A 55,049-nucleotide genomic window follows, 5' to 3' on the forward strand; every position below is an offset into this window, starting at 1 on the left:
AACCGGGCCAGCCGCTCTTCAACATCAAAGAAACCAGGCTGCTTCATCTGCCATCATCCCCAATCAACGCAGGAGAGATGGAATCACAGAGGAACCCTCAAATCCAGAAGGTTTTTCGAACCCTCCATCTCCTGCGGCTTCTGCCCGCATCCAACCTGTCTTGCGTGGATCATTGCCAATTAAAACATCAAGGAAAGAACACGCTGAATCCGCGACACGCTTTTGCGTAAACAGTGGAGCAATCCGCTCCTTGGCTGATCGAAGCGAACGCACCCATAATTCCAGCGTCTCTTCAACAGACGCACCACCCGTCGTCATATCCTGAATCATGGTTATTCATAGAGTCAGAACTCAACACAAAATGCAACTGTAGTGCTAGGCCGCGTTGACAAAAGGTCGGTATGATCTGTCCGGGGTTTGGCATTATTGCCTTTAACGAGGAAATATAGTTTTACCGGTACGGCGTGAGACAATCTAACGGTTCAGGAGTGTCCGATGATTGGACTTCTTGGGCCTTCTGGATACGGGTGTTGGGTCGCCCGTCTACTGGACCAACAATCATTATTGCGATGGCCTAGTATTTAGAAAGCTAGGTGGGAAAAATCTCAAGCTTGTTCAGGAGATCCCACATTCCATCGAAGTCAAAGAGACCAAGCAGTAAAATTTCACTCCTCCCCCAGTCATTGCGGAAGGAGTGGATTTAAAAATCCTACTTCAAATGGTTTTTGCGAATATTCAGAAATTGATAAGTGTCGTGACTTTGAAGCTGCGTCCGGGTTGTGTGTAATAGGATTTGGGAACGCTGATGCTATCTGGAATATCCAACGCATTATAATAGCGCTTATTGAACATATTATACATTCCGGCCTGAACCCGCAGGTTTGGGAAAAACTTGGGCGAGTACCATCCTGTCAGATCGAAGATTGCGTAACCTGGGGTTTTATTGGCATTAGACGCCATGTTCTCGACTTTGTTTCGCGCAGCAGCAAAGGTCGTTGAGAAGTTTGCCCCCCAATGTTCCCGATTATAGGCGACGCCCACAATTCCGCGAAACGGTGCTACGGAATTCAGGTGGACGCGCTCATCCGTGTCACGTCCGTCCGAATAGGCGAGGGAGGTCCAGACTTGCCAGTAAGTGGCAAACGTCCAGTTCGCTCGGGCTTCTACACCATAAATTCGAACATGCTGTCGATTAACATATTCAAAAACGCCGAACGGGTAATAGCCGCCAATTCCTGCTGCCGCCGCCGTTGTGGTGACGGTGTCGATGAAGTTGTGGTAGTAATTGTCGAAGAATGAAATTGTGGCGCCACGCTTGGAATCTCCGTATCGGGCGCCAACTTCCCAGCCGCGACTGGTCTCAGGTTTCAGGCTCTGGTTCCCAATAGAGACATAACTTCCTGTGCCGCCATATGTCAGGTACATTTCGGTAGCAGATGGCGCGCGGAATGCCTCGGAGTACTGTCCGTAGAGGGTAAGGTTTTTTAGAACACGAGCTTCGACCAGGACCTTTGGTGAATAATGGGAGCCACTGGCGCCGCTGGGGGTACCGCTGTAAGCCGCATTGTTCGCATAAGTTGCTGTGTATTGTGGGCTCCGTTTGTAATAGTCAAAGCGGAACCCGGGAGTGATATGAAGCCACTCCATTTTCCCTACCCCAATACGATCCTGTACAATTGCGCCAAGGTCCGTGCCATGGACATCCGGCATATCCGACTGATTAACATGCAGAAATCTGCATGAGTAAATGGTTGCAGTACAGTTATCCAAGCCCCCGGCGTACTGACTGGTATCAGTGATGTATGCTTCACCACCCAGCGTAATGACGTGGTGAAGGGGGCCTGTAAAGATATTTGAAGTAATTGACCCGGTCGTACCATAGGATTGAACGGCGAGATTACTGTTTCGGTCATACTCGCCGATCGGGGCAGTAAGACGATTAGCGGCGGTATCGTTGATCATGTTGACTTTCTGCCAGTAGGCAATGAGATGCGCCTCGCTGATGAATGCAGAAGGGTGTTCAGCCTTGTAATCGTAGCTACCGGAAACACGGGACCGCTTGCTCTCTTCCAGCGTGTGATAGCGGCTATAAGTGGAACTGATGCTGCTCAATGTATTTTCGTTGTAATTGCGATCAAAGACTTCTCCGGTCAGACCGAAGCGATGGCCGCCTTCGACATATTGATGAATTTTCCCAAGAAAATTACCCTGTGTGTAAGAAGCGGGATCTTTGGCAGAACGTGTTGTGCCTACACCGCCGGTGCCGCCCATATTTCCAGTTTGGCTTCCTGTTTGATAGCCACCCTGAACAAGAATCATTGTGTTATGATAACGTCCAGCGAGAGCCTGATTGAGGTATCCGCTTTCGCTTGAGCCGTCATAGGTGAGTTTTGTCAGACCGCCGAAAACCTTATTTCCCGTCAGGATATCTTCCGGATCCAAGGTTTTGAGGGAGACGACACCACCGAGAGCACCCGTTCCGAAAAAGCCGGAATTTGCGTTTTTGACAATGTCGATCGAACCAAGTGAATTAAAATCGTAAGATGATACGCCGCCATCTACACCACGGGCGCCGTCGTTGGCCCAGATTGTCCGGATACCGTCGATCGTGGTGAGGATACGGTTCTGATCCAATCCACGCATGTTAATACTCAGATTGTTGTTGTTGTAATTTATCCCGGCATCCACACGCCGTGCATAATCTGAAATACTATCGATCATGCGCGACTGAAGCGTTTTTAACGTCACCGTTGTCGTCATGACACGGGGCTTTCCGACAGTGCTATAGTCAGCGTCCGGATCAACTTTCATCGAATTGATAACATCTGCTGACGCCTGTCCGCGCACATGAAGCGGGCGGAGTTTGATCGTTGGGGGGGGGCTTGTTTCCACGATTGGTGTTTCGTTGATGGGTGTTGGTGTCTGGGCGTGTGCAACAGGAATGGCAGCCATTCCCCAGGCAAGAGCAGATGTTGCCAGCATTGTCTGGCGTCTGTGACGTATCAGAGCCGGGATATGTCGAATCATTTTCAGCCTCTAAATGAGAATTGTTCGCATTAAATCGTTCAGAGTTTATGTAGCGTCAATCCAATTGATATTGATTCTCATTTTCATTGAAGTGGGGATGCAAATCTGCCACATAGAAAGTGAACTGACTCTTCAAATCTAACGACAGAGTCTCGGTTTTTTTAAGTTATGATCTTGAAAGACAAAAGGAAAACGCCAGTTATGTGCGCTTTTTTTGCGGAAAATACGCTGTCATTTGCATTGCGTGAAAAGACAAAGTCCATTCATGACCGAATAGATCATCGGATCATGTCGATGGGATTGTTTTCAAGCCTGAACGGTTACAGAATGTTCTTGATATCACAATATATTTTCCATCGTGATGTGATAAAAATTTACGAAGATGTAACATTGCGTCGTCTTCTTCCTGATCTGGAAGCACGTAACCGCTTTGCATGCATAGAGGCAGATATGCAGGATCTTGACCTGCCGCAACCTCCAGTCAGTAGCGGGGATGTGATCCCATTTAATCCCTCGATTGCAGTTGGTTGGCTGTATGTTGCGGAAGGGTCGAAGCTTGGTGCCAATATCCTGTCTCGCATGTCATTGGCGTTGGGTTTGACAGAGAGTTTTGGAGCTCGACATCTCGCCCCGGCTCCAGAGGGACGTGGTCAGTCATGGAAGGTGTTCAAGGCTGCGATTGATGGAGCCGAACTTGACCGGAATATGTGTGCGACTGCAGCAGAAGAGGCTTTTATACGCTTTTCGAGGTGTCTGGATCTCGCCCAGAAACTGGTGGCAGAAGATGGAGCGAACGAGAAAGTGAAAAGTTGGGTTGCGCTTTAGTTGAGAATGAATATCATTATCATGAATGACATATGAGATGTTGTTCGTTGTTGAAAAAAAGGAAGAGCAGGCGTGAAGAGTAATCGTGACCTTGGTCGTCGTGGTTTTTCTGTTCTGCTTTTGGCTGCGGCACTTGTGCCCGCTGCCGGTTGGGCGCAGCCTAGTCTCATAACGGATTGCCGTGGACGTTCTGTTTCAGTGTCAGGGGCGTCTCGTATCGCCTGCATTGGAGGCACCCTTACCGAAACGCTTTATCGGCTTGGTGTATCTGAACGCATTGTTGCCGTTGACACTACTTCGACCTGGCCGGAGAGCGCGCTTAAAGAGAAGAAATCTTTAGGGTATATGCGCGCCATTTCTGCAGAAGGCGTGTTGTCCGTTCGGCCAGACCTCATTCTGGCTATGAATGCGTCAGGGCCGGCTGATGCGATGGATCAAATTGTTGCATCCGGTATTCCAGTCGTTTTCGTTGATTCTACATCGTCACCGGATGCCATTCTGAAACGAACGAAATTTCTGGGCACAGTGGTGGGACGCGAGCGGGCCGCAGACGAAATGTGCCGGGACATTCAAAGCCATTTCGATGCGCTGGAGCGGTGGCGGGCGAGTCATTCTGGTGCTCCCAAAGTTCTGTTTGTCATGCGAATGACCAATAACCGACCGATGGTTGCCGGCCAGGGCACTGCGGCTGATGCCGTGATCCGACTTGCTGGTGGCATCAACGTCGGAGCCGATCTGCAAGGATACAAGCTGCTCAACACGGAATCTCTCGTAACCCTTCGACCGGATATCATCCTGACAATGAGTCAGGGGGGAGCAGAAATCCGGCAGGCTCTTTTGAACGATCCGGGTTTTAGCATGACACCAGCAGGTCAGAAGAAAGCAATCGTGGAAATGGAAGGCGAACGACTTCTGGGCTTTGGGCCTCGCACTCCTGAAGCTGCTCTCGATCTGGCTCATATGATAGCCAAAGCAGGAAAACCAACATGATGAACGTGCGACGGCACGTGAATTTGTGGCTTCTGGCTCTTGTTCCAGTTCTGGCACTGGTAATGCTGTGTGCTCTGGACGTTGGAGCCAGTGGCATCGGAATTGGCTCATTGCTCCACGGTTCCGAGGGCGCAGGACAGTCATTATCCTGGATGGTCATGGCGCATATCCGTGCCCCACGGGTTGTTCTCTCTGCAATGGCAGGCGCAGCGCTTGGAACAGCAGGAGCCATTATGCAGGGCCTGTTTCGGAACCCATTGGCCGATCCTGGTCTGATCGGTGTGTCTTCTGGTGCGGCGTTGGCTGCGGCCTGTATCATTGTTTTGGGTGTTGATATCGCCCAGCCAGGGTTTCTCAATGGATGGGCGGTTCCGATCGCCGGGATGGCAGGGAGCTTTCTGGTCACGATCCTGCTGTATGTATTTGCAACCCGGGCAGGCATTACCTCCGTCACGACAGTTCTGCTGGCTGGTGTTGCTTTCGGGGCTTTTTCCGGAGCTTTGACGGGCATCCTTATTTTCCGTGCCAATGATACGGCGTTGCGGGATTTGACATTCTGGACGCTCGGGAGTTTTTCCGGTGCGAACTGGGAGCGTATCGGACTCCTCACGCCTTTTCTGCTTGTTTCAGGGATTATTGCTACCCGCATTGCCGCCCCCTTGAATGCGATGTTGTTGGGGGAGGCTGATGCCGCGCTGATGGGGTATCCCGTTGAACGTACCAAGCGACTGTCCATGTTGGCTGTTGCTGCGTCCATCGGGCCAGTCGTCGCGTTCGTTGGTGCTATCGGATTTATCGGTGTTGTCGTTCCGCATCTGGTGAGACTGGTAGCGGGACCGGATCATCGCTTTGTCCTTCCAGGAAGTGCTTTGCTTGGAGCGATCCTTCTCACTGCGGCAGATACGGTATCCCGCGTTATTGCGGCACCGGCAGAACTGCCGGTTGGCATTATAACGGCAGCTCTTGGAACACCGGTTTTCGTCTGGCTTCTTAGTCGCATTCATGGAGCGGATATTCCGTCATGACGCTTGAAATCCAGAATGTTTCCACGTCCGTGAACGGACGAAGTCTTGTTCGGAACCTAGACCTGTCATTGGCTGCTGGAGAGATTGTTGCCGTCATCGGACCGAATGGAGCAGGGAAAAGCACGCTGCTGAAACTGGCCTGCGGGTTGATGCCCTTGCAGCGGGGCTCTGTGAGTTTCGGAAGAAAGAACATTAATCTTCTATCAAATGGCGAGCTTGCAAAGCGTCGGGCATTATTGCCGCAGGACTGTCCCATGCGGGCAAGGTTTACAGCGCTTGAGCTTGTTCTGATGGGAACGGCCATTTCGGGTCAGTCTCGACAGGCTTCGGAGAGGGGCGCCGCTGCGTTGGCTGCGCTGGAGCATGTGGGGCTTTCTGCGTTTACCGCCCGTGACGTCATGACACTATCAGGTGGCGAAAGACAGCGTGTTCATCTGGCGCGTGTGCTGGCCCAGCTTGAGATTGCCGCGCAGGATAACGTACCGGGGTTTCTTCTGTTAGATGAGCCCCTGTCAGCACAGGATATGGCGCGTCAGAGGCTGGTTCTTCAGATTGCGGGAACACATGCGCGGCGAGGGGGTGGAGTTCTTCTTGTCCTGCATGATCTGAATTGGGCTGCCGCCTGTGCTGACAGGGTTGTTGTCATGCACCAAGGCGAGATTCAGGCGCAGGGTACCCCTCAGGAGGTCATGACCCCGCAGTTGCTGAACGACGTTTTCGGAATTCCGGACGGTTGTATTCATCATCACGACAGTTCCGGCCGACCCTATGTTGTCCCTCATGATCTTGTCATGTCGGGCAGGGCATCAAACAAGGAGACATCGTGTATATTGCAATGAACCGTTTCAAGGTCCGGCCAGACAGCGAAGAGGCTTTCCGCAAGCGTTGGCTGGAGCGCGAAGTTCTGCTCAAGACAGTACCGGGCTTTGTCAGCTTCCAGTTTTTGCAGGGGCCCAACCGGGAGGATCATATTCTCTATGCCTCTCATACCGTATGGGAATCTTATGACGCCTTTGTCGGATGGACGCAGTCGGAACAGTTCCGTGCTGCTCATGCTGGTGCGGGGCAGGGGAAAGTACTGACGGTCGGGCCGCCAGTGTTCGAGGGGTTTCAGGTTCTTCAGAACATTGAGTGAGGACTCTGATTATGGCCCAGACAGGTGCATTGATGTCTCTTACGGTTTCTCCCTGGCAGATGTTCCTTGGCGCCGGGCCGGTGGTCCGCTGCGTGATGACGCTTCTGGCTGCTGCGTCTGTCGTCACATGGACGATTTTTATTGCCAAGACTGTGGAACTCATTCGCTTGCGTGCGCAGCTCAAAAAATCAGAAACGGCGCTGGAAGACGCAGACACGCTGTATCTCGGAGAAGAATGGACGCGCGATGGTGCGGGTATCGCTCATGCCATGGTGCTGGCCGCAGAAACGGAGCGCCGCCGCTCGGAAGATATTCCTGCTGATCGTGACGGCATCAAGGAGCGGATTGTCCTGCATCTTGAGCGCCTGGAAGCTGCTGAAGGCCGTCGCCTGATGAGAGGGACTGGCGTGCTCGCCACGATTGGTGCGACGTCGCCCTTCATTGGCCTGTTCGGAACAGTGTGGGGCATCATGTCGTCCTTCACGGGCATTGCTGCTGCTCATGCAACCAGTCTGGCCGTTGTTGCTCCAGGCATTGCAGAAGCCCTTTTGGCCACGGCGCTTGGTTTGGTCGCTGCTATTCCTGCAGTGGTGATCTACAATCATCTGGCCCGTCAGACGGCGGCCTGTCGTGCCTGCGTCGCGGATCTGACGTCGCTTGTGATGCGTCTGGTCTCCCGTGATCTGGCCCGCGCGACGCTTACAGCAAGCGGCAATGTCGTTCGCTTCATGGCTGCTGCGGAGTAATCGCGGGAATGGCTATTCATATCCGCCATGCCGATGAGGCGGTGCTGGAAGCGCACGAAATCAACGTGACGCCGTTTATCGACGTCATGCTCGTTCTGCTCGTGATCTTCATGGTTGCCGCGCCTCTGACGACGGTCAACGTCCCTGTTGATCTGCCATCTTCAACTGAAACACCAGCTCCACGTCCGGATGAACCGGTTTTCCTGACCGTTAAGGCCGATCATACGCTGGCTTTAGGCGAAGATGCCGTTAGTTCGGATCAACTCGTTGATGCACTCGGTAAAGCCAGTAAGGGGAACAAGGAAGAGCGGATTTTCCTGCGGGCGGACAAAACCGTTGATTATGGAATGTTGATGGACGTGATGGGGCAGCTTCGGAAGGTCGGTTACCTCAAGGTTGCGCTTGTCACGCTTCAGGGGCAGGAGGCTGGGGAAGGGCCGTGAATTCTTCACACGCGTCTATCCCCAGGACCTTCCGGGACTGGTATAAGGGGTATCAGAAGACCGCAGACCAGCTTAGCGTCCGTATCTGGGGCCTGTCTGGTGCTGCTGTAACTGTTCTGACAGGCGCGGCACTCTGGTGGGCTGTGACCCATGTGCCAGCACAGGTTGTGGCCCCAAGTGCTGCACCGCCTCCGGCTATTGCGATTGACATGTCCCCTATGCCGACACCTGCGCCCGCTCCTCCACAGGAGGTTGATCCCGGGCCGCAGCAGATGGTCACGCCGCCGGAACCCCAGCCGGATACGCCTCAGCAGGTCGATGCGCCGCCGTCTCCGGCGTCACATCCGCCCGTGCCTGTTCCGAAGGTGAAGAAGGTCAAGGTTCATAAGAAGACAGCAAAGAGCGCGCCGCAGCCTGTAAAACCGGTCCCGATGCAGGCTCCTGTTGCCGAGAAGATGACGGCGCCTCCTGCTGCGGACAATACGCTCTCCCAGAGCAGTAGCGCGGCCTCCGTGTCCCATGCCAGTCGTTCCAGCAATGCCCCCATAACCTGGCAGGGCGATATTCTGGCGCGCCTCGAACGCTTCAAGCGGTATCCGGCAGAAGCTTTGGCCGAGCATCAGGAAGGCACACCCATTCTGTTCTTTGTCATGGATCGACGAGGGTATGTTCTGTTTGCAAAGGTTTGGAAGAGTGGAGGCTTTGCATTGCTTGATAAAGAAACCCTGGCCGTTGTCCGGCGTGCAGAACCGTTCCCACCGCCGCCTGAAGAGATTGCAGGGGCGACAGTTTCGCTGACGGTGCCTATCGAATTTTTGGTCGAGGGTCAGTAAGTCAAGAAGTTGAAAGGATGTTTTTTGAAACGTAGCGAGAAATTCCACCAATGTAATGGATCGCTTAAAAAACCTGAAAAAAAAATTGAAGCGGTTTTACCGGAAATTCGCCCCGCCATATCTTGTGCGAAGTAGCAAACGGCTCTTCTCTTTAGTGGTCCGAATGGACCATTACGCCGAATGTGAATAGCTTAATTTGGGGCAGGTTCCCTTGGCGTCCCATAGGGGATTCGAACCCCTGTTGCCGCCGTGAGAGGGCGGTGTCCTAGGCCTCTAGACGAATGGGACTAGGGCGAGGGGGTTAATAGAAGACCCCCTCGGGCTTGGCAAGCGTTATTTCAGGATTTTTTGGAGAGTAGCGGGCCAAGGGCGGTGCCGCCGAAAAGATGAACGTGGAAGTGCGGGACTTCCTGGCCGGAGTTGGCGCCCGAGTTGCTGATGAGACGGAAGCCTTCTTTCGTCAGGCCTTCATCTTCTGCTACTTTCGCGACGGCACGCCAGAAGCCGGTGATCTCTTCAGCGGAGGCTGTTGCGCTGAAATCTGCGATGGACACGTATGGCCCTTTAGGAATGACTAGGACGTGGATTGGAGCCTGCGGTGCAATATCGTGGAAGGCCAGCGCGTAGTCGTCTTCGTAAATCGTGCGGGACGGGATTTCTTTGCGAAGAATACGGGCGAAAATATTGCTGTGATCGTAGGTCATGCCACTGCTTCCTTCAGCCGATTTTTTCTTTGGGGCGGGAGGCTTTTTCGGCAATGCCGCTGGTGCCTTCGCGACGTAACAGTTCCGCCCAGACATCTTCCGGGGAAACGCCTGCGTCCACCCACATCACAATCAGATGGTACAGAACGTCAGCACTTTCTCCGATAAGTTCCTTGCGGTTGCCATTGACGGCTTCAATCAGGCACTCGACGGCTTCTTCGCCAAATTTCTGGGCAATCTTGTTCCGCCCGCGTGCCATCAGCCGTGCGGAATGGCTTAACGTAGGGTCTGTACCGCGGCGGGACTGAACGGTTTCGAACAGGCGTTCCAGCACATGTTCTCTTGCCGGTGTTGCTTTACGCTCTTCCGGTTTTGCTGCCTTTGCCATTGCCTTATTCTCCAAGTCTGACCGGAAGGCCGGCCTCATTCAGTGCCTGTTTGACGTCCCCAACGCGGAACTGTCCAAAATGGAAAACGCTGGCAGCCAGCAGGCCGCTTGCGCCAACCTGCGCGCCTTCAACGAAATGATGCAGTTCGCCAACGCCGCCTGATGCAACAACAGGGATGGTCACTGTACCACAGACAGCTCTGAGCAGATCCAGATCGAAACCGGACTTCGTACCGTCACGGTCCATGCTGGTAAGCAGGATTTCGCCCGCACCCAGATCCTGCATTTCCTTGGCCCATTCCACCGCATCTAGTCCGGTCGGTTCGCGGCCGCCCTTGGCATAGACTTCCCAGCCGCCGCGACCATTCGAGCGCGCATCAATGGCGACGACTACGCATTGGCTACCAAAGCGCTGCGAGGCTTCGCGGATCAGTTCCGGACGCGTAATCGCCGCAGAATTTACGGCGCATTTGTCAGCACCAGCCAAAAGCAGGCGCCGCATGTCTTCACAGGTGCGAACGCCCCCGCCCACCGTCAAAGGAAGGCAGATGGCTTCAGCCGTCCGGCGAACGACATCGAGAATGGTATCCCGGTTCTCGACGCTGGCCGTGATGTCCAGAAACGTCAACTCGTCGGCACCAGCGGCGTCATAGAGTTTTGCCTGTTCAACCGGATCGCCCGCATCACGAAGGGAGACGAAGTTTACCCCTTTGACGACGCGGCCGTCCTTGACGTCCAGGCAGGGAATGACGCGGAGTTTCAGCATGAACCGAGAACTTCCAAGGCGTCCTTAAGGGCAATGCGGCCATCATAAAGCGCACGGCCGACGATGGCCCCCGAAATGCCAGGAACCGTGCGAGCGATTTCACGCAGGTCCTTCAGGTGATCCAGCGTGCCAACACCACCACTCGCAATCACGGGAATGGAGAGGCGGCGGGCCATATCGGCGGTCTGTTCCAGATCCAGACCGGCCAGCATGCCGTCACGCGTGATTTCCGTGAAGATGATGGCAGCAACGCCTGCGTCTTCCATGCGGAGAGCCAGATCATTGGCTTCCAGTTCGGATACCTCCGCCCAGCCTTCCGTCGCGACACGGCCCTGACGGGCATCAATGCCGGCGACAATCTGTCCGGGGAATGCACGCGCTGCCTGGCGAACCAGTTCCGGGTCCTTGACGGCGACGGAACCGAGAATGATACGGGACACGCCGGCCTCCAGCCAGCGCTCGATCGCAGCCATATCCCGGATGCCACCACCAAGCTGCACGGGTAGGCTCGTGGCTTTCACGATGGATTCAATGGCCGGGATGTTCGTGGATTTTCCAGCGAAAGCTCCGTTCAGATCCACAACGTGAACGTGATGACAACCTGCTTCTTCAAACAGGCGTGCCTGTGCGGCCGGATCATCAGAATAATGTGTGGCGTCTTCCATCTCGCCACGACGCAAACGGACGCACGCGCCGTCTTTTAGATCAATGGCGGGATAGAGCGTCAGGCCGTGTGTGGCTTTTGCGGGCGCTTCGGACGGTGCGGGTGCGCCGCCGGCGTCTGGCGCAGCAATGCTGGATTGCCAGCGCGCAGCTTCATGTTCACCGGCGAGAAGTTTGGAGAAGAAAAGTCCGCGCACCGTCTGACCTCCGATCCGTGCATAATAGGGGTGGGTTCCCCAGTGCTCAAAGTCGAGCGACCGGAACAGCCCGATAGCAGCATCGTGCGTTTCTCGCACGTCGCAGTTGATAACCTTACAGCCCATGGCTTTTGCACCGTGGATCATGGCGTTCGCCAGAGCCCGGCCGAGACCGCGGCTTCGAGCATAAGGGGCCACGAAAAATCCTGTCAGATTGACGGTCGCGGCATGAGCTTCATAGCTGGAAGGCGGTCGGGCCAGTTGCCCTGCGCCGCAGATCAGACCCTTGTCTCGCACGACATAAAGACTGCGTTCCGGAACAAGGAGCAGCCCTTCGAAATATCGTTCCAGCGACTGATTGCCGGGAGGTTGCAGCCAGCCAAACCCACCCCCATCCAGAATGGCTGCGGTAACAGCCTCGCACAGGGCTTCCATGTCATCGGGAGACAGGGATGAGACGACGCGTTCACAGGTAACGGTCATGATGTCCACCGCAGGAAGTTGCCCATGATGGTGAGGCCGACAGCCTGACTTTTTTCAACATGGAACTGCGTCCCACAGCGGTTGCCGCGGGCGACGATAGCTGGGACCGAAGAACCATACTGTGCGGTTGCGACCAGTTCGTCAGGGTTGCCGTCATGCAGGGCAAAAGAATGGACGAAATAGCCATGCACGCCGGGTTCCAGCCCTTCTGTCAGCAGATGCGCGCCGGGCGTGAAGTCCAGAGTGTTCCAGCCCATATGAGGAAGGCGCAGACCGGCATCGGCGGCTTCGTTCATGCGGCGGATATTACCGGAAATCCAGCCCAGGCCTTCTGTGTGACCATGCTCCAGACCATATTCGCTCATGAGCTGCATGCCGACGCAGATGCCGAGAAAGGGCGTGCCATTGGCGGTTGCTGTTTCCAGCGTATTGCGAAGGTCGGTGCCCAGTCCTTCGGCGCAATCCGCGAAAGCACCCTGACCCGGAAGGATAAGACGATCGGCATTCAGGATCGCATCGGCATCGCGGGTGATGGTGACGTCGGCGTCGATGCCACGAAGGGTGGCAGCCTTACGGGCGGCCTGAGCGGCCGAGGCAAGATTGCCACCGTTATAGTCAATTACGACGACGCGCATGGGAACTCCGGGGGTGAAACGGGAGAAGGCTGCCGATCCGCCCAGCGGAGCAGCGCGATATCCTTGCTGGGGGCAGCAATCGGCGCACCGATCTTGCGTCCGTTAAGGCGCATTTCCCACAGACGGATATCGGACGTGAAAGCGGCCAGAGCGGCATGCAGGCTGACGATGAGAGCCATTTCCCATCGAGCAGTCACCAGAAGATGGAGCAGGATTGAAGCAGCCGCTGCCATCATGGCGGAAATCCAGGTGCCGTAAGTCAGGAGGCCCAGCCAGCCGAAAAACAGAACCCGCCACGAAAACCCGTCCTGCACCATGACGGGCAGGCCGAGCGGTCGGGATGAATTCGGGTCAACGCAAGGTGTGAATAGCTTCACAGGACGCCCTTGGTGGACGGGATGGCCCCTGCCGCACGCGGGTCCATCGAAACAGCGACGCGCAGGGCGCGGGCTACGGCCTTGAAGCCGCTTTCCGCGATATGGTGTGCATTGGTGCCAGCCTTGCAGGTCAGGTGCAGGGCGATATGGGCGGACATCGCAAAAGCACGGAAGAACTCTTCGAACAGTTCCGTATCCATCGTGCCGATCTTCTCACGCGGGAACGTGACGTTCCAGGCCAGATAGGGGCGGCCGGAAATATCCACTACGGCTTCACACAGGGCTTCATCGAGCGGAACCAGCGCATGACCGAAGCGCTCGATGCCGCGCTTGTCACCGATGGCCTGACGGAACGCCTGACCGAAAACGATCCCCACGTCTTCAACCGTGTGATGCCCGTCGATATGCAGATCACCCTTGGCCATCAGCTCAAGATCAAAGCCGCCATGCTTGGCGAGCGCCGTCAGCATATGGTCGAAAAAGCCGATGCCGCTGTCCACGGTGGAGCGTCCCTGGCCGTCGAGAGACAGGGCCAGAGTGATGTCGGTTTCGCTTGTCGCGCGGTGCAGACGGACGTGACGGGTTTCGGTCATGGTGGTTCTGCTACACCAGCGTGAGGGTTATTTCCACGCTGTCCCTGAAATGAGTGATGGAAAAGGAGGCTCATAGAGTGCCGCAGAACAGGGTTTCTGTCACCTCTCTTCAAGAGTTTGAGCAAGACTCTGCAAGCCTCTTGGCGGATGCGGTCGATCGCGCCATATCTGAACCTATGGCACATCATCATGCATCCCTCGAATTCCTTCTCTCCCGCGCCTCGACGGATAATCTCGTGGAGCCGCCCCCCAAGGGAGATCAGCTTCGCGATATCCTGTCCGCAGCGCTGCGAGCGCCGGATCATGGTCGTATGCGCCCCTGGCGTTACACGGTTATCAAAGGAAAGCACCGTGAGGCATTCGCTCAGGTGGTGCTTGAAGCTATGGACCGTCAGGAGCCGGATGCTCCCGATGCCAAGAAGGCCAAGCGCCGGGATCGCTTTTCCAGCATGCCCATGATTATCGCTCTGGGCATGCATATTGAGCCCGATGGCAAGATCCCGGTCATCGAACAGGAAATGTCTGTGGCCGCGGGGGCCATGAACGTTCTCAACGCCCTTCATGCCGAAGGCTTTGGTGGCGTCTGGGTGACGGGTGCTTTTTCGGAAGACCGTGCTCTACTGGAAACGCTGGGCCTGAAGGAGCCTCATCGTCTGGCTGGCTTCCTCTTTGTAGGAACGCCGGAAAAGCCGGTCGAGGGACGCAAGCGGGCCGACGTTGATGACTACATGGCCATCTGGAAAGGTGAGCCGGTTACATTTGGCGCAGACGCAGGCTGAGACGCATGACGTATGATGTGATCGTAGCGGGCGGTGGCCCGGTTGGTCTGGCCTGCGCCATTTCTTTGGCTCGGGATGGGCGGAAAGTGTGCGTTGTTGAGCGGTCTCCGCTCTCCGTTCTTGCTGATCCGCCCTTCGACGGTCGTGAAATTGCGCTGACACATCATGCGTCCAATTGGCTGAAGGACACGGGGGCTTGGGACGAAATTCCAGCAGAGTCCATTTGCCCGATGCATACGGCCCGCATCGAAACCGGAGCGGTGGGGAGCCCTCCGCTTCTGTTCGATGCACCGGCTGAGGGACCTGATGCGCTGGGTCATCTGGTTGCCAATCATCTGATCCGCCGTGCGCTGTATCGCGTGGCCGCTCGCACGCCTGGTGTTGAAATCCGTGCGGGCGAGGGGATTGAAACGGCACGGCATGATGCGCGCTCCGCGAGCGTAACCCTGACAGACGGTACCAAGCTGGATGCGGACCTTCTGGTCGCTGCTGATGGTCGCTTCTCGAAACTGCGGGACGCTGCGGGAATTGGCGCGATTGTTCATGATTTCGGTCGGAGCATTCTGGTCTGCCGCATGCATCACCCCGAGCCTCATGCCCACACGGCACTTCAGTGGTTCGATGAAGGTCAGACCATTGCTTTGCTGCCAATCGCGCCTGATGGGCGGGAAGGGGCTTCGTCCTCACTGGTTCTGACGTTGCCTGATGAAGACATTGCTCGGCTCAAGGCCCTTGAACCGGAAGCATTCAACGCGGAGATCACGGAGCGTACACACGGCCGCATGGGGCCGATGACGCTTGAAAGCCCGCGCTGTTCTTATCCGCTGAAGGCTGTGTATGCCCATCGTTTTCATGCGCCCCGCTTCGCGCTGATCGGGGATGCTGCGGTCGGGATGCATCCGATTACCGCTCATGGGTTCAATCTTGGGCTTAAGGGGCAGGAAACGCTGGCTCGGGCTATTCATGACGGGCCGGGTGATGCAGGGACACCATCGGTGCTGGCAAAGTTTGCCCGGACGCATCGTCTGGCGACGGCGCCCCTTTTTGCAGCCACGAATGCGATTGCCACAGTTTATACGCGTGACGAAGCGCCATTTCTTGCCGCTCGAAAGCTCGGGCTGGCTGTGGCCAACCGCCTGCTGCCTTTCAAATCTGCGGTCACCAATATGCTGATGGATCGTCATTCCTGAGACGTTTGCGGAGTTCCCCATGAAAGCCTTTGGGCATACACGTGCTACCCGCCTCGATGAGGCAGATGCATTGGTGGAACTGGATATTCCTACTCCTGAGCCGGGCCCCAGAGACGTCATCGTTGAGATTTCGGCTGTTTCCGTTAACCCGGTTGATACGAAGCTGCGCTCTGTCGCCCCTCCGAACGGAGAAAGCCGCGTTCTAGGGTATGACGCTGTTGGAACCGTCGTTGCGACAGGGGGGCAGGTTCGGGGCTTTCGAGCCGGAGATCGGGTGTTCTATGCAGGAAGTAGTCTGCGTCAGGGCAGTAATGCGCGGTTTCAGGCCGTTGATGAGCGTTTGATTGCGCGTGCTCCTGAAAGTCTGACCGATGAGGAAGCGGCGGCTCTGCCGTTGACAGCTCTGACGGCCTGGGAACTGTTGTTTGACCGGCTGGGATTGCGGGCGGGTGAAATGGAAAGTCCCGATGCACTCTTGATCGTTGGTGGAGCGGGCGGTGTTGGGTCTATTCTGACACAGATTGCCCGTCGTCTTACGGGGCTTGAAGTCATTGCGACGGCTTCCCGGCCGGAGACGGTCGAGTGGTGCAAGGCCATGGGCGCGCATCATGTGATCGATCATCGGCGCCCCCTGGATCAGGAACTGGCTCGCATTGGCATTCCGCATGTACGGTATGTGGCTGGTCTGACAGCGACAGGTCAGCACAAGGAGGCCATTGTTCGAGCGCTGGCTCCACAGGGCGCGCTGGCCATGATTGATGATCCGGGCGAGTTCGACATTATGCCGTTCAAGCGCAAATCCCTGTCTGTTCATTGGGAATACATGTTCGCGCGGCCTGTTTTTGATACGCCCGATATGGCGGTACAGGGTCGTATTCTGGGGCAGGTGGCATCTTTGGTGGATGCCGGCCTTTTGCGGACGACCTTGAAGCAGGTGATCGGACCGATCACGCTGGAAAACCTGCGTAAGGCCCATGAGCTTATGGAGAGCGGCAAAGGGATTGGAAAAGCCGTTCTCTGCGGGTTCTAGGGAAGAGAGAAAGCACCGTTAGAGCCTGGTTATGTGCTCTAACGGTGCTTAAGATTTCAGTTGAAGTGTGTCCGCAGAAGTGGCGTGGGTGAAATACACAGCAGAATGAAACCAAAAATGATCATGACCTTCAGAACGAAGAAGATCATATGGTGAGACATTTCCCCGGCCGTGGCCATCATCATGAAGGGATCAGGTGAGGGCAGATCTGCCCGTCGGTCCGTTTGCAGGTGCTCCAGAACGGCGTTGCGCTGGTTGGCGCGTTCCGCGCGGCGGCGCACTTTTTCAGTCCCTGAAATATCTGCTTTTTCATAAAGGACGGAAAGATATGTCTCCAGATCTTCCCGTCTGTAAGCGGGACGTCCATCCGGCGTATGTGTCCGTTCTGGGCCTGCTCCCAGAATGGCGAGAGTTTTGAGGCGGCGCAGGGATAATCCAAGATAAACGGCAGCTTCCGGGACATTCAGCAGTCGTGAGCGTAAAGGCAGGTGGAAGACCTGCCCTGTGGAAGAATGCCCGGAAAGATGTGACGGCGGAGTCATGGTCCGTGTCCCGACAGTGCAGACAGAAAGACGGTAATGGATGGCTGCCGGAAAAGCGAGATTTTCCGGCAGGGTATTGAACCGCCTCAGGCTGTTGTGAGCGTGATGTTCTCTGCGCCAAAACGGCGGAAAACATCAAACAGGATGGCATCCTGAACGCCACCGCCATCGCGTGCAGACATGATGCGGACGCTCAGGCTCATCGTCAGGTTGAAGTTGGACAAGGCGCTGACCTTTACGGACGGAGCCGGATTTGACAGCACTTCGGGACGCTGTGCCGCGACCTCGATCAGCAGGGACTTCACCTTATCCAGATCGGCCGTGCTGGGCACCTTGAAGTTCAGGGTCAATACGCTTGTCGAACCGGAAGTGGTGCAGTTCTTTACGCTGGAGGTAATGAACTGGGAGTTTGGCACGATAAGCGTAGAGCCATCGCCCAGGCTGATATCGGTTGCACGGATGCTGATGCGTTTAACGTCTCCCTTGGCACCAGCAATCTCGACCAGATCTCCAACGCGAACAGGGCGCTCTGCCATCAGGATCATGCCGGATACGAAGTTCTGGACGATAGACTGAAGACCAAAACCGATACCGACAGACAGAGCGCTCACCACCCATGTCAGATTCTGGACGGACAGGCCGGCAATCGAAAGAATGCCTAGGCCGACGAGGATCCAGGAGCAGTAGGTGAAGATGCTGAGAATGGATGTGGTCGCGCCGATATCCAACTGCGTTGTCGGCAGAAAGCGATCCCGGATCCAGTGCTTTGTCTGGCGGATCAGATAGTAGGCGACAATCACCAGGCCGACACAGAGAACAACGGTGTCGAGCGAGATTTTAACGCCATGGATCGTGTTGCCGACGAACAGAAGCTTCAGCCGGTTTCCGATATCGCCCATGCTGAAGCTGCCATCGGTCTGTGCAATCGAGAAAAGCAGCAGAAGCAGCAGGACGTTGCCCAGTCCGGATAAAATGACACTGATCTGGGTCAGGCGCCGGGATGAAAGGCCAAGCGCATGAAGGCGAACACTGAAGCGCCCTTCCGACTCAAAAACATGATCCAGCACGCTTCGCCAGCACAGGCCAAGTAGAACGACGACGGCCAGACCCGTACCGATTGAGAGCAGCCAGCCGTTCAGGGAGAAGGCAAAAGATACATAGCCCAGCAGAATGGCGACCAACGAGATACCGAAGACCAGAGACGATAGTCCAAGCGCTGTGGGGGCGAATGTTTTCGTATCGTCCTGATTGCCCAGGCGTCTGAAAACATCAATCGCGCACAGACCAACCCCTAGGGAGAAAACAATTTCCAGCAGCGTCTGAAGGGTCGGGCCGAAAACGTCCTGCGCCTGAAAAGCCCGAAGAAGGTTCAGAGACAGAATACTGAGTGCCAGCATCCAGTCCACGCCCCGAAGCGCTTTCCGTTCTCCGGGGTTTCCTTCTGCCAGAACACCCTTGCGGCCAAAGACAGGAAGGCCAGCGCCGATGATAAAGCCGCAGACAGGAAGGCTCTCCCCAAGTGTCAGGGCAATTGGACCGCCTTCCGTATCAAGGGCCGCTGCACTCCAGATGAGCCAGACAATCCCGCTGAAGACCGCGCAGAGAATACCGTTGAGGGTAATGGCAAGAATACTGCTGGCCAGTGCGTCTTTCACGCCGTTTTCGGCGGACGTGCGGAATCTTGCTCCGGCACGGGAAAGGGCTTTCAGCGTAAAAGGCGAGATGGCCCCGATCAGAACCAGACTTCCGATGCCGCCGATGAGGAGCATCATCCAGTCTGCCAGAACGCCACCGGGATGGAGGGATGAGCGGTTTTCAGGGCGTTCGGTCAGAAGGGCGTGCCAGAATTTTGGTGCTGCCGGAGAAACGGTACGTTCTGACAGGGCTGCCTGTTGCAAGCGGGTACGCCGTGTGGCCACAGCTGAATTTAGTTGCTGGGCCTGCAGGTTATAGAGTTTGGCACGCATCAATGCTGATTTGACCGCCTGCGAATTTTGCTGAAGGCGCGTGCGCTGGGCGGTGACGGAACTGTCTTCGTTGTCTGCCGCCTTGGGGCCAAGAATCTTGAGGTAGGAATCCGTTATGTCGTCGTAGGACTGAATCTGGTTCAGGGCGTCCTGTGTATTCTGTTGAACCCGCTGGGTTCGGGCTGACAGATCGTCCAGTTCACTGCTGCCAATATTGGCGTCGGCGCGGTTGAGTGTGGCGAAGATCTGTTTGAGAGTTGCAGAACTGTCTTCAAGCTGCCGATTGATCGTGTCTGAAACAGCACTCCATCCAAGCCCACCATTCGTGTCAGCCGGGATTTTCTGTGGTGTGGTCTGTGCAGCCGAAGGAGGCGCTGCCTGGGTGGCAGAAGGCAGAAGAGGCGTGCCACAAAAGAGCGTTAGGGCAAGGAAGGCACCATTGCGGGTCAGGCGGGTTCGCCCGGTTTTTCTGGGCCTTGTGGGTCTATGCTCTTTCATGTGGCGCTTTCACTCCTGGTGTGGATGATCATGTCAACGATCTGAAGGGGGCAAGGTTCAGGAAGGGCATGTATCCGTTCTGATCTGTCAGAATTTTCTGACGACAAAACAGAAAGCGCCCCTGCTACAGGAAACAGGGGCGCTGAAAATAACTGGCTGTCAGGAAAAGGCTGTATCAGGCAGGCTTGGAAGAGCCATGCGCATCAGAAATCGTCTCGAAGCCTTTGCGGCGCATGGCTTTTAGAAGCTCCGTCTTCAAGCGTGCCAGAATGCCGGGGCCTTGGAGCACGAAGGACGAATAGATTTGAACCATATCGGCGCCTGTACAGATGCGGTCGAGAATATCGTCCCCTGTTTCAATGCCGCCGCAGGAAATCAGGGCGATGCGTCCTTTGTTAAGACGCGAAACGACTTTCAGGACCTCCCGGGAGCGGGGGGCTAACGGGCGTCCGGAAAGGCCACCTGTTTCTGTCGCGTAAGAACTGTGAAGCCCAGCGGGTCGAGCGATGGTTGTGTTTGTCAGGATCAACCCTTGCGCTCCGCCCGCGATGGCCGCTTCAAGAATGGGCTCGTAAGAACTGTCATCCATATCGGGTGCAAGCTTGACCAGAAGAGGCAGGCGATCTGGATTGCGGGTATTGATCGCAGCCAGAAGATCCGTGAGCATCTGGGCGGATTGAAGATCTCGCAGGCCCGGTGTGTTGGGGGACGACAGGTTCATCGTCACATAGTCCACATATGGACTGACGCGGGAGACGAGTTCTGGATAATCCCGCAGGGGTTCTGCGCCGATCTTGTTAATGCCGATATTCGCGCCCAGAGGCACGGTCGCACCGCGTATGCGACCATTGGGCATCGGGCGGTGCAGACGTGCGAGGTTGCGGCAGAACCGATCAATCCCGCAGCCATTGAATCCCATACGATTGATGATGGCTCCGTCTTCCGGCAGGCGGAACAGGCGTGGCTGCGGATTACCGGGCTGCGGACGTGGTGTCACGGTCCCGGCTTCCACATGGCCGAATCCAAGCTTGGCCAGAGGCCGGACGGCGCGCGCATTTTTATCAAAGCCTGCTGCCAGACCGATCGGGTTCGGAAAGCGAAGACCGAATGCACGGGTGGCGAGAGCCGGAACGTCTTTCGGGGCAGCCCCCCCGAGGCCGAGGGCCATGGAGTTTATGGCAAGCTCGTGCGCCGTTTCCGGGTCAAAGCGATGCAGGAGGGGGGTGGCCAGTTTTCCAAGATCAATCATGGGTCTTTTCCTTACCGCAAACCGACGCATGGTGCACAGGGGCGGGTAGAACGTGATGCCAGAGGGGTTGGCGGCAGCGTGGGGACGCGATAGACGCGGAACAATGTGGGACGAACCCTATCTCGAAACGTGCTGTCGCTCGACACTGCATCGTCTGCTTCTTTGCGGCGATGCCGGACGCCCAATGGGGTTACGGGACCAGCCCTGCCTGGAACGTCTTGAGCGCATGGGGTTTGTGCGGTTGCGTGAGGACGGTCGGTTCGTGATCACGGAAGCCGGTCTTGCGAGGCATCGGCTGGAAATCGGCCCTACAGGCTGAGGTCAGCCTTTTTGCCATGCCTGTTCCAGCCCCTCCCGAGAGGCTGCAATCAGATCATTGAGATCACCATCGTAGAGGCTGTCCGGCACATCGGATGAGAAGATTTCGACCGTGCAGGCCCCGCGGAAACCGGCCTCCCACGTGGCATGAAGCAGATCGTGCAGCGGGATCAGTCCGTCACCGGGGATCAGGCGGTCCGTAGTGGAAAAAGGTGCGCGCCAGTCACTGACCTGAAGGACGTTGATCTTGTCTCCGGCACGGTAGATGGCGGAGCAGACGTCATCCTGCTGCCAGATGTTCCAGTAATCGAGACATAATCCCATGGCCGGATGACCGACACCGTCAATGATGTCCATCGCCTGATCAATGGTCCAGATGGCGCTTTCGATATTTACAGAGGTCGGATTCAACGGCTCCAGTGATAAAGAAACGCCAAGATCGGCTGCCAGAGGGCAGAGGTCTCGCAGATATCGGACAGTTTCATCCATGACCCGATGCATGTTGCCGTCTGGTGGTGCGCCCGTGTTGGTGACGAAGACGGTGCCCGGCGCATAGGGCGCGAGCGTCTCAATGCTTTTTCTGAGACGTGCAACCCTCTGGGCTGGCTCGGAGGGTCTGGGAGCCATTCGGCTCTCAAAGAATGTACGAACTGACGGCTGAATTGCACTGATGACCATTCCGCTTCTGGCGGTCAGGGTCATCTGTTCATGGATGCACGCAGGGTCCAGCTTAGCTTCACAAATTTCGATGGCCTGAACGCCAGCGGCTTTGTAATGCGCAACGTCTTTTTCGAAAGACCAGGGTTGGGTGGTGAATTCGTTCATACCGAACAGGAAAGGCAGGGTCATGGGATCAGCCTTTCAGGAACTCGATGACGGTTCGATTGAATTTCTCCGTTTCATCAATGAACACCATATGGGCGCTGTCCTTGAAGAAGACGGCTTCACAGTTTGGCATGTGATCTGCCACCCAGGCAGGGCCGCCAGCAGGAAGAATCTTGTCTTTCTCGGCGACCATCATGAGGGACCGCAGACTCAAATGCGGCAACACATCCCGCCAGTCCTGCGTCGTATGATCGGCCATCATGGCGTCACGAGCGTAATCGGGGCTTGCTGCCATTTCTCGCAGGAGGAAGGCTTTTTCATCCTGGGGGATTTCGTGGCTCAGGCAGTCTGCCAGATTGGTCTGATCAAAATTCTCGGAATCAAGAAAAACCTGCTGCTGAAGGTATGCTAGCCCTGCCTGATCGTAGCAGGTGGCATGGCCGAGCTTCCAGGTCGGTGAATAGTACTGTTTCGGTGTCTGCTGCACGAAGATGGCGCTTCGGAGCCGGTCCTGCCCGAACAGTTCCAGATAGGACCAGATAATTGGACATCCGATGGACCAGCCCAGAACCGTGGTGTCCTGAAGATTCAATGTTCCGATGAGGTCCCGCAGATCAGCAGCAAGACGGGCGATACGGTAGCCATGTTTCGGTTTGTCTGAACGGCCATGACCGCGCAGGTCCATGGTAATGACACGCGCATGTTCTGACAGGGCTTCTATGTTGCGGTGAAAGAACCGTCCGGAAAATGTCCATCCGTGAATGAGGACGAGCGGTCGGCCGTGCCCCTGCTCATCGTAGTAAATACGGGTTCCGTCACTGGCAGTGATGTGCGGCATGGAAGGCTCCGGCCCCGCCTTGCAGGGTATGAAAGGGATGTGAGGCCATAGCGTTTCAAGGGTATTGACGGTTTCGTGGTAAAGGAGCGTTTGCGCTTGCGTGGACGCATCGGTAAATTGGCAGTGTCATGACAGCTTCCTCTCCTTCCGTTCCCCCGAACCGCGTTCTTGCGCCGATTGATCTTGGCCAGGGTGTGGTGATCGAAGACCCGGTGATCCTCGCTCCGCTTTCGGGCGTGACGGATCTGCCGTTCCGTCAGCTTGCACGCGACCTGGGCGCCGGGCTTGTGGTGTCTGAGATGATCGCGTCCTGGGCGATGATCCGGGAAAACGAGAACACCATGCGTATGGCGCGTCCGGCTGATAATGGCCCGAATGCCGTACAGCTTGCGGGCTGTGATCCGGAAGCCATGGCGCAGGCTGCAAAGATTGCGGTCGATGGAGGGGCTAACCTCATCGACATCAATTTCGGCTGCCCCGTGAAGAAGGTTGCGATCGGGCAGATGGCTGGTTCGGCCCTGATGCGTGATGAAGTGCAGGCCGGAAGAATCCTTGAGGCGACGGCACGCGCGGTCAATGTTCCTGTGACGCTCAAAATGCGGATGGGCTGGGATCACAACTCCCTGAATGCGCCACGGCTTGCGAAAATCGCGGAAGAGAGTGGAATCAGGCTCGTGACGGTACATGGGCGTACGCGTCAGATGTTCTACAACGGGACGGCCGACTGGCGTTATGTGAAGACCGTGAAGGACGCTGTCGGTTTGCCGGTGATCGTGAATGGGGACATCAATTCGATCCGCGATGCACGTGAAGCGTTGCATCAGTCCGGGGCGGATGGCGTGATGATCGGGCGCGGGTGTTATGGGCGGCCGTGGTTCACGGCTCAGGTCGCTCAGTCCCTGAAAACGGGACAGGATGTCCCTGATCCGGATCTGGCGACAGAAAAATCCATTGCTTTGCGCCATTACCGGATGATGCTCGATCACTTCGGAGAACGTCCCGGTCTGCGGCTCGCTCGCAAGCATGTTTCCTGGTATTCCGCCGGGCTTCCGGGCTCTGCGACATTCCGTTCTGCCATTAATCGCGTGGATAACGCGCCGGAAGCGATCGGGATGATGGAAGAGTTCTATGATCGGCACATTGAGGCTGGCGTCGTAAGGGATCGAGAGAATGGTCCTGCGGGGAGTATGCCGCGTGATGGATGCAGTGAGGCAGCCTGAGGTCGTGAGGCATCTCTTGTCTGATCGTTGCCTTGATCGTCAGGCATGATGACGCAGGTTGAACCCCTTCTGGCGGATGACGCCTGTCGGCCGGTTTTTCTTTATGGGGCCTCTCGGCTGGATCGGCAGGATGTGGCGCGCCGTCTGCATAGCCATAGCCGTAGAGCCCGGAAGCCTTTCATTGTCGCTGCGTTGACCGCCACTCCCTGCGCTTTGCGGGAAGAAGCCCTGTTCGGAGGCCGTGAATCGGGATGGTTTACGCAAGCCCAGGGCGGCACTCTGCTTGTGGATGAGATCGATTGTCTGGATCCGGCTTTGCAGGCTCGATTTATTGAGGAAATCGAACGTCTGGAAGCGGATGTCAGAATTATTGCTGCCAGTCGGCATGACCTGACCCTGTTGTTGCGGCAAGGTGGTTTTCAGGCCGGATTGCATCGTTGGCTGACGGCATTCGAGCCATCTCAGCGTCTCGGGCCAGAACGGATCAGTGCGGTCTGTCGGCTTCCCGGAGCTGGAAATGATCGCCCTCGGGGATTGGCCAGAGCTCTGGAGCGTCCGCTGACCGAGTATTTTGAAACCGGTCTTGAAAATGATGCAGGTGATCTGCATGCCAGCGTGATTGGGGAAGTCGAGCGGCCGCTCATCACCATGGTGCTTCGGCGCACAAGCGGTAATCAGCTTCGGGCAGCGGCCATGCTTGGTCTGAACCGTAACACCCTGCGCAAGAAGATTAGGGAACTGGATATCACGGTTCCAAAGGGAAGTGACGAGTGAGTGTTTTGTCTCCGGGGCGTTTGCTGAGACGACTGACAAGCGCCAACGGGGTGGTTCTCCTGACCGTGATGGCGCTGGTTCTGGCGTTTGCGACCTTTGTTGTTCTTGCAGGGGGAATGTCACTTGCGCACCGTCCGCAGGTGCAGGCGATCATTTTCCTGCTTGATTTCATCATGCTCATGCTCATCACTGCGGCGGGCGTGGTGCAGATCGGGCGGATGCTGGCAGAGCGGCGGCTGGGGCTGGCTGGGGCGAGGTTGCATGCGCGGCTCATCACCCTGTTCGGGATTGTGGCCGTTGCGCCGACGATCGTTGTGGGCGCTGTGGCGGCGCTGTTCTTCCACTATGGCGTGGAAATCTGGTTTTCCAATCGTGTCAGTAATGCGCTGACAGAAGCGCGGTCTGTCGCTGCCGGATATTTGCAGGAACATAACGACAATATCCGTACGGAAGCGTTTGCCCTCGCCAACACGCTCATCCTCATCCAGAACGATGAACTGTTCACGCATGGAACGGATCTCTTCCATAATCCGGCGCGTCTTCAGGAACTCCTGGATGACGAGGTCTATGAGCGTGGCCTGACGGATGCAGAAGTTTTTGATCCCCTGACCAATAAGGTTCTGGGGGTGGGGGGACTTCTGGGTAACACCGACATGAACGCGCGACCTGCCTTGCCGCCCAAATCAGTTGTGGAAATGGCGCGTGCAGGGGACGTTGCCATTCTGGACCGACCGGATCAGCGGATTGTCCGTGCTGTGGTGTCGCTGGGCGGAAATTCCGGCCTGATGCTGGTGATTACCCGGCCTGTCGATCCGGAAGTTCTGGAGCACATGCGCCGCACGAATGAACTCGTGCAGGACTACCAGCGCATGATCTCCAATCGCGGCAAGACGCAGGTCACGGTCGTGGTGATTTTCGGCTTGATGGGGTTGCTGGTTCTCGCGGTTGGTATGCTGACCGGTCTTGCTCTGGCGAACCGTATTGCCAACCCGCTGGGTCTTCTGATTCTTGCTGCGACACGGATTTCTCAGGGGGACTTGGGTGTCCGCGTGCCGGTTCCCGCAAAATCCAGTCGGGAAAAGGACGATGAGGTTGTGGGCCTGTCCCGTGCTTTCAACCGGATGACGGATCAGCTTGAGAGCCAGCGTTCGGAACTGATGCAGGCTTACGATCAGATCAATGAGCGCCGCCGCTTTACGGAAACTGTTCTGGCGGGTGTGTCGGCGGGTGTGATTGGTCTTGATCGCGGGCAGGTGATTGAACTCCCAAACCGTGCAGCATCTGTTGTGTTGCAACGGGATCTGAAGCCTGCCATCGGCACGAAGCTTTCTGTGAGTGTTCCAGAGTTCTCCGCTCTGCTCGACAAGGCCCGTCTAGCCCCTGATCGGGTACACACGGATGAAATTCAGGTGGATACGGACGGGGCGCAGCGTCCCGGTGGTCCGGGTGAAGGTGGTGGTGCTGGAGCGGGCCGGACACTTCTGGTCCGGGTTGTGGCAGAACTGCGTGGCACGGATGTTGCGGGCTATGTTGTCACCTTTGACGATATTACCGCCCTTCAGTCAGCACAGCGTAAGGCCGCATGGGCCGATGTCGCACGTCGCGTTGCTCATGAAATCAAGAACCCTTTAACGCCGATCCAGCTTGCTGCAGAACGGCTTAAAAGGCGGTTCCTGAAGGAAATCCAGAGCGACCCGGACACCTATACCCAGCTTGTGGATACGATTGTCCGACAGGTTGGCGACATCGGCCGGATGGTCGATGAGTTCTCAGCCTTCGCGCGGATGCCGCAGCCTGTCATGCAAAATGAGGATTTTTCAAGGATCTGTCGTGAAGCTCTCGTTCTTCAGAGAAATGCCCATCCGGACATTGTGTTTGAAACGGTCGATCTTCCGCCTTCCGGGCCGATTGTACGGTGTGATCGGCGACTCATAGGGCAGGCACTGACAAATCTGCTACAGAATGCAGCTGATGCTATTGTCATGACAGGCCGCGGAAAACCGGGAGAAAATGGTCCTGAAGGGCTGGTGCAGCCAATTGGTCACATTGTGGTGGGCTTGCACATTCGGGACGGGCATGTCCTGCTAGGGATAGAAGATGACGGGATTGGTCTGCCAGCGGGGGAACGCCACCGGCTGACCGAGCCCTATGTGACACACAAGGCAAAGGGCACGGGCCTCGGTCTTGCGATTGTCAAAAAGATCATGGAGGACCATGCCGGGATGCTTCAACTCACCGATCGGGACCCTGATCCGTCCAATGGGCGGCGCGGGACGCTCGTCACGCTGTCTCTGCCTCTGGCGGAGCCGGACGGTGCGGGAGAGAAGGAAGGCCGGATCATGAGGATGACAGATGGAACATGAGATTCTGATCGTCGATGACGAGCCGGACATCCGGTTCCTGATCGAGGGTATCCTGAACGACGAAGGATACGCGACCCGTACGGCCGCGAACTCCGATCAGGCTCTGGAGCTTTTCAGGGCTAACAGGCCGTCTTTGGCTATTCTGGATATCTGGTTGCAGGGTTCAAAGCTGGATGGTCTTGAACTGCTCAAGACCATGCGGGCCGAAGAGCCGGGAATGCCTGCAGTCATGATTTCGGGCCACGGGACGATTGAAACGGCTGTGGCCAGTCTCAAGCATGGGGCCTATGACTTCATCGAGAAGCCGTTCCAGTCGGACCGGCTGCTGGTTGTGGTGCAGCGTGCCCTCGAAGCTGCGCGTCTTCAGCGGGAAAATGCAGAACTGAAGCTGAGGGCTGGCCCGGAAACGACGCTTTCTGGGGAAGGTGCAGCCATTTCGGCAGTTCGTGCTCAGATTGAGCGTGTAGCCCCCACCAATTCCCGGGTGCTGATTACCGGCCCGGCTGGTTCCGGCAAGGAAGTGGCCGCGCGCATGATCCATGCACGGTCCCGCCGTGCGGAAGGTCCGTTCGTTGCCCTGAACTGTGCCACACTGGCTCCGAACCGCTTTGAGGAAGAACTTTTCGGCCTTGAGGGTAGCGATGGACAACCAGCGCGTCGAGGCGTTCTGGAGCGTTCCCATCGGGGGACATTGCTCCTTGATGAAGTGGCCGACATGCCTCTGGAGACGCAGGGCAAGATTGTCCGTGCCCTTCAGGATCAGACATTTGAACGGATTGGCGGGAATACGCGCATCAAGGTGGATGTTCGTGTCATCGCGACGACCAACCGGGATCTGCAGTCTGAGATCATGGCGCATCGGTTCCGGGAAGATCTGTATTACCGTCTGGCTGTCGTACCGCTGCGTATTCCGTCGTTGCGCGAGCGCCGGGAAGATATTCCGGGTCTGGCCAAGCACTTTCTTGAGCGCTGTGCCCAGTCTTCCGGACTGCCAATCCGTGAGCTTTCCGTAGATGCGCTGGCTGCCTTGCAGGCTTATGAGTGGCCAGGCAATGTTCGCGAGTTGCGGAACCTGATGGAACGTCTCCTGATCATGATGCCGGGCTCGGGGAGTGATCCCATTCGGGCTGATATGCTGCCTTCCAGCATCAGTCAGGGGGCACCTTCCATGACACGGCTGAACTCCGGGGCAGACGTCATGAGCCTTCCGCTTCGTGAAGCACGTGATCTGTTCGAGACCCAGTATCTTCAGGTTCAGTTGATGCGTTTCGGCGGCAATATTAGCCGGACAGCCAATTTTGTCTGCATGGAAAGAAGTGCCTTGCACCGCAAACTCAAGCAGTTGGGTGTGACGACACAGGAAGATCGCTCCACTTCTCCTGCTGTCGGAAGTTGAGCACTCTGTGACTTTATTCCCTTTTCTTTTCAGGACCGGCGAGACACCCGCATCGTGACGTCAGAATCTTTCAATCCTCCCGCCGGAACACAAACCGTGCAGGAGGTTTTTCTCCAGCATCTTCATCAGACCGAAGCGCCTGTTACGGTGTTTCTGGTCAATGGCGTGAAGCTTCAGGGGGTGGTGGCCCAGTTTGACAGCCAGACCCTTCTTTTGCGTCGTGATGGGCACGTTCAGCTCATTTACAAACATGCCATCAGTACAATCATGCCGGTGGGAGCGCTCCCACGCTTTGCGGAAAATGAACTTTGAGCGGATTTGATACCAAAAAGCCTGCAACACGTGCTGCGGTCATTCTTCCATGGGAAAAGACTGGACCGCAGGAAGATATTCGCGCTGCTGATGCCCGGCTGGAAGAGGCGGTCGGTCTTGCTGCTTCCATCGGTCTTGTCATTGTTCGTCAGGCCGCGATCCTGCTGCGGGCACGTCGTCCGGCAACATTGCTTGGAAGCGGGCAGGTGGAGCAGCTTGCCGAGGCTGTGAAGCTCGATCAGGTTGATGTTGTCATCGTCGATGCGCGCCTTTCGCCGGGTCAGCAGCGCAATCTTGAAAAAGCCCTTGGCTGCAAGGTCATGGACCGAACGGGACTCATTCTCGATATTTTCGGTGCGCGCGCGGCGACGCGAGAAGGTGTGCTTCAGGTTGAACTGGCGCATCTGGAATATCAGCGTTCACGACTGGTCCGTCTTTGGACCCATCTTGAGCGTCAGCGCGGTGGCTTTGGCTTCCTTGGCGGCCCAGGTGAAACGCAGATGGAAGCGGATCGCCGGATGCTGGCCGAGCGGATTGGCAAGATCAAACAGGAACTGGAGAAGGTGCGGCGGACACGCGGCCTGCATCGAGATGCCCGCAAGCGTGTTCCTTTCCCGATTGTGGCTCTGGTGGGATATACGAACGCGGGTAAATCCACGCTGTTCAATGCTCTGACTGGTGCTTCGGTTCATGCTCAGGATCAGCTTTTCGCAACGCTTGATCCGACTATGCGTGCGCTTCGCCTTCCGTCCGGGCGGAATGTCATTCTGTCCGACACTGTAGGCTTCATTAGTGACCTGCCGACAGAACTTATCGCGGCTTTCCGGGCGACACTTGAAGAAGTGTCTCAGGCGGATGTTATCCTGCATGTGCGTGATATCGCCCATCCGGATAGTGCTGCGCAGCGTGCGGATGTGCTGAGTGTTCTGGACGGCATGGTGCGTGATGGCATGCTGGATGCCCAATGGCCGGAGCGGACGATTGAGGTTCTGAATAAGGCCGATCTGATGGGCGGCGTTGAAGCTGTTCCAAAGCGGGAAAACGCGGTTGCAATTTCCGCCATCACTGGCGATGGCATTCCGGATCTTTTTGAGACGCTGGACCAGTATCTGACACAGGCCATGCTCGATATCCGTGTCCAGCTTTCGCTCCAGGATGGTTCAGCTCTTGCATGGCTCTACCAACATGGGGAGGTGGTAGAGCGTCTGGATCATGAAAATGGAATGGACGTGTTTGTGCGTCTGTTTCCCATGGACCGGGAACGCTTTGAGCTCAGTTATCCCGGGCGTACGGTCGCCGCCTGAAGAGACGCTTTGGCTCTGGCCGCTTTCGCCTTCTGGCGGGAGCGGTCCAGCGGAACAGCCAGAGCGAATGTCAGGATCAGTCCTAGAACATTAATGATGATCTGAAGTCCGAGGCCCGTGCCAAAGCTGCCAAGGATGAGCCGTCCCAGCAGATCAAGGACTGTGCCGAATGAAAACACTTCCAGTGAGTTTCGGCCCAGAAGAGCCAGAACCTGCCCCAGTTTGTCTGCAGAAAAGCGTCGCAACAGGCTGGAGGATTGCACCAGATAAAAGATCGACATGATGTCGAACAACCGCCAGATGGCGAGAGTGGATTTGCCATTATTCGGCGGTGCAGGAAACAGCCTCAGGCCACCGAGATGCCAGTATTCGTATGGGAAGCACAGGACAAACGCGCCGATCAGGTAGCCGCCGCAGAGCACTTTTGCCCAGGTTCTGGCGGGAAGATCGCCATGATGCCGTGAGGCCCAGACGGCGCCTAATACACCCAGAATATAGAGAAATTGCCAGCCGAACGGGTTGAGATACCACCCATTCGGGTCCAGCCAGTTTGGAATGGTAATGCGTGGATCAATATTCGCGACGGCCCAGATCGCAGCACTGCCACCCAGTAGCAGCCAGACGCTCTTTTTGAGCACGGCATAAATCAGCGGGAAAAGCGCCAGAAGAACAATGTAGAGAGGCAGAATATTCAGATAGCTCGGTAACGCATCGAACGTCAGGATACGCCAGAGCCAACCATAGCCATGTGCGAGTTGTGGTTCGAGGATATATTCAGGCACAGGTTCATAGTGACGCCAGTGTCGGACGGTCCAGACGAACACAAGCGTCATGGCTGTTTGATAAAGGTATAATTTGGCGCAGCGGGAGAGAATGCGCCTGATGCCGCTGCTCCAGCCTTCCCGGTCAATCAGGCGGCCATAAGCCAGATAAGACGCATATCCTGCCAGCATCACAAAGATTTCTGCGGCATCGGCAAATCCAAAATTTCGGATCGTGATGCGGTTGATGAGGTTATCTGGCACATGGTCTGCCAGCATCATTAGCAGGGCAGCCCCTCGCAACGCATCCACGCGATGATCGCGAGTATGCTTGCGCGGTAAAGATTGCGCATCGGATGAAGAGGCGGGCAACTGCATAGGGGGTTAATACAGTTTTCGCTGCACCAAAGTATGGAGGTTTGCTTACCGCAACATTAAAGATTGTATGGAAAACCGAACAGGTAGGATGCTCTCACTCTTGTCATCTGTTTCCTGAGCCCGCGCGACAAAGGTTTTTAATGCTGGAGTTCAAGCAGGACTATTAAATTTTTCGAAGGAAATTAGTGGCGCTGGGTTTGTACATAATCATTGGCTGTAAAAGGTGGGGCAGAAATTGCGTAAAAGGTGAGGGATGAATCTTCTGCCGCCGCGATATGGTGTCTGAGGCGGGGGCTGATGCGAACAATATCTCCAGCCTGAACAGAGGATTTATCTTCTCCAAGCCAGACCGTGCCTTTGCCTGAGTGGATGAGATAAATCTCTTCAGAAGCTTTATTGTAGCTCTCGGGGTAGGCGGCTCCAGGGGCTAGAGTGAACAGGGCAATGCTTTGATGGGTCGATAGCAGAACTGAACCGATCCCTACAAATTCCTGTAATGTGCTTCCTGGTGCTGGATACATGGCAGGAACATGTTCGGGGTGCACGACCTGTGCCGCAGCAAGGCCGGGTGCAAACAGAAGCGCAAAAATGCCGTATCTGAGACTCATTGGGGCTGGTCTTTCGTGCGGGTCAGGGCCGTAATTTGTTTGCGGAATGCAGGATAACGCTGACTGAGAATCTTGCGTTCGCCAAGCTTGAAATCTTCCTGAATAAAGCCGGGCGCCATTGTGGTTCCAACAAAAGACCAGCCTGCGGGTCCTACGGGAGAAGAACCCTGCCAGACATTCTCCGGGACAACATAGGCAGGATGATCGTGGTCCAGAACGACGTCTTCTGCGATGCCATCTGGATGCAGGAGAAGGAGATGAACGGGGTCGCCGGAATAGAAATGCCAGATTTCGGCGGTCTTGAGTTTATGAAGCGCAGAAAAATCCTGCCGCGTCTCGACAAAAAGAATTGCTGTTGAGAGAGGGTGCGCAATGCCGTCATAGCGGTCTGGGAGCGCTGACCCCGGAATGGTTTCGGTTGCCCGCTGGAGTTGCGCAAACCATCCCCCTTCCGCGGGAATACGCTGCATCTTGTAGTGTTTGATAAGCGCCTGAGCCGCAGCAGGAATTGGAGTTATTGCGCTTGAGGAGGTCAGGGAAACCGGACGTGCTGTTGCAACGGGAAGAAAACCTGCGACAAGCAGGCCACTGCACAGAAGGCAGGCATTCAGAAAGCGTAGCATCCGGAAGGAGTGTCCTTTGGCGGTCGCGGGGCCCGTCTTGTGTACCCCGCTTCCGGTAGAGATGCGATGGGGCCTGCCAGTAGAATTACATTGCGAGCAGGGCGTTGTCAGACTGCGACGCAATGATGCTGTGCTGGTCCTGCTTCAGACCCATTACTTCTACGGTTCGCCCATGGTTGCGTAGCTTCTCCAGTGTCTTTTCGAGGACCTGAACAGACGTCACATCCCAGAAGCGGGCATGGGTCAGATCCAGAATAACAGTGTCTGCATCTGTCAGATAATCGACGGCTTCGTAGAGGCCCTCGGCTGACGCAAAGAAAACCTGTCCCGCGACTGTATAGATTTCCGTCGAGCCATCGCGATGGGTACTAATGGTCAGGAGTGCTGCGGCTCTCCATGCGAAAAAGACGCCTGATAGCAGGACGCCAGCCAGAACGCCTGCTGCGAGGTCATGTGTCAGGACGACAACAACAACTGTGATCAACATGATCAATGTTGAGAGTTTTGGCTGGCGAACCATGTCACGCAGACTGGACCATGAGAACGTACTGATGGACACCATGATCATGATGGCGACGAGCGCGGCCATAGGTACCTGGCCGACCCAGTGATGCAGCAGGACCATCAGGGCTAAAAGAAACGCACCGGCAGTGAAGGTCGAAAGACGTCCGCGGCCACCATAGCGCAGATTGCCGACGGTCTGACCGATCATGCCGCAACCTGCAATGCCGCCAAAAGCGCCAACGAGAATGTTGGAAATTCCGAGCCCTGTGCATTCCATGCGCTGGTTGCCGTGCGTATCTGTCAGATCGTCGACGACTGAAGCGGTCATCATGGATTCAAGCAGTCCAACCGCTGCCATGGCGACAGCATAAGGCAAAACGATCGACACGGTGGCCCAATCAAAGCTGATATGGGGGAATGTCAGGTGAGGAAGGCCTGTTGGTAGCTCGCCAAGATCTGACACCGTATGAACCGGCATCGGATGCAGCATGGTGATGGCTGTCAGCAGGACGATACAGATCAGGGGAGAGGGAATGGCATCCGAGATTTTCGGAAGCAGATAAATAACGACCAGTCCCAGAGCAATAAGGGCGTATGTTTCCCAGCCCACACCGAGCATCTGGGGCACCTGTGCGGAGAAAATCATGATGGCCAGTGCATTGACGAAGCCTGTGCGGACTTCGGCCGAGACAAAGCGCATGACGGTTTGCAGCCTGAGCAGGCCAAAGACAATTTGCAGGGCTCCTGCGATCAGGGTCGCGAGGATCATGGCCTGTACGCCATGAGCATGGACGAGGGGAGCCGCAACCAGAGCAACCGAGCCTGCGGCTCCGGAGATCATGCCAGGTCTGCCTCCAAAAATCGCGATCGATATCGAAATGATGAAAGAGGCGAAGAGGGAAACAGCCGGGGAGACCCCTGCGATATAAGAGAAGGCAATAACTTCTGGAATGAGGGCAAATGTGCCGACCATGCCAGCCAGAACCTCACGCAGCGGGTTTTCACCCCACTGACGGCGGTAGAGAGCGGGTGTCATGTTCAGTCCTTTGAGGATGCAAGGTCAAAAGGGTTGCGACGTATTCGGGCCCGGCGCGGCAATGAGACATTCAGTGTAACGCGACTTGCTTTCTGAATGAAGCGTTTCTGCCAGAAAATGGCAGGTGGTGATTGAACACTCCGTGTTGTTAGGACGTTGGCGTTTCACTGACTATGAGGAGCGTTCTATGAGTAACTATCCGAAACCCCCGTTCGACACGCCTTTGCAAGACCGTATTCCTGGTCAGACGTCCGAGATGACGCCAAAGCCGGATCATGGAGAGCAGAGCTACGTCGGGAGTGGGAAGCTGCGTGGAAAGGTCGCCATTATTACAGGCGGCGATTCTGGAATTGGTCGTGCAGTTGCTATTGCGTTTGCTCGTGAAGGGGCTGATGTCGCGCTGTCATTCCTGCCGGAAGAAACAGAAGATGCCCGTGAGACAGCACTCTGGGTTGAGAAAGCGGGGCGTAAAGCGTTGCTTCTGCCGGGGGATATCAAGGAGCGTTTTGTTTGTAAGGAAATTGTGGACAAGACTGTCGCCGAGTTTGGCGAGGTCAATGTGCTGGTCAATAATGCTGCGTTTCAGATTGAGCGGGACTCTTTGGACGAAGTCAGTGAAGACGAATGGGATCTGACGTTCGATACCAATTCGGGGGCTGTCTTTCGGTTGTCCCGTCTTGTCGTTCCGCATATGCCATCGGGTGGCTCGTTGATCCACACGGTCTCGGTGAATGCTGATCGGCCCAAGCCGAAGCTGCTTGCCTATTCAGCGACCAAAAGTGCCATTCTGAATTTCAGTGGTGGACTGGCAGAACTTCTGGCTGAAAAGGGTATTCGGTCTAATACGGTTGCGCCGGGACCGATCTGGACACCTTTGATCCCGGCGACAATGGATGGCGAGCATGTTCGGAACTTTGGTGCGGATAGTCCCATGAAGCGTCCTGGCCAGCCAGCAGAGCTGGCTGCAGCTTACGTTTTTCTGGCCAGTGATGAGGCAAGTTATGTCTCAGGGGCGAATATAGCTGTGACTGGTGGCGTGCCTGTGATCTGAACTGAAAAATTTGTAGAAAAATTTGAGAAAGGGCTAGACGCCTGCTTCGGCTTTCTCTAAAGAACGCATCGCTGTGTGGCGGATGTAGCTCAGTCGGTAGAGCGCCGGTTTGTGGTACCGGTTGTCGCGGGTTCGATCCCCGTCATTCGCCCCAGCATTCTTTTCCAAAATAAAATCAATGAGTTAGTTCTTCAGAGCTCTTGCGGGTTCTAACGCTGCTTCATGGGTCGAGCGTCATGCCTTTTGGATCATTCCAAGGGCTTCTGACCATGCACCATTTGACCCTGCGTGGACGCACGTATTGCGTTCGCTTCATCATTCCCAAAGACCGTTGGTTTGACGTTGGCAAAGCCACAGGGTCCATCACAGGACGCCGTAGAGACATCGTGCGGACACTCGGGACGCAATGTCGTTTCGAGGCCCTGAGGCGTCGAGATGCGGTCATTTCAGCAATCTGCAATCATCTTAATCGGGTCCTTCAGGAAGCCGATATGGAGCCGTTGGGCTCTGGGTGGGTTCCTCAGTGGTCCAGTGATGCTTCTAACGATGAGCTGCCTCTAGCTACTCCCAATAAGGCTTGTGTTCGGCCTTCTTCTTCTGATGCCATTATGACAAAGACGCTTGCACGGCGAGCTTTAGAGAGATGGCAGAGGCAGGAAGAGCCTGAGTGCTTGGGCGCTTTGCTAACCAGATGGCATCGAGAGCTAGACGGACAGGTTAAGAACGAGCTTTTGGACCGTTACAGGCTTTTCTTCAGGTCTCTTGGAGATTATTTTCTGGGGCAGGAAGCAGGTGGTCGAACGGTCCATTAAGTACGAGCCTCCGACCCTATGAGTGCAAAACGCTAAAGCATAGTTTGAAAATGCATTTACAAGCTCCGGAAAGGAGCAAAAATTCTTGATGAAATTATATCGAAATTGTAACGTATAGGATGGGAAGTTCAGGAACGGAGCATTGTCATGGAAAGACCGTGGTTCGCAGCGAAACGATATAGTTACGGAACCGGGCGCGCCATTACCTGGGAGGGGCGCGTCACGATTATCGTGTCCATGGGAATTATTGTTTTGACTAATCTGTTCATGATGTGGGCCAAGAGTATCCCGATCATGGTTCTTTCCTTCGTTATTGATCTTGTGACCGTTATTGTGCTGCTTTGGATCTGTTCTGTGAAAACAGAAGGCGGATGGAAATGGCGCTGGGGCGATGACTAGGTGGACGCTCTTTTTGCTCTGCCAAGGGTTTATGGCTTCGTTGAGTGTGGTCCAGGCGTATGATGTCGGCGCCAGTGATCTTCCAGGGCCATACGTTCGTAGCGAAGCTTTTGCCGGATCCAGTGCAGCATTCCAGAGAGCGTGACGACAACAATTCCTACAAAAGTCCAGCTATCCAGCGGTTGATGAAAGAGCACATAGCTGAAGGCTACGGCCCAGAGCATTTGGCTATACTGGGGTAGGGCCACGCGATTGGCGGGAGCGAGTGCCGTTGCCATCATCATGAAAAGTTGGCCCAAAGCTGCCAGAAAACCGTATCCGAACAGAAGCGCCCAGGTTGCAAGGCCATGTGGCCAGCTGGCGTGTGTCAGCATCAGAAGTCCATCGCCTATCAAGGGGCCGAAAAGACTTGATCCGAACAGGGAAAGTCGGGCGCTGTTATTACCCGCCAGTCGGTAGGCAATGACGCTGGTAGCATTGGCTGCGGCTGCAATAACGGCGCATAAATGGCCAAGATGAAAGGCCCGGACGCCGGGGCGCAGCACAATCAGAACCCCGAGAAATCCAACTGCGACGGAAAGCCACGTCCAGCCTGAGACTTTTTCCTTGAGAAGCCCAACAGAAATCAGGGTGACGAAGAAGGGCATCAGGAACATGAGTGCCAGTGCTTCAGGCATTGGCAGAAGCATGAAAGCCATGACGCTGGCTGCTGTTGAAACAAAAGTGGAAACCGCGCGCAGCAGCCACATGGATGGCCGGTCAGTTGCAAAAATGTCGGAATAGGGTTCGTGAGGTTTCCGAATGAAAGGCAGAATGAGGAAACCCAGCACACCTCCAGAAAAAGCCACTTCAAAAGGGTCGAGGTGTCCTGCCAGTCCTTTGGAGCAGGCATCGCTGATTGAGAAGAGTGCAAAGCCGACAAAGGACAGCATCATGCCCGATGATAGAAATGTTGCTTTCATGTGAGGTGTCCCCCTTTTTGGGCGTGGCCCAGGTGGGGACTATGAAAACCTCATGGGTCAAACCGTCAATGTTTCAGAAGATGAAAAGCTCTGTTCTGCTCAGGTCAGGTGTGCAGGAGGTTCCGATAAAAGCTTCTGCAAGCCGGCCTCAAGCGGGATTGGATCGATGCCAAGTCGTGTCCGCATGGGAGTGATGTCGAAATTCTTGTCTTCCAGTAGTCGGCGGACTTCCTCGGGAGCCACTTTTGGCAATTTCGGGAGGTGTCGCGTCACATGGGACGCTGCCACTAGAAACCATCCGGGTAACGGGATGATCGGGCGACCTCCGAGACCTGAGAAATACAGGATCATCCGTACGAATGTTCGATATGAAACGGTATTCGGTCCAGCGATAACGAGGCTCTCTGGTCCACTGACTTTCCCTTCAAGAAGCAGGTTGATTGCCGCAATGATGCTCTGGGTGACGTCCTGCTGATTAATGGGCTGAACGAGCGAGCGGCCACCGCCTGGTAAGGGAATGACCGGCAGCCGTTCTAGAAGAAGAGCCAGGCGCTGCACGTTGTCTTCGCCTTGGGCGCCGTAAATCATGGTTGGATGCAGCAGAATGGAAGGACGTCCATCCGTTTGTAATGCAGCTTCCCCAGCCAGTACGCCTCGGCCATGATCATCGAGCCAGCGGGTAAACTTGCGTGTACTGCCCAGAGCAACGATGGGGGCGTTCGTTGCGGCAAGAATGGCGGGTAGATGTCTTGCATGTGCTGTGTTGACGACAACCGCTGCATTTTCGAGCGCGATCGGCAGTGCAACAGGGTCAGTCAGGTCTGCTTGGCGAACCGCGATGCAAGCTTCTGCAAGGTCAGGGGCCAGTTTGCCACGATTACGGACAACGACAATGACCTGATGTCCGCTTTTAATCAGTGCCCGACAAAGAGCTGCACCGGAGCGGCCACTGGCTCCGATAACGCAGATTTTCGCTATTGAGCTGGATGGCAGGGTCATTGAGCAGTGACCGTCAAGGCTTCAGGGGAGAGAAGGGACAGAGCGCCAACAGGTGTCGAAGCCAGTGTGGAAAGGGCAGTGAGAGCCATTGGAGGCTTGGGGGCAAAGACGATGGAGAGCGTCCGGTTGTCAGGATTGGCAACATAGTTGGGGAGGGCAGCGAGAGAAGGGTAGGGTGACAGCGCCATTTCCAGTCCCTGCGCCATAACTGTTTTGGCCTGATCCTGTTCGGTGCCGTTCAGCGGGCGGCCCGCGTTGAGGGATGGGAGAAGCTGTATCAGGCGATCACCATGGATGGTCAGGGTTGTCTGAACCAGTCGAACCGCATCCTGGAGGGGCTGGGACGAAGAGAGTTTGAGTTGCTGATCGGATGGCCCTGTCAGATCCATGGTGAAATGAAGTTCTGTCAGGTCTGGGACTGCCAGAAGGGCTTGTGCATGGACTGCACCGGTTTCGGCTACGCGCTCCTGTGTATAAGTCAATGTGGAGTGGAGGCCATCGATATGGACCGGTGTTTTCGCTTGAGTGGAATGGAAATGAAATCCCTGCCCTTCGAAAGTACTGTTGTCCCTGCCGTTTTTCCTTGTCCCCTTCCCGGTCAGCGTATCCAGTCTGAAGGATCGGTCTGAAGAAATGATCTGGGCATTGGAGAGTTTGAGGCTCTCAACGGGCGGAATGGCATAGGATAAGGCGGTATTGCCTGTTTGCTGGGCCGCGACCCAGGCAGAAAATTCAGGCTGTTTGATTTTGAAATCCCGAAGCGACATTTGCAGGGAGATCATGTGCGAGGTTCGGTCTGCCTGAAGCGACGTGCGAGACACAATTCCCATGACATTCTGAATGGTAACAGTTGCCGTCTGATCTGGCCCGTACCCTTCGATCTGAATGCTGTCACTTGTCAGGCTGTTGAAATGTGTTCCGTTCGGTTGAAGAACTTGTGAGAGGTTCTGGACAGACAGATGATCGACAGTCCCGCGATCCAGTATGATGTTGCCGAAATCCAGGGCCTCAAGACCGCTTTTCCCTGGAGTAGGGGGTGGTGTGACAAGATGTGTCATGTGAGCGCTATGAGCGCGAATGATGCTGTTGGGGGTCTGAAAAGTGGGATCTTCCATGTCCAGATGAGACAGGATCAGGCCGCCATCAGGAGTCGGGATGGGATGACCGAGACGCATGGTATGAGCCCGGAACGTCAGGTTTCCATTCTGTAGAACAACATCTGTCAGGAGTGCTCCACGAGCCAGGATAGCAGGGCGAGCAGAGGCGTAAGTCAAGGTGGCGCCAGCAGGGAGAGCGGCGCGAAACCGCGAAATTCCGCGGTCTAGCGCGACGGTGGCGGCATGATTGATGCCAATGGCGCTCATTCCTGCGATGACCGCGAGCAGGCTCGCTGTGAGCCAGGGGCGTTTCACGTTCTTTGATCCCGTTTTTCGTCAGCACAGGGACCGGACGTCATGGTCCCAAAAGGTGGCCGCACGATACCACTCCAGACGTCAGGGGCAAATCAGGGTCGGAAAAAATGTGGTATCATAATACCTCATTGACAAAAATGGCGGGAAACTGCGCCGAATCATCTATCATGATTCGAAAAGATGACTTGACGGAAAGGCGCAGGACCGCAATAAGGCCGCACCTGATCCGCTTTCAGGGGCAATGGTCTTCCTTCGGGACAAGCCATCGCTGCTGGGAGCGCCATCCACGGCGCGGTTCTGCCGCGCCCCAAGCTGGAATGTCACTGATGAAGACCACACGTTCGCTGAAGCCGGCGGAGGTGACGAAGAACTGGGTGCTGATCGACGCCGAAGGGCTCGTTCTCGGCCGTCTCGCCACCATCATCGCTACCCGTCTCCGCGGCAAGCACAAGCCACAGTTTACCCCGCACGTCGACTGCGGTGACAACATTGTTGTCATCAATGCAGAAAAGGTCGTGCTGACGGGTAACAAGGTTGGCCAGAAGCTGTTCCATTACCACACGGGTCATCCGGGTGGCATCAAGGAGCGCACCATCACGCAGCGTCTCACGGGCAAGAACCCGGGTCACGTTGTCGAGAAGGCTGTCGAGCGCATGATCACACGTGGTCCGCTGCAGCGCGCTCAGATGAAGCACCTTTATGTTTACGCTGGTTCCGAGCACCCGCATGACGGCCAGAAGCCTGTCAAGCTGGACGTGGCTGCCCTGAACCGCAAGAACACCATCTCACACGAGTCGTAAGGCCTGACCATGTCCGAGACCCAAGAGCGCACCGGCACGCTGCAGGACCTTGCGAGCGTTGCTCCTGCAGTTGCCACCAATGCCGCCCCGGTTCACGAAGTAAAGCGTGATGCACAGGGCCGTTCCTACGCAACCGGTCGTCGTAAGGACGCCGTGGCCCGCGTATGGATCAAGCCTGGCAAGGGTGACATCATCGTCAACGGCCGTCCGGTCACGACGTATTTTGCCCGCCCGGTTCTGCGTATGCTCCTCACGCAGCCGTTCCTGATCGCTGATCGTTACAACCAGTTCGACGTGTATTGCACGGTTGCTGGTGGCGGTCTGTCCGGTCAGGCTGGTGCAGTTCGTCACGGTATCTCCCGTGCACTGACGCATTACGAGCCGAGCCTGCGTGGCATTCTGAAGGCTGCTGGCTTCCTGACGCGTGACAGCCGTATTGTCGAGCGTAAGAAGTACGGCCGTGCGAAGGCACGTCGTTCCTTCCAGTTCTCGAAGCGCTGATTTTCAGCTTTTCGAAGCTTCGGAGAAACCCCGGTCATTTTGTGGCCGGGGTTTTTTCACATCTGGAGACTGAATTTAGTGTCTAAAAATACGTCGTTTCAGAAATAATATTTCCCTATCGCCACTCCGGAACTCCTGTGGCAGAGTGCCCGCACGTTTATCAGACCAGCTTGCGGAAGTTCTTTTCCATGACGACCTTTACCATTGAAAAAACCGATACGCCCATCGATCCCGCTCGCCGTGCGGAACTGCTGGCCAGCCCTGCTTTCGGTCGTGTCTTCACCGATCACATGGCGGTCATTCGCTATACTGAAGAAAAAGGCTGGCATGATGCCAAGGTGACGGCACGTCGCCCGCTTAGTATCGACCCGGCTTCTACGGTGCTGCATTATGGTCAGGAAATCTTCGAGGGCATGAAAGCCTATCGGGAAGCTGATGGGCATGTGGCGACCTTCCGTCCGCAGGCCAATGCATCGCGCTTTGCTGCATCCGCAAAACGAATGGGCATGGCTGTTCTGCCGGAAGACCTGTTCATTCAGGCCGTGGATGAACTGGTTCGTGTGGACCAGGATTGGGTCCCCTCTGGCGAGGGGCAAAGCCTCTACCTGCGTCCATTCATGATTTCGAATGAAGTCTTCCTCGGTGTGAAGCCCGCGACGGAATATCTGTTCATTGTCATTGCCTGTCCGGTCGGTGCGTATTTCAGTTCCGGGTGTGTGTCTGTCTGGGTCTCCGAATTCTACACGCGTGCTGCGATTGGTGGGACGGGCGAAGCCAAGTGCGGTGGTAATTATGCCGGTAGTCTGGTGGCTCAGGCTGAAGCCAAGGAAAAGGGCTGCGATCAGGTTCTGTTCCTTGATGCCCGTGAGCGTCGCTTTGTCGAGGAAATGGGTGGCATGAACGTCATGTTCGTCCGAGATGACGGCAAGATTGTCACGCCTCCGCTGGGCGGCACTATTCTTCGTGGCATTACCCGGGACAGTCTGATCAAGCTTGCTTCGGACCACGGCATTGAAGTTCTTCAGGAACCAGTGGAAATTGATGAACTGTTCGCTGGCGCTGCGTCTGGAAAGTATACGGAGGCATTTGCCTGCGGGACGGCCGCAGTCCTGTCGCCTATTGGCAAGCTGATCCGTCCTTCAGGGGAAGCGGTTTTCGGTGATGGCAAGACGCCAGGCCCTGTTGCGATGAAGCTCAAAACTCTTCTGACTGATATTCAGGGGGGGCGGACAAACGATGTGCATGGTTGGGTGCATCGTATCGTCTAAGGGGTAACAAGATCCTGCTTTTGGCGAGGTTTTAACTTGAGGGGCCGGGCATGTCGCGGAATGTGACAGAGTTTGCCCGGCTCTTTTCGCTTCGTATTTCTGCACAGATCCGACTTGCCTTGCGTAAGTGTAAGCTGGCACATCCTACCGATACTTTGTGACCACAAGACCCGGAAATGGTTTCGACGTTCCCGTGGGATCCTTTCGTGCGGTTGAAAGAATATCTGCTCTATGGTTCAGCATGTCGTCCCGGTAATCCTGTCAGGTGGATCAGGAAGCCGTCTCTGGCCTGTTTCGCGCAAGAGTTATCCCAAGCAGTTCTGGCCGCTTTTGAATGAAAAGACACTCATTCAGGAAACGGCGCTGCGGGGGCAGGGCGCTGGTTTTTCAGACCCGATTATTATCTGTAATTCAGAACACCGTTTTATCGTGGCTGAGCAGTTGCGGGATGCTGGAATCCAGAAAAGCCGGATCGTTCTGGAGCCTGTCGGGCGGAACTCTGCACCTGCTATTGCAGCGGCAGCCTTTATGGTTGCGGAGCAGGACCCGGAAGCGATCCTTTGGATCATGGCAGCCGATGCGGCGATTACGGATGAAGACGCGCTGCGTGGTGGACTGGTAAAAGCGATTGATGCAGCAGAGAGCGGGCGGATTGTCACATTTGGCATGACGCCGACGCGACCCGAAACCGGTTACGGTTATATTGAAGTCGGTGATGAACTGAAAACTGTCCGGGGGGTCTACGATGTTTCCCGGTTTGTTGAGAAGCCAGATGCCGAGAAGGCTCTCACGCTTTGCAGCTCCGAGAAGTATCTCTGGAATTCTGGTATGTTTGTTGTGAAGGCCCGTGTCTTTCTCCAGGAGACCGAGCGGTACGAGCCGCGCATTTATGAAACCGTTGGTCAGGCAGTACGCAGCCGTCATACGGACATGGATTTCGAGCGGCTTGAAGAAAAGAGCTTCGCTGCAGCGCCGGATATCTCGGTTGATTACGCGATTGCTGAACGGACAGAACTTGCCGCTGTTGTGCCGGGTAGTTTTGGGTGGTCTGACATTGGAAGCTGGGATGCGCTTTGGGATCTGAGTACCAAGGACGCAGATGGTAATGCGGCTATTGGTGATGTCTTTCTGGACGGGGCGAAGAACTGCTACGTTCGATCTGACGGAATTGTCGCTACAGTGACGGGTGTCGAGAATCTGATCGTGGTTGTTACGCCGGATGCGGTCATGGTCTCACATCGGGACCGGGCACAGGACATCAAGCACATGGTGTCCCGTCTGACGCAGGCCGGGCGTAAGGAAGCGACCTCCCATAACCGCTGTTATCGTCCTTGGGGCTTCTACGAAAGTCTCATTCAGGCGGATCGTTTTCAGGTCAAACGGATTGTGGTTGAGTCCGGAGCGAAGCTTTCCCTTCAGAAACATTTCCATCGGGCAGAGCATTGGGTTGTTGTCGGTGGCACGGCGCTTGTGACCCGTGATGATGATCTGGTTCTGGTACGGGAAAACGAGAGCGTTTATTTGCCTCTTGGGTGCGTTCACCGTCTGGAAAATCCTGGAAAAATTCCGTTGACGTTGATTGAGGTGCAGTCTGGCCCGTATCTTGGGGAAGACGATATCGTTCGTATCGAGGATGTCTACGCACGGAGTTGAGCGATCTTGCGATCAGGCAGGTTGGTCTATCCAGCCCGCTCTGATCGCTTCTGTCAGTTGCTCGGGTGTATCGAGATCGTCCAGAAGTTCTGGAGCAGTTATTTTCAAAGGGAGATTGTTCTTCCAGAGATCCCGAAAGCCCTTGTCTCCCTGAAGTTCTGATGCTTTTGCAAGTGTGTCCGCCGTCAGGCGTACAGGAATACCCAATGCGCCTGGCCGATATTGTGAGACGATATTATTGCGTGCGTCATTCGCAAGCAGTTGCTTCAGGTGTACGAGCGTCAGGCACGGCTGATCTGTTCCTGCGATCAAGATAGGCTCGGGGTGTCCTCGCAATGCTTGCGCTGCCACTTGAAGGGAACTGGCGAGGCCGGTTTCCCAATCTGGATTGCGGCAGATGTCTATAGGTAGATCAGTGAGTGTCGTTTCAACAGCCTCAGCGCTTCCGCCAGTGACAATGATCAGACGATTGGGGCGGGTCTGTAGCAGCAGATTAGCGGTATGCCGTACTAGCGGCATCCCCTGCTTCAGGAGCAGCTGTTTTGGTTGCCCCAGGCGTCTGCTGCCGCCTGCGGCCAGAAGGACGGCATTATGAGACATCACGACGGTCGATATGCTGTGACTTGAGAGAGAATGGACAGGGCAATTTCCATCGGGTTGCGAGCATTGATGTCCATACCAGCAGGTAAGTGAAGTTTTTCAAGAGTGTCAGTCGCAATGCCCGCAGCTTTGAGAGTGGCGAGGCGGCCAGCTATTTTGCGGCGGCTTCCGAGAATACCGACGCAGAAGGCATCGGAGTTCAGAGCCCTGGTGGCAATGGTCAGATCGGTATGGGCGTCGTGGGTCAGCGTATAAACGGCTGTCCAGCGATCAAGGGTGAGATCGGAGAGAGCCTCTGTCAGGCGTCTGCGATCATAATGCTCTGCATCGACCATACTGGGAGGGGCGGCGGGTCCCAGCGGACGGAGTAGGACAGTTTCGATATTGAACTGTGGGGCCAGTTTCAGAAGTGCAAGCGTAACGGGATCTCCCCCTGCCACGACAATCCTCAGCGGTGGAGAATAATGCCGCACAAATATTTTTCCCTCTTCGGATAAGGGCGGGGTGTGCGTGAAATGCATTAGTCCTGTTTGCAGGTCCGTTACGAGGGCGATGGCCTGACGGCTGGTGCGGGCGTTCCGTAAGGCTTCGACATGCATTGCCAAGTTTGCAATTGGCCGCACAAAAATGCTGATCCGTCCTCCACAGGTGAGTTGGATATCCAGAACAGGACTGCCTGCGCCATAATCCAAGAGGCGAGGAGTACGGTCTTGCAGGCATTGCAGGGCTTCGGCCGCAACTGCGGCTTCAACACAGCCCCCAGAAACATATCCCTGAACGTCTCCGCTGCTGGAGATGGCCATTTCACTGCCGAGGGGACGGGGTGAAGATCCGGTAATGGACACGAGTGTGGCGAGAGCAGCCTGCTTGCCCTGTGCAAGCCATGTTTCCAGTATGGGAAGGAGATCATCTGTCAGGCCGTATTCTGGCCATTGGGGAAGGGGTGCAAGCCTGTCCGGCCCCATCATGAAATATCCTTTCCTTTACGAGCGCGAGAGACTAATCCCAAATACGATTATGACATAGCCTGTCATGAACAGGAGTTGATCCGTCCCGCGGCAGGTTTATATCGGCAGGGATAATCAGTGGAGCAGAAATTGGTCGAACTCCTGAGTGTCGCACAGGCGGTGGATCTGGTTCTGGGGTATGCAGGTCACTTTGGGACTGAACAGGTTCCTCTGGCTGAGGCCTCGGGCCGTATTCTCCAGCAGACCATCAGTGCGGAGCGTGCCCAGCCTCCTTATGATCGTGTCATGATGGATGGTATTGCCTATCGCTATGGAACGGGTTCTGTTCTTGAGTGCCGGGGTGTTCAGCGTGCTGGCGTGCCGGGGCAGGGGCTTGCGGAAGGGGCTGTCTGCCTTGACGTCATGACAGGCGCGGTTTTGCCTCAAGGGGCAGATACTATTGTTCCGGTCGAGCGTCTGCTTCGGAATGGAAAGCAGGTTCAGTTCGAAGAGGGCTACACTCCCCAGAAGGGCCAGTTTATTCATCGTAAAGGCTCTGACTGTGCGGCGGGGCATGAGCTGCTATCCCAAGGAGTACGGCTGAATGGGCCGGCCTTGGCCGTTCTGGCCGGGAATGGACATGCGACTGTTGAGGTGGCCGCTCTTCCCTCCATCGGAATCATCGCAACGGGTGACGAACTGGTTGATGTCGATGCGTCGGTGCGAGACTGGGAAATCCGGCGTTCGAACGAATACGCTCTGACAGGGGCTTTGGTGTCTCGAGGGTTCACCCGTCTTGAACGATCGGTTGTGCCTGATGATCTTGCCAGGACGATTCTGGCACTGGAAAAACAACTCGCCAGGCACGACGTTCTTGTCCTCAGCGGGGGTGTTTCCATGGGGCAGTTCGACCATGTGCCGAAAGCCTTGATGAAGCTCGGGGTAGAACGTGTCTTTCATAAGGTCGCGCAACGCCCCGGTAAGCCACTCTGGTTCGGTGTTGGCCCTGAAGGTCAACGTGTTTTCGGGCTGCCCGGTAATCCGGTTTCCGCGACATGCTGTGCGACGCGCTATGTCATTCCCATGCTTCTGGCGGGACAGGGCGTTGTGCGTCCTGAGACATATTCCGTACAACTGGCGGCAGAAGCCTCCCGCGTCTCAACATTGACCCGGTATCTGCCTGTTCGGGTAACGCATGATGAGTCCGGGCGCGCGATGGCGATGCCACATCCGATGCCGACTTCAGGCGATTTCAGTTTTCTGGCTGCAACTGATGGCTTTGTAGAGTTGGCGCCCGGCGCAGGCTTGGCTCCTGCTGGATCCCACGCTGTTTTTCATGGCTGGTAGCACGCCTTTGACATCTGTTCGGGATCGTTTCCAGCGGCCGTTGCATGATCTTCGGATCTCCGTCATGGACCGGTGTAATTTCCGGTGTCCGTACTGCATGCCGGAAGCAACGTATCATGAGCATTTTCGCTTTCTTGAGCCTAAGGAAAGGCTGAGTTTCGACGAAATCGTTAGGGTTGCTCAGTCGGCGGTTTTGTTGGGCGTGACGAAGTTGCGGCTGACAGGTGGTGAGCCGCTGCTGCGTCCTGATCTGCCCTCTCTGGTCCGTCGTCTGGTGGAGATTCCAGGGGTTGAGGATGTGGCCCTGACGACGAATGGCGTTCTTCTGGATCGTCATGCTGCCGCTCTCAAAAATGCAGGGTTAGGGCGGGTTACAGTCAGCCTCGATAGTTTGGACCCTGCGATTTTTTCCCGCATGAGTGGTGGGCGCGCGCAGCTTGAGCCGGTGCTGGCTGCGATTGAACAGGCAAATGCGCTTTCGTTCCCGGGGGGCGTGAAAGTGAATACTGTTGTGCAACGCGGTGTGAACGATACGGGCGTGGAGGATCTTGCTGCCCGATTTCGGCACACTGGCGTTATCGTGCGCTTCATCGAATATATGGACGTTGGAACGCGTAATCATTGGGAACTGAAAGAAGTTGTTCCTTCCCGTGACCTTGTCGCGCGATTGAATAAAGTGTGGCCTCTGAAGCCGCTGGGCGCCCAGTATCAGGGGGAGGTGGCCCGTCGCTACCGTTATCAGGATGGTGGTGGCGAAATCGGATTTATTTCATCTGTGACGGCGCCCTTCTGTGGGGACTGTTCCCGTGCCCGTCTGTCTTCAGATGGGAAAATCTATACGTGTCTGTTTGCCTCTGAAGGTACGGATCTACGCAGTCTTTTGCGGAGCGATGTTAGGGATGAGGCACTCCGGGAGCGGTTGGCGTCCGTGTGGCGGGCGCGGACGGACAGATATAGTGAAGAACGTGTTGCAGGTGAGACCAATTCGGCGTCACGCCGGATCGAAATGAATTATATTGGTGGTTAGATCGGGAGGCCGGGACAGATGAAAACGCTTACCCATGTCAATGAGCGTGGAGAAGATCCGCGGATGGTGGATGTCAGCGGCAAGACCGTGACGGAGCGCACGGCTCATGCGCAGGCGCGTGTTCTGTTTCCGGCCGATGTGGCTAAGACCCTGAGCGATGCGGGGTTCATGACAAAGAAGGGCGCCGTTCTGACTGTCGCGCAGATTGCGGGCGTGATGGGCGTGAAGGCGACGTCCCAGTTGATCCCGCTTTGCCACCCGCTGTCTCTCAATGGATGTCGCGTTGAGATTACAATGGAAGGGGACGAAGCCGTGATTGATTGTCGCGTCTCCTGCCAGGGAAAGACCGGCGTGGAGATGGAAGCCCTGACCGGGGCCTCTGTCGCTGCACTGACGATCTATGACATGTGCAAGGCCCTTTCGCACGATATGGTCATCCGGGATGTTCGACTGATGGGAAAGGCCGGAGGAAAACGGGATTTCCAGCGGATCGAAGCATGAGACCGCTTTACGGGCTGGTTCTGGCTGGCGGGGTCAGTTCCCGCATGGGGCAGGACAAGGCTGCGCTGACCTATCATGGGGAGCCGCAGCTTCGGTATGCTTTTGAAGCATTATCCCCGATGGTCGAGCGGTGTTTCGTATCGGTTCGGCCTGCACAGAAAAACGAGCCGTTGCGTGCGGGTTTTCCTCAGATCGTTGATGCGGTCGATGTGGATGGTCCGGCTGCGGGTCTTCTGTCTGCTCATCAGGCTTATCCTGAGTCTGCGTGGCTGGTGTTGGCCTGTGACCTGCCCTTACTGGATCGTGTCACGCTGGAGACCCTGATCGGTGCTTGTCAGCATCAGCATACGGCGGTGGCTTATCGCAGTGAGCATGATGGTTTGCCTGAGCCGCTCTGTGCAATCTGGGAGCCTGCGGCTCTGGAGGCTTTGGCGCGACAGGTGGCGGGCGGTCGGAACTGTCCGCGGAAACTTCTGATCAATAGCGATACCCTGCTTCTGTCTCCGCAGACGCAGGGGGCATTGGATAACATTAACACCCCTGAGGAACGCGAAAGCGTGGCCCGACGGCTGGGAGGCCAGATGATCCGCCTCGAAGTGGAATATTTTGCTCAGATGAGAGAGTTAGCGGGGCAGAAGACCGAAACGGTAGAGACCGCTTTTGGCACTGTCGGGCCGCTCTATGAGCAGTTGAAGGAAAAATATGGCTTTCCCTTTGAGGCTTCTCGCCTCCGGGTCGCTCTGAACGGGGATTTTGCATCTTGGACACAGCCTTTGAAGACCGGAGATCATGTTGTGTTCATTCCCCCGGTGACGGGCGGATGACGCGCTTTCTGATGGCGGATGCGCCAGTCGATCTGAATGCGTTGCGGGATGGCTTGCATCTGGCGGAAGCCGGAGGGTTCTGCACGTTTGAGGGGTGGGTGCGGAACAGCAATGAGGGCCGCGCTGTGGATGGTCTTGAATATGAGGCTTATGCCGCGCTGGCCGTAAAGGAAGGCGAACGGATCATCGAGGAAGCTCTGGCCCGTTTCGAGATCAGCCACGCTGTGGCGATGCATCGCACGGGAACGCTTCGGATCGGGGATGTGGCTGTCTGGATCGGTGTATCTGCGCCGCACCGGGATGCGGCTTTCCGGGCCTGTCGGTACATTATTGACGAGATCAAGCATCGCGTTCCGGTCTGGAAGAAAGAGCATTACCTTGATGGGGATGCCGAATGGGTTGCCTGCCATCATTGTCAGACGGCTCCTCGGGCCAGTGATGAATCGCATAACCATGGGCATCATCACGATCACGGTTCCTGCGGTCATCAGCATTGAGTGTCTGCCCGATGATGATTTCTCAAACGTCATCGGGCACTGCTGTGCTCTTTTTTCGGAGATGAATGTGCGCCCTTTCTACTGAGGAATGGGAAGGGCAGATTGTATTTTTAGATTGATATTGCAAATCATTCTCAACTAATGTGTCTCCGGTTCTGCTGATTCGGAGATTGATCATGACACGGACACCACTTTTCCTGTCTGACCTGTGCTGCTGTGAGCGTCTGGCGCTCTGGAGTATCCGGTGCCTGGTCAGTCGTTATCGACTGCCTTACTGCCATGAGACGCGCACGACGGATGGCATGTTCCCAGCGTCGTTTCGGCCTGTGCTGGATGCGGCTGAGCGGGCGTTCGAGGATGCCAGTCAGCATCTGAAAGCGATGGGAGCACCGCCTCTCGATATCAATCCGCCAGGATCGCAGGGCTTGAGCGCTATGGAAGAGCGTTTTCTTCAAGGCATTCAGACTGTTCAGAACGAAGGGCAGAAAGAAGTTTTTGCTCTTTTGGCGGATCTGTTTCCCGAGCGCCTCATGCAGGGCTACGTCGTGACAGCCCTTGCGCTGATTTCGGATTGTATGGCTGGGATTGGCCACTGGCTTCCACGGCATGAGCGGAAAACGGCTGGGGCAGGTGCATTGTCGTCTCTGGCCCGCTGGAAGAAGATTCATCCCGCAGACATGCGCGTTCTCTGGCCACGTGATGTTCCTCCGTCATGGGCGGGAAGAACGTTACATTAAGCTGGCAGGTGTGAAGATGAGAAACACTTCTTCCACACGCGGGGAGTTCGAAACAGCAGCGGTTTCGCTTTTGCTTCTCAGTCTTGGGATTCTGAGTTTCAGTTGGATTGCATGGATAGGTTTTGACCTGACCCTGGAAGAAATTCTGAATGCTTTCTGGGGACAGGGGCAGGTCTGGTCGATGTTCAGGGAGTAGGGGATCAGTCTACCCCGACCATTACGCTGGAGGCCTTGATCACGGCATAGGCATCTTTACCAACGGCAAGACCAAGTTCATCAACGGCTTCGTTCGTGATGGCGCTTGTAATGATCGTGCCATTCACGTCGATCGTGATGTGAGAGGTGGTTGCACCTTTCACAATACTGGTGATGCGGCCTTTGAGCTGATTACGTGCACTGAGTTTCATGGGTCTGTCCTTGCTGATGGGGTTTCCTCAAGGTGGATAACGATCCAGTCAGGCACAAGATTGGCCCGAGAGTTGGCAAAGCCAGATCTCTCGGTGCGGAATCTTTCAGATGTAATGTTCACTCAGTGGTGGAAAGCCGTTGAACCCAACGGAGCAATAAGTCGAGACATAGGCTCCCGTTGCCAGAATCTCGATCCGGTCACCCGACTTCAGACTGTTGGGCAGTGGAATGCGGTTCTTCTCATAAAGAATATCCACACCATCGCAGCTTGGTCCGGCTACGACGCAAGGGGAGCGCGAACTGTCCGTTTCGTCATGGGGGGTGCGGAACGTGTAGCGAATGGCTTCGCCTTCTGTTTCTGCAAGTCCACCAAAACGACCAATATCCAGATAGACCCAGCGTGGATCTTTCTCGGCACCACCGCGGCGGCTGACGAGAATGACTTCGCTGGAGACTACGCCAGCCTGACCCACCATATAACGTCCCGGCTCAAGTAGGACTTCTGGCTCACCATCCGGGAAATGTTCGGCAAGTGCACCGCGGATGGCCGTGCCGAACTCCTGCACGGACGGAATGTTTTCCCGATAATGCGTTGGGAAGCCACCGCCCAGATTGATCATCTGAAGATCGAGACCCTCCGCGCGCAGCTCATGATAAAGTGCTGCGGCTTTGGCGATAGCATGCTGATAGGCCGCGATGCCCGTCTGCTGGCTGCCGACATGAAAGGAAAGGCCGTAAGGGTGCAGGCCAAGCTTTTTCGCGCGTCGCATGAGATCGCCAGCATGGGCGATTGTCGTGCCGAATTTACGTGAGAGAGGCCAGTCAGCACCTTCGTTTTCAACGGCCAGACGGCAGAAGACACGGGCTCCGGGCGCATTAGCGGCGATTTTCTCAAGCTCTTCCATGCTGTCCAGCACGAAGAGATCAATGCCCATCGCACGGGCCTCGCGGATCGCACTGACCTTCTTCAGCGTATTGCCGTAGGAAATGCGGTCCGCCGTTGCGCCTGCATCGAGGCACATACGGATCTCTTCCAGGGAGGCGGCGTCGAAAGAGGAACCAAGTGCGACCAAGCGCTTCAGAATAGCCGGGGCCGGATTGGCCTTGATGGCGTAATAGATCTTGCCCGACGGCAGCGCGTCATGAAGAGCACGATAGTTGTTTTCCACAACATCGAGATCAACGACGAGGCAAGGAGTTGCCGGCTGCTGCTCGGCAAGAAAACGGGTGATTTTGGGAGTCATGACACTCATTCCCAGAACCGGACTCGTCAGGGAAGAATGACACCCTGCGAGTGTGTTGCGAAACGGTCGAACGGACCAGCGAATAGCGGGGACCCAAACAAGCGGGACCCGGAAGGCCAGAACGCTTGACGTCGTTGCGTAACCTCGAGAGGGCCAGTGGCACGTGCGTTGCTGCGTGACGGGGCGTATGAGACCAAAGCCTTATCGTTGCAAGGGGTATTTTTGCATTATCTGCATTTAGGAAATAATGATGGCTGCGAAATCAGGGCAAATTCGGAACGTAGAAGGCTATTTCTGCGTATGAGCAGGGCTGATCTTTAAGTTTGAAGAGCAGCTCACTTTACAGTCTGCCCATAACAGGAACTGCCGAGGACCCCTGCGTGAGCCTATTCCCCGATTCTGCATCATCTTCGGAACCTGACCGGAAAACAATCCAGAACGATATGGAGCGTGTCAGACAACTGACGCCGGAGCCGGATGAGGAGGATATTCGTCAGGCTCGCAAACTTGGGCCAGATGCGCCGGGAACCGGAGCTGCGTCTCCTCTCGCTATGCCAAAAGCGGGCTGGAAGATTGTCTTTCGCCAGGTCTTTTCTGAAGTGGGGTCTTCCCAGACCTCCCTGTCAGCAGCAGGCTGCGCTTTTTACGCGACGTTGTCGCTTTTCCCGGCCATCTCCAGTCTGATTTCGCTTTATGGGTTGGCGTTTGACCTTCAGACTGTTGAGCCACAGCTTGAAGTGTTGCGTCATCTGCTGCCACCAACGGCTTATTCGTTGATTGGGAACCGCATTCATGAACTGGTTTCTCAGCCGCATACCTCTCTGACGATAGGACTGATTTTTTCCCTGTCTGTGGCGCTCTGGTCTGCGTCGGCCAGTACAAAGTCGATTCTATCTGCTCTGAACATGGCTTACAATGCGACCGAGACCCGGAGTTTCCTGCGCTTTCAGGCAACAGCACTGGCGACGACATTCATGGCTGTGTTTGGCGCAGCGCTTACACTGGCTCTGATGGTTGCGGCTCCTGCGCTTGTGGATTATTTGCCGCGCATTCTGGGCTTCCGGAAACCACCGCCACCTTTTGATCTGCTGGTCTCCTATGGAGCGCCGCTGGTGGTGCATACGCTTGCGCCGCTTCTGATGCTGTTGTTCGTGTTTGTGGCTGTGACGATGCTCTACCGATTTGCGCCGTGTCGTGATGCTGTGAAATGGCGTTGGATCGTGCCCGGCTCTTCAATCGCGACAGTCCTTTGGGTTCTGCTGTCCCTCGGATTTTCTTGGTATGTCGCACATTTTGCGAGTTATGGCGCAACGTACGGACCCTTGGGTGCCGTTGCCGCCATCATGATGTGGTTTTTCGTGAGTGCGTATGTTGTGCTGTTCGGCGCGGAACTAAATGCCGGGCTTGAAGAGCGGGCTCGGGGGGCACAGCCGCGAATTGCCGGTCTGCCCCAGCCTGATCCACTGGTCGCTGAGGCTGTTACCGCAGAACATTCACCCTGATCGTTTCAGGGTGAATATTTCTCTCCTCGCTTAAGGTTGGCGAGAAGCTTTTCCTGAAGATGTCTGACCCGAAGCAGCCTGAATGGCTTCTTCGCTGGTGTCATGCGATTCGGCCTCAGCAACTTCGCTCGCGGCATCCGTTACAGGCTGGTTGGCAACCTGCGCAATCGTCACATGCGCGGTACCGCTGTGCAGCATACCGATCCGTTCGGCTGCAGCGTGGGACAGATCAATGATTCGGCTGTTGAAAGGCCCGCGATCATTGACTGTGACGATCACTGAGCGGCCCGTATCCTGAGATGTAACAAGAAGCTTCGTGCCAATCGGCAACGAGGGGTGGGCGGCCGTCATGTCATTGGTATTGAAAACCGCACCGCTGCTGGTGCGGTGCCCATGGAAATGGCGTCCATACCAGCTTGCAACACCATGCTGTGTCCAGGATGCCGCCTTGTGCGCCCTGTTTGCCAGCGCAGTCCGAACCGAATCTGCCCAGCTTGTTCTGACTGTTCCTGCTGAACCATCCGGAGACTCGTCAGCCGCGTGGGCGATCGAGGCGCCGCTCATTCCTGCCAGGGCGACAGCAAATGTCATGCCGCGCAGAGGAACCAGACGTAGGGACGGACGTAGGGCAGACAGGACAAATTGCACTAGACTGGTATCTTCTCCAGTTGACGAAAGCGGGCTCGAACCATGCTCGATAGCACAAAACCGAGGCCCTGTCCCCCTTTGAACCCTGCGAAGACGGCAGGAATAGGGCGATGACGCTTTCATGACGGCTCCGAAAGTGCTATCGCGCGGCCAGATGAAACGTCCTCTCATAGCCGTACTGAACGGCCCGAACCTCAATATGCTGGGTCTTCGTCAGCCCGGGATCTATGGCCACGCTACGCTCGACGATGTTGAGCAGGTGTGCATTCAGGCTGCTGAACGCCTGGACGTTGCTATTGATTTCCGCCAGACGAACGGGGAGGGCGAACTCGTGTCCTGGGTGCAGGAATGTCGCGGCCGTGCTGATGGAATCGTGATCAATCCTGCCGCCTATGGGCATACCTCGATTGCTCTGCTTGATGCGCTTCTTGCCGTCGAGCTGCCAATCGTTGAAGTTCACATCTCGAATATTCACCGCAGGGAGCCATTCCGGCATCATACCTACGTCTCGCAGGCCGCCATCGGTGTGATCTGCGGCCTCGGCGTCAGGGGATACGCGCATGCG

At 55.9% G+C, this 55,049-nt stretch carries 59 protein-coding genes, 2 tRNA genes and 1 pseudogene (1 of these 62 running past the window's edge); 35 read left to right on the top strand and 27 right to left on the bottom strand.

What is annotated here, in order from left to right; all coding sequences use genetic code 11:
- Nucleotides 1-120 precede the first annotated feature (120 nt).
- Both J4P41_RS04850 and J4P41_RS04855 read right to left on the bottom strand, forming a co-directional pair.
- Nucleotides 121-330, bottom strand: a pseudogene (locus J4P41_RS04850) (IS701 family transposase); the annotation flags it as partial.
- 405 nt (nucleotides 331-735) lie between these two features.
- Complete coding sequence (locus J4P41_RS04855; RefSeq protein WP_426066446.1) at nucleotides 736-2,982, bottom strand: TonB-dependent hemoglobin/transferrin/lactoferrin family receptor; 2,247 nt, start codon at nucleotides 2,980-2,982, stop codon at nucleotides 736-738.
- Nucleotides 2,983-3,195: 213 nt separating this feature from the next.
- Here J4P41_RS04855 and J4P41_RS04860 point away from each other — a divergent pair, with 213 nt between their 5' ends.
- The 8 genes from J4P41_RS04860 to J4P41_RS04895 all read left to right on the top strand — a co-directional run bounded on the left by J4P41_RS04860 (nucleotide 3,196) and on the right by J4P41_RS04895 (nucleotide 9,024).
- Nucleotides 3,196-3,852, top strand: coding sequence for a biliverdin-producing heme oxygenase (locus J4P41_RS04860; RefSeq protein WP_426066298.1), 657 nt, complete (start codon nucleotides 3,196-3,198; stop codon nucleotides 3,850-3,852).
- A gap of 72 nt (nucleotides 3,853-3,924) precedes the next feature.
- A complete protein-coding gene (locus J4P41_RS04865; RefSeq protein ID WP_426066299.1) occupies nucleotides 3,925-4,842 on the top strand; it encodes a heme/hemin ABC transporter substrate-binding protein in 918 nt (305 codons plus the stop codon).
- A complete protein-coding gene (locus J4P41_RS04870; protein WP_211568349.1) occupies nucleotides 4,839-5,867 on the top strand; it encodes a FecCD family ABC transporter permease in 1,029 nt (342 codons plus the stop codon). The genes J4P41_RS04865 and J4P41_RS04870 overlap by 4 nt, the downstream gene beginning before the upstream one ends.
- On the top strand, nucleotides 5,864-6,706 hold the full coding sequence (locus tag J4P41_RS04875; protein WP_426066300.1) for a heme ABC transporter ATP-binding protein: 843 nt from the start codon (nucleotides 5,864-5,866) through the stop codon (nucleotides 6,704-6,706). The genes J4P41_RS04870 and J4P41_RS04875 overlap by 4 nt, the downstream gene beginning before the upstream one ends.
- On the top strand, nucleotides 6,691-7,002 hold the full coding sequence (locus J4P41_RS04880) for an antibiotic biosynthesis monooxygenase family protein (RefSeq protein ID WP_023943402.1): 312 nt from the start codon (nucleotides 6,691-6,693) through the stop codon (nucleotides 7,000-7,002). The genes J4P41_RS04875 and J4P41_RS04880 overlap by 16 nt, the downstream gene beginning before the upstream one ends.
- 32 nt (nucleotides 7,003-7,034) lie before the next feature.
- Nucleotides 7,035-7,748 carry a tonB-system energizer ExbB gene (exbB, locus tag J4P41_RS04885; protein WP_426066447.1) on the top strand — a complete coding sequence of 238 codons (714 nt, stop codon included), beginning with the start codon at nucleotides 7,035-7,037 and terminating at the stop codon, nucleotides 7,746-7,748.
- An 8-nt stretch (nucleotides 7,749-7,756) separates the two neighbouring features.
- The gene (exbD, locus tag J4P41_RS04890) at nucleotides 7,757-8,191 is read left to right on the top strand and encodes a TonB system transport protein ExbD (RefSeq protein WP_426066301.1); all 435 of its coding nucleotides are present in this window, start codon (nucleotides 7,757-7,759) and stop codon (nucleotides 8,189-8,191) included.
- A complete protein-coding gene (locus J4P41_RS04895) occupies nucleotides 8,188-9,024 on the top strand; it encodes a TonB family protein (RefSeq protein ID WP_426066302.1) in 837 nt (278 codons plus the stop codon). Before exbD ends, J4P41_RS04895 begins: the two co-directional genes overlap by 4 nt.
- A gap of 212 nt (nucleotides 9,025-9,236) precedes the next feature.
- Here J4P41_RS04895 and J4P41_RS04900 read toward each other — a convergent pair.
- From J4P41_RS04900 to hisB, 8 genes are all read right to left on the bottom strand, one after another.
- Nucleotides 9,237-9,312, bottom strand: a tRNA-Glu gene (locus J4P41_RS04900).
- 50 nt (nucleotides 9,313-9,362) lie between these two features.
- On the bottom strand, nucleotides 9,363-9,728 hold the full coding sequence (locus J4P41_RS04905) for a histidine triad nucleotide-binding protein (RefSeq protein WP_062023387.1): 366 nt from the start codon (nucleotides 9,726-9,728) through the stop codon (nucleotides 9,363-9,365).
- Nucleotides 9,729-9,741: 13 nt separating this feature from the next.
- Nucleotides 9,742-10,116: a phosphoribosyl-ATP diphosphatase gene (locus J4P41_RS04910; RefSeq protein WP_426066303.1), complete on the bottom strand. Its 375-nt coding sequence runs from the start codon at nucleotides 10,114-10,116 to the stop codon at nucleotides 9,742-9,744.
- Between the two features lie 4 nt (nucleotides 10,117-10,120).
- Entirely contained in the window at nucleotides 10,121-10,882 is a 762-nt protein-coding gene (hisF, locus tag J4P41_RS04915; protein WP_010502346.1) for an imidazole glycerol phosphate synthase subunit HisF, read from the bottom strand.
- Nucleotides 10,876-12,225, bottom strand: coding sequence for a 1-(5-phosphoribosyl)-5-[(5-phosphoribosylamino)methylideneamino]imidazole-4-carboxamide isomerase (hisA, locus tag J4P41_RS04920; protein WP_426066304.1), 1,350 nt, complete (start codon nucleotides 12,223-12,225; stop codon nucleotides 10,876-10,878). The genes hisF and hisA overlap by 7 nt, the downstream gene beginning before the upstream one ends.
- A complete protein-coding gene (gene hisH / locus J4P41_RS04925; protein ID WP_426066305.1) occupies nucleotides 12,222-12,860 on the bottom strand; it encodes an imidazole glycerol phosphate synthase subunit HisH in 639 nt (212 codons plus the stop codon). The genes hisA and hisH overlap by 4 nt, the downstream gene beginning before the upstream one ends.
- Complete coding sequence (locus tag J4P41_RS04930; RefSeq protein ID WP_026017470.1) at nucleotides 12,845-13,237, bottom strand: hypothetical protein; 393 nt, start codon at nucleotides 13,235-13,237, stop codon at nucleotides 12,845-12,847. The genes hisH and J4P41_RS04930 overlap by 16 nt, the downstream gene beginning before the upstream one ends.
- Complete coding sequence (gene hisB, locus J4P41_RS04935) at nucleotides 13,234-13,830, bottom strand: imidazoleglycerol-phosphate dehydratase HisB (RefSeq protein ID WP_426066306.1); 597 nt, start codon at nucleotides 13,828-13,830, stop codon at nucleotides 13,234-13,236. Before hisB ends, J4P41_RS04930 begins: the two co-directional genes overlap by 4 nt.
- 77 nt (nucleotides 13,831-13,907) lie before the next feature.
- Here hisB and J4P41_RS04940 point away from each other — a divergent pair, with 77 nt between their 5' ends.
- From J4P41_RS04940 to J4P41_RS04950, 3 genes are read left to right on the top strand one after another with little or no spacing between them, the layout of a single operon-like run.
- Nucleotides 13,908-14,609, top strand: coding sequence for a nitroreductase family protein (locus J4P41_RS04940; protein WP_426066307.1), 702 nt, complete (start codon nucleotides 13,908-13,910; stop codon nucleotides 14,607-14,609).
- Between the two features lie 5 nt (nucleotides 14,610-14,614).
- Complete coding sequence (ubiM, locus tag J4P41_RS04945) at nucleotides 14,615-15,799, top strand: 5-demethoxyubiquinol-8 5-hydroxylase UbiM (protein WP_426066308.1); 1,185 nt, start codon at nucleotides 14,615-14,617, stop codon at nucleotides 15,797-15,799.
- Between the two features lie 19 nt (nucleotides 15,800-15,818).
- Nucleotides 15,819-16,829: a zinc-binding alcohol dehydrogenase family protein gene (locus tag J4P41_RS04950; protein ID WP_426066309.1), complete on the top strand. Its 1,011-nt coding sequence runs from the start codon at nucleotides 15,819-15,821 to the stop codon at nucleotides 16,827-16,829.
- Nucleotides 16,830-16,885: 56 nt separating this feature from the next.
- On the opposite strand, the gene J4P41_RS04955 is transcribed toward J4P41_RS04950, so the two are convergent.
- The 3 genes from J4P41_RS04955 to J4P41_RS04965 form a co-directional block, all read right to left on the bottom strand.
- Nucleotides 16,886-17,371, bottom strand: coding sequence for a hypothetical protein (locus J4P41_RS04955; RefSeq protein WP_062503182.1), 486 nt, complete (start codon nucleotides 17,369-17,371; stop codon nucleotides 16,886-16,888).
- 86 nt (nucleotides 17,372-17,457) lie between these two features.
- On the bottom strand, nucleotides 17,458-19,836 hold the full coding sequence (locus J4P41_RS04960) for a DUF3772 domain-containing protein (protein ID WP_426066310.1): 2,379 nt from the start codon (nucleotides 19,834-19,836) through the stop codon (nucleotides 17,458-17,460).
- A gap of 175 nt (nucleotides 19,837-20,011) precedes the next feature.
- Nucleotides 20,012-21,085: a quinone-dependent dihydroorotate dehydrogenase gene (locus J4P41_RS04965; RefSeq protein ID WP_426066311.1), complete on the bottom strand. Its 1,074-nt coding sequence runs from the start codon at nucleotides 21,083-21,085 to the stop codon at nucleotides 20,012-20,014.
- 103 nt (nucleotides 21,086-21,188) lie between these two features.
- On the opposite strand from J4P41_RS04965, the gene J4P41_RS04970 reads away from it, so the two are divergent.
- Nucleotides 21,189-21,404 carry a hypothetical protein gene (locus tag J4P41_RS04970; RefSeq protein ID WP_034880564.1) on the top strand — a complete coding sequence of 72 codons (216 nt, stop codon included), beginning with the start codon at nucleotides 21,189-21,191 and terminating at the stop codon, nucleotides 21,402-21,404.
- 2 nt (nucleotides 21,405-21,406) lie between these two features.
- Here J4P41_RS04970 and J4P41_RS04975 read toward each other — a convergent pair whose 3' ends face one another.
- Entirely contained in the window at nucleotides 21,407-22,252 is an 846-nt protein-coding gene (locus J4P41_RS04975) for a sugar phosphate isomerase/epimerase family protein (RefSeq protein WP_426066312.1), read from the bottom strand.
- 4 nt (nucleotides 22,253-22,256) lie between these two features.
- Nucleotides 22,257-23,066 carry an alpha/beta fold hydrolase gene (locus J4P41_RS04980; protein ID WP_426066313.1) on the bottom strand — a complete coding sequence of 270 codons (810 nt, stop codon included), beginning with the start codon at nucleotides 23,064-23,066 and terminating at the stop codon, nucleotides 22,257-22,259.
- 128 nt (nucleotides 23,067-23,194) lie between these two features.
- Here J4P41_RS04980 and dusB point away from each other — a divergent pair, with 128 nt between their 5' ends.
- Genes dusB through hflX form a run of 6 tightly spaced genes read left to right on the top strand, consistent with a single transcriptional unit; the run spans nucleotide 23,195 to nucleotide 30,435 of the window.
- Nucleotides 23,195-24,286: a tRNA dihydrouridine synthase DusB gene (gene dusB / locus J4P41_RS04985; RefSeq protein WP_023943362.1), complete on the top strand. Its 1,092-nt coding sequence runs from the start codon at nucleotides 23,195-23,197 to the stop codon at nucleotides 24,284-24,286.
- A 45-nt stretch (nucleotides 24,287-24,331) separates the two neighbouring features.
- The gene (locus J4P41_RS04990) at nucleotides 24,332-25,060 is read left to right on the top strand and encodes a sigma 54-interacting transcriptional regulator (protein ID WP_426066314.1); all 729 of its coding nucleotides are present in this window, start codon (nucleotides 24,332-24,334) and stop codon (nucleotides 25,058-25,060) included.
- Nucleotides 25,057-27,423, top strand: coding sequence for an ATP-binding protein (locus J4P41_RS04995; protein WP_426066315.1), 2,367 nt, complete (start codon nucleotides 25,057-25,059; stop codon nucleotides 27,421-27,423). Before J4P41_RS04990 ends, J4P41_RS04995 begins: the two co-directional genes overlap by 4 nt.
- On the top strand, nucleotides 27,413-28,819 hold the full coding sequence (locus tag J4P41_RS05000) for a sigma-54-dependent transcriptional regulator (protein WP_010502315.1): 1,407 nt from the start codon (nucleotides 27,413-27,415) through the stop codon (nucleotides 28,817-28,819). The genes J4P41_RS04995 and J4P41_RS05000 overlap by 11 nt, the downstream gene beginning before the upstream one ends.
- 54 nt (nucleotides 28,820-28,873) lie before the next feature.
- Entirely contained in the window at nucleotides 28,874-29,131 is a 258-nt protein-coding gene (gene hfq, locus J4P41_RS05005; protein ID WP_426066316.1) for an RNA chaperone Hfq, read from the top strand.
- Nucleotides 29,128-30,435 carry a GTPase HflX gene (gene hflX, locus J4P41_RS05010; protein WP_211568371.1) on the top strand — a complete coding sequence of 436 codons (1,308 nt, stop codon included), beginning with the start codon at nucleotides 29,128-29,130 and terminating at the stop codon, nucleotides 30,433-30,435. The genes hfq and hflX overlap by 4 nt, the downstream gene beginning before the upstream one ends.
- Here hflX and J4P41_RS05015 read toward each other — a convergent pair.
- From J4P41_RS05015 to J4P41_RS05030, 4 genes are all read right to left on the bottom strand, one after another.
- Nucleotides 30,408-31,574 (bottom strand): OpgC family protein, encoded by a 1,167-nt coding sequence (locus J4P41_RS05015; RefSeq protein WP_426066317.1) that lies wholly within the window; start codon nucleotides 31,572-31,574, stop codon nucleotides 30,408-30,410. The genes hflX and J4P41_RS05015 overlap by 28 nt on opposite strands.
- A gap of 182 nt (nucleotides 31,575-31,756) precedes the next feature.
- Entirely contained in the window at nucleotides 31,757-32,182 is a 426-nt protein-coding gene (locus tag J4P41_RS05020) for a cupin domain-containing protein (RefSeq protein WP_426066318.1), read from the bottom strand.
- Complete coding sequence (locus tag J4P41_RS05025; RefSeq protein ID WP_426066319.1) at nucleotides 32,179-32,805, bottom strand: cupin domain-containing protein; 627 nt, start codon at nucleotides 32,803-32,805, stop codon at nucleotides 32,179-32,181. The genes J4P41_RS05020 and J4P41_RS05025 overlap by 4 nt, the downstream gene beginning before the upstream one ends.
- An 85-nt stretch (nucleotides 32,806-32,890) precedes the next feature.
- Nucleotides 32,891-34,345, bottom strand: a complete 1,455-nt coding sequence (locus J4P41_RS05030; RefSeq protein WP_426066320.1) for a SulP family inorganic anion transporter — start codon at nucleotides 34,343-34,345, stop codon at nucleotides 32,891-32,893.
- A gap of 187 nt (nucleotides 34,346-34,532) precedes the next feature.
- On the opposite strand from J4P41_RS05030, the gene J4P41_RS05035 reads away from it, so the two are divergent.
- From J4P41_RS05035 to J4P41_RS05050, 4 genes are all read left to right on the top strand, one after another.
- On the top strand, nucleotides 34,533-35,396 hold the full coding sequence (locus J4P41_RS05035) for an SDR family oxidoreductase (protein WP_426066321.1): 864 nt from the start codon (nucleotides 34,533-34,535) through the stop codon (nucleotides 35,394-35,396).
- 78 nt (nucleotides 35,397-35,474) lie between these two features.
- Nucleotides 35,475-35,550, top strand: a tRNA-His gene (locus J4P41_RS05040).
- An 82-nt stretch (nucleotides 35,551-35,632) separates the two neighbouring features.
- The gene (locus J4P41_RS05045; RefSeq protein WP_426066322.1) at nucleotides 35,633-36,208 is read left to right on the top strand and encodes a hypothetical protein; all 576 of its coding nucleotides are present in this window, start codon (nucleotides 35,633-35,635) and stop codon (nucleotides 36,206-36,208) included.
- A 147-nt stretch (nucleotides 36,209-36,355) separates the two neighbouring features.
- A complete protein-coding gene (locus tag J4P41_RS05050; RefSeq protein WP_426066323.1) occupies nucleotides 36,356-36,607 on the top strand; it encodes a hypothetical protein in 252 nt (83 codons plus the stop codon).
- 29 nt (nucleotides 36,608-36,636) lie between these two features.
- Here J4P41_RS05050 and J4P41_RS05055 read toward each other — a convergent pair whose 3' ends face one another.
- The 3 genes from J4P41_RS05055 to J4P41_RS05065 all read right to left on the bottom strand — a co-directional run bounded on the left by J4P41_RS05055 (nucleotide 36,637) and on the right by J4P41_RS05065 (nucleotide 39,980).
- Nucleotides 36,637-37,569, bottom strand: coding sequence for a DMT family transporter (locus J4P41_RS05055; RefSeq protein ID WP_426066324.1), 933 nt, complete (start codon nucleotides 37,567-37,569; stop codon nucleotides 36,637-36,639).
- 99 nt (nucleotides 37,570-37,668) lie between these two features.
- Nucleotides 37,669-38,568, bottom strand: coding sequence for an SDR family oxidoreductase (locus J4P41_RS05060; RefSeq protein WP_426066325.1), 900 nt, complete (start codon nucleotides 38,566-38,568; stop codon nucleotides 37,669-37,671).
- On the bottom strand, nucleotides 38,565-39,980 hold the full coding sequence (locus J4P41_RS05065) for a hypothetical protein (RefSeq protein WP_426066326.1): 1,416 nt from the start codon (nucleotides 39,978-39,980) through the stop codon (nucleotides 38,565-38,567). The genes J4P41_RS05060 and J4P41_RS05065 overlap by 4 nt, the downstream gene beginning before the upstream one ends.
- A 326-nt stretch (nucleotides 39,981-40,306) precedes the next feature.
- Here J4P41_RS05065 and rplM point away from each other — a divergent pair, with 326 nt between their 5' ends.
- From rplM to J4P41_RS05085, 4 genes are all read left to right on the top strand, one after another.
- A complete protein-coding gene (gene rplM / locus J4P41_RS05070) occupies nucleotides 40,307-40,780 on the top strand; it encodes a 50S ribosomal protein L13 (RefSeq protein WP_010502300.1) in 474 nt (157 codons plus the stop codon).
- A 9-nt stretch (nucleotides 40,781-40,789) separates the two neighbouring features.
- Nucleotides 40,790-41,281: a 30S ribosomal protein S9 gene (gene rpsI, locus J4P41_RS05075; protein WP_010502298.1), complete on the top strand. Its 492-nt coding sequence runs from the start codon at nucleotides 40,790-40,792 to the stop codon at nucleotides 41,279-41,281.
- Nucleotides 41,282-41,469: 188 nt separating this feature from the next.
- Nucleotides 41,470-42,549 carry a branched-chain amino acid aminotransferase gene (locus J4P41_RS05080; RefSeq protein ID WP_426066327.1) on the top strand — a complete coding sequence of 360 codons (1,080 nt, stop codon included), beginning with the start codon at nucleotides 41,470-41,472 and terminating at the stop codon, nucleotides 42,547-42,549.
- 231 nt (nucleotides 42,550-42,780) lie between these two features.
- A complete protein-coding gene (locus tag J4P41_RS05085; RefSeq protein WP_426066328.1) occupies nucleotides 42,781-44,202 on the top strand; it encodes a mannose-1-phosphate guanylyltransferase/mannose-6-phosphate isomerase in 1,422 nt (473 codons plus the stop codon).
- 12 nt (nucleotides 44,203-44,214) lie between these two features.
- Here J4P41_RS05085 and J4P41_RS05090 read toward each other — a convergent pair whose 3' ends face one another.
- Complete coding sequence (locus tag J4P41_RS05090) at nucleotides 44,215-44,802, bottom strand: nucleotidyltransferase family protein (RefSeq protein ID WP_426066448.1); 588 nt, start codon at nucleotides 44,800-44,802, stop codon at nucleotides 44,215-44,217.
- A complete protein-coding gene (locus tag J4P41_RS05095) occupies nucleotides 44,802-45,770 on the bottom strand; it encodes an XdhC family protein (RefSeq protein ID WP_426066329.1) in 969 nt (322 codons plus the stop codon). Before J4P41_RS05095 ends, J4P41_RS05090 begins: the two co-directional genes overlap by 1 nt.
- Nucleotides 45,771-45,887: 117 nt before the next feature.
- Here J4P41_RS05095 and J4P41_RS05100 point away from each other — a divergent pair, with 117 nt between their 5' ends.
- The 7 genes from J4P41_RS05100 (at nucleotide 45,888) to J4P41_RS05130 (ending at nucleotide 50,878) form a co-directional block, all read left to right on the top strand.
- Complete coding sequence (locus tag J4P41_RS05100; RefSeq protein ID WP_426066330.1) at nucleotides 45,888-47,096, top strand: molybdopterin molybdotransferase MoeA; 1,209 nt, start codon at nucleotides 45,888-45,890, stop codon at nucleotides 47,094-47,096.
- The gene (gene moaA, locus J4P41_RS05105) at nucleotides 47,086-48,123 is read left to right on the top strand and encodes a GTP 3',8-cyclase MoaA (protein WP_426066331.1); all 1,038 of its coding nucleotides are present in this window, start codon (nucleotides 47,086-47,088) and stop codon (nucleotides 48,121-48,123) included. Before J4P41_RS05100 ends, moaA begins: the two co-directional genes overlap by 11 nt.
- An 18-nt stretch (nucleotides 48,124-48,141) precedes the next feature.
- On the top strand, nucleotides 48,142-48,624 hold the full coding sequence (gene moaC / locus J4P41_RS05110; RefSeq protein WP_010502284.1) for a cyclic pyranopterin monophosphate synthase MoaC: 483 nt from the start codon (nucleotides 48,142-48,144) through the stop codon (nucleotides 48,622-48,624).
- Nucleotides 48,621-49,448, top strand: coding sequence for a MoaD family protein (locus J4P41_RS05115; protein ID WP_426066332.1), 828 nt, complete (start codon nucleotides 48,621-48,623; stop codon nucleotides 49,446-49,448). Before moaC ends, J4P41_RS05115 begins: the two co-directional genes overlap by 4 nt.
- The gene (locus J4P41_RS05120) at nucleotides 49,445-49,945 is read left to right on the top strand and encodes a molybdenum cofactor biosynthesis protein MoaE (RefSeq protein WP_426066333.1); all 501 of its coding nucleotides are present in this window, start codon (nucleotides 49,445-49,447) and stop codon (nucleotides 49,943-49,945) included. Before J4P41_RS05115 ends, J4P41_RS05120 begins: the two co-directional genes overlap by 4 nt.
- A 176-nt stretch (nucleotides 49,946-50,121) precedes the next feature.
- Nucleotides 50,122-50,682, top strand: a complete 561-nt coding sequence (locus tag J4P41_RS05125; RefSeq protein ID WP_010502278.1) for a hypothetical protein — start codon at nucleotides 50,122-50,124, stop codon at nucleotides 50,680-50,682.
- A 16-nt stretch (nucleotides 50,683-50,698) separates the two neighbouring features.
- Complete coding sequence (locus J4P41_RS05130; protein WP_282858754.1) at nucleotides 50,699-50,878, top strand: hypothetical protein; 180 nt, start codon at nucleotides 50,699-50,701, stop codon at nucleotides 50,876-50,878.
- A 4-nt stretch (nucleotides 50,879-50,882) separates the two neighbouring features.
- Here J4P41_RS05130 and J4P41_RS05135 read toward each other — a convergent pair whose 3' ends face one another.
- Both J4P41_RS05135 and J4P41_RS05140 read right to left on the bottom strand, forming a co-directional pair.
- A complete protein-coding gene (locus J4P41_RS05135) occupies nucleotides 50,883-51,089 on the bottom strand; it encodes a TOBE domain-containing protein (protein WP_023943315.1) in 207 nt (68 codons plus the stop codon).
- Between the two features lie 105 nt (nucleotides 51,090-51,194).
- Nucleotides 51,195-52,334, bottom strand: coding sequence for a type III PLP-dependent enzyme (locus J4P41_RS05140; protein ID WP_061932252.1), 1,140 nt, complete (start codon nucleotides 52,332-52,334; stop codon nucleotides 51,195-51,197).
- 380 nt (nucleotides 52,335-52,714) lie between these two features.
- Between J4P41_RS05140 and J4P41_RS05145 the strand changes: the two genes are divergently transcribed.
- Complete coding sequence (locus tag J4P41_RS05145; protein ID WP_426066334.1) at nucleotides 52,715-53,836, top strand: YihY/virulence factor BrkB family protein; 1,122 nt, start codon at nucleotides 52,715-52,717, stop codon at nucleotides 53,834-53,836.
- Nucleotides 53,837-53,866: 30 nt separating this feature from the next.
- On the opposite strand, the gene J4P41_RS05150 is transcribed toward J4P41_RS05145, so the two are convergent.
- Entirely contained in the window at nucleotides 53,867-54,484 is a 618-nt protein-coding gene (locus J4P41_RS05150) for a septal ring lytic transglycosylase RlpA family protein (protein ID WP_426066335.1), read from the bottom strand.
- Between the two features lie 154 nt (nucleotides 54,485-54,638).
- Between J4P41_RS05150 and aroQ the strand changes: the two genes are divergently transcribed.
- Nucleotides 54,639-55,049, top strand: the 5' portion of a protein-coding gene (gene aroQ / locus J4P41_RS05155; protein ID WP_023943307.1) for a type II 3-dehydroquinate dehydratase. It continues 39 nt past the right edge of the window; 411 of the gene's 450 nt are visible here — the first part of the coding sequence; the start codon lies at nucleotides 54,639-54,641; the stop codon falls past the right edge of the window.

It is taken from the genome of Gluconobacter sp. NFX36 (assembly GCF_049887835.1).
GTDB classification, from domain to species: domain Bacteria; phylum Pseudomonadota; class Alphaproteobacteria; order Acetobacterales; family Acetobacteraceae; genus Gluconobacter; species Gluconobacter japonicus_A.

Excerpts from the sequence above, each read along its gene's own strand:
- J4P41_RS05055 (WP_426066324.1), bottom strand. The coding sequence starts at position 37,569 with ATGAAAGCAACATTTCTATCATCGGGCATGATGCTGTCCTTTGTCGGC.
- J4P41_RS04955 (WP_062503182.1), bottom strand. The coding sequence starts at position 17,371 with ATGACTCCGCCGTCACATCTTTCCGGGCATTCTTCCACAGGGCAGGTC.
- J4P41_RS05025 (WP_426066319.1), bottom strand. The coding sequence starts at position 32,805 with ATGCTACGCTTTCTGAATGCCTGCCTTCTGTGCAGTGGCCTGCTTGTC.
- J4P41_RS05045 (WP_426066322.1), top strand. The coding sequence starts at position 35,633 with ATGCCTTTTGGATCATTCCAAGGGCTTCTGACCATGCACCATTTGACC.
- exbB (WP_426066447.1), top strand. The coding sequence starts at position 7,035 with ATGTCTCTTACGGTTTCTCCCTGGCAGATGTTCCTTGGCGCCGGGCCG.
- J4P41_RS05015 (WP_426066317.1), bottom strand. The coding sequence starts at position 31,574 with ATGCAGTTGCCCGCCTCTTCATCCGATGCGCAATCTTTACCGCGCAAG.
- J4P41_RS05115 (WP_426066332.1), top strand. The coding sequence starts at position 48,621 with ATGAGACCGCTTTACGGGCTGGTTCTGGCTGGCGGGGTCAGTTCCCGC.
- J4P41_RS04980 (WP_426066313.1), bottom strand. The coding sequence starts at position 23,066 with ATGCCGCACATCACTGCCAGTGACGGAACCCGTATTTACTACGATGAG.
- dusB (WP_023943362.1), top strand. The coding sequence starts at position 23,195 with ATGACAGCTTCCTCTCCTTCCGTTCCCCCGAACCGCGTTCTTGCGCCG.
- J4P41_RS04905 (WP_062023387.1), bottom strand. The coding sequence starts at position 9,728 with ATGACCTACGATCACAGCAATATTTTCGCCCGTATTCTTCGCAAAGAA.
- J4P41_RS05080 (WP_426066327.1), top strand. The coding sequence starts at position 41,470 with ATGACGACCTTTACCATTGAAAAAACCGATACGCCCATCGATCCCGCT.
- J4P41_RS04910 (WP_426066303.1), bottom strand. The coding sequence starts at position 10,116 with ATGGCAAAGGCAGCAAAACCGGAAGAGCGTAAAGCAACACCGGCAAGA.
- hisA (WP_426066304.1), bottom strand. The coding sequence starts at position 12,225 with ATGACCGTTACCTGTGAACGCGTCGTCTCATCCCTGTCTCCCGATGAC.
- rpsI (WP_010502298.1), top strand. The coding sequence starts at position 40,790 with ATGTCCGAGACCCAAGAGCGCACCGGCACGCTGCAGGACCTTGCGAGC.
- J4P41_RS04950 (WP_426066309.1), top strand. The coding sequence starts at position 15,819 with ATGAAAGCCTTTGGGCATACACGTGCTACCCGCCTCGATGAGGCAGAT.
- J4P41_RS05140 (WP_061932252.1), bottom strand. The coding sequence starts at position 52,334 with ATGACTCCCAAAATCACCCGTTTTCTTGCCGAGCAGCAGCCGGCAACT.
- hisB (WP_426066306.1), bottom strand. The coding sequence starts at position 13,830 with ATGACCGAAACCCGTCACGTCCGTCTGCACCGCGCGACAAGCGAAACC.
- J4P41_RS05035 (WP_426066321.1), top strand. The coding sequence starts at position 34,533 with ATGAGTAACTATCCGAAACCCCCGTTCGACACGCCTTTGCAAGACCGT.
- moaA (WP_426066331.1), top strand. The coding sequence starts at position 47,086 with ATGGCTGGTAGCACGCCTTTGACATCTGTTCGGGATCGTTTCCAGCGG.
- J4P41_RS04990 (WP_426066314.1), top strand. The coding sequence starts at position 24,332 with ATGATGACGCAGGTTGAACCCCTTCTGGCGGATGACGCCTGTCGGCCG.
- J4P41_RS04960 (WP_426066310.1), bottom strand. The coding sequence starts at position 19,836 with ATGAAAGAGCATAGACCCACAAGGCCCAGAAAAACCGGGCGAACCCGC.
- rplM (WP_010502300.1), top strand. The coding sequence starts at position 40,307 with ATGAAGACCACACGTTCGCTGAAGCCGGCGGAGGTGACGAAGAACTGG.
- J4P41_RS05095 (WP_426066329.1), bottom strand. The coding sequence starts at position 45,770 with ATGATGGGGCCGGACAGGCTTGCACCCCTTCCCCAATGGCCAGAATAC.
- J4P41_RS04855 (WP_426066446.1), bottom strand. The coding sequence starts at position 2,982 with ATGCTGGCAACATCTGCTCTTGCCTGGGGAATGGCTGCCATTCCTGTT.
- moaC (WP_010502284.1), top strand. The coding sequence starts at position 48,142 with ATGAAAACGCTTACCCATGTCAATGAGCGTGGAGAAGATCCGCGGATG.
- J4P41_RS05050 (WP_426066323.1), top strand. The coding sequence starts at position 36,356 with ATGGAAAGACCGTGGTTCGCAGCGAAACGATATAGTTACGGAACCGGG.
- J4P41_RS04975 (WP_426066312.1), bottom strand. The coding sequence starts at position 22,252 with ATGACCCTGCCTTTCCTGTTCGGTATGAACGAATTCACCACCCAACCC.
- hisH (WP_426066305.1), bottom strand. The coding sequence starts at position 12,860 with ATGCGCGTCGTCGTAATTGACTATAACGGTGGCAATCTTGCCTCGGCC.
- J4P41_RS05060 (WP_426066325.1), bottom strand. The coding sequence starts at position 38,568 with ATGACCCTGCCATCCAGCTCAATAGCGAAAATCTGCGTTATCGGAGCC.
- J4P41_RS05000 (WP_010502315.1), top strand. The coding sequence starts at position 27,413 with ATGGAACATGAGATTCTGATCGTCGATGACGAGCCGGACATCCGGTTC.
- J4P41_RS05090 (WP_426066448.1), bottom strand. The coding sequence starts at position 44,802 with ATGTCTCATAATGCCGTCCTTCTGGCCGCAGGCGGCAGCAGACGCCTG.
- exbD (WP_426066301.1), top strand. The coding sequence starts at position 7,757 with ATGGCTATTCATATCCGCCATGCCGATGAGGCGGTGCTGGAAGCGCAC.
- ubiM (WP_426066308.1), top strand. The coding sequence starts at position 14,615 with ATGACGTATGATGTGATCGTAGCGGGCGGTGGCCCGGTTGGTCTGGCC.
- J4P41_RS04875 (WP_426066300.1), top strand. The coding sequence starts at position 5,864 with ATGACGCTTGAAATCCAGAATGTTTCCACGTCCGTGAACGGACGAAGT.
- J4P41_RS05130 (WP_282858754.1), top strand. The coding sequence starts at position 50,699 with ATGAGAAACACTTCTTCCACACGCGGGGAGTTCGAAACAGCAGCGGTT.
- J4P41_RS05020 (WP_426066318.1), bottom strand. The coding sequence starts at position 32,182 with ATGAGTCTCAGATACGGCATTTTTGCGCTTCTGTTTGCACCCGGCCTT.
- J4P41_RS04965 (WP_426066311.1), bottom strand. The coding sequence starts at position 21,085 with ATGATTGATCTTGGAAAACTGGCCACCCCCCTCCTGCATCGCTTTGAC.
- J4P41_RS05120 (WP_426066333.1), top strand. The coding sequence starts at position 49,445 with ATGACGCGCTTTCTGATGGCGGATGCGCCAGTCGATCTGAATGCGTTG.
- hisF (WP_010502346.1), bottom strand. The coding sequence starts at position 10,882 with ATGCTGAAACTCCGCGTCATTCCCTGCCTGGACGTCAAGGACGGCCGC.
- J4P41_RS04870 (WP_211568349.1), top strand. The coding sequence starts at position 4,839 with ATGATGAACGTGCGACGGCACGTGAATTTGTGGCTTCTGGCTCTTGTT.
- J4P41_RS05135 (WP_023943315.1), bottom strand. The coding sequence starts at position 51,089 with ATGAAACTCAGTGCACGTAATCAGCTCAAAGGCCGCATCACCAGTATT.
- J4P41_RS04970 (WP_034880564.1), top strand. The coding sequence starts at position 21,189 with ATGTGGGACGAACCCTATCTCGAAACGTGCTGTCGCTCGACACTGCAT.
- J4P41_RS05030 (WP_426066320.1), bottom strand. The coding sequence starts at position 34,345 with ATGACACCCGCTCTCTACCGCCGTCAGTGGGGTGAAAACCCGCTGCGT.
- J4P41_RS05125 (WP_010502278.1), top strand. The coding sequence starts at position 50,122 with ATGACACGGACACCACTTTTCCTGTCTGACCTGTGCTGCTGTGAGCGT.
- J4P41_RS04860 (WP_426066298.1), top strand. The coding sequence starts at position 3,196 with ATGATCTTGAAAGACAAAAGGAAAACGCCAGTTATGTGCGCTTTTTTT.
- J4P41_RS05085 (WP_426066328.1), top strand. The coding sequence starts at position 42,781 with ATGGTTCAGCATGTCGTCCCGGTAATCCTGTCAGGTGGATCAGGAAGC.